The 57,311-nt window shown below is 49.0% G+C and carries 56 protein-coding genes (2 of these 56 only partly in view); 38 read left to right on the top strand and 18 right to left on the bottom strand.

The annotated features are described in order from the left end of the window. Both Q0882_RS03060 and Q0882_RS03055 read left to right on the top strand, forming a co-directional pair. Positions 1–400, top strand: partial view of an FAD-binding protein gene (locus tag Q0882_RS03060; RefSeq protein ID WP_299177872.1) — the final stretch only. 530 nt of this gene lie to the left of the window's left edge; 400 of the gene's 930 nt are visible here — the last part of the coding sequence; its start codon lies off the left edge, out of view; it ends in the stop codon at positions 398–400. Between the two features lie 271 nt (positions 401–671). Then, a complete protein-coding gene (locus tag Q0882_RS03055) occupies positions 672–3,935 on the top strand; it encodes a transporter substrate-binding domain-containing protein (protein ID WP_299177869.1) in 3,264 nt (1,087 codons plus the stop codon). Between the two features lie 69 nt (positions 3,936–4,004). On the opposite strand, the gene phbB is transcribed toward Q0882_RS03055, so the two are convergent. Both phbB and Q0882_RS03045 read right to left on the bottom strand, forming a co-directional pair. Then, complete coding sequence (gene phbB, locus Q0882_RS03050) at positions 4,005–4,748, bottom strand: acetoacetyl-CoA reductase (RefSeq protein WP_299177866.1); 744 nt, start codon at positions 4,746–4,748, stop codon at positions 4,005–4,007. A 37-nt stretch (positions 4,749–4,785) separates the two neighbouring features. Beyond that, positions 4,786–6,168 (bottom strand): malonyl-CoA decarboxylase, encoded by a 1,383-nt coding sequence (locus tag Q0882_RS03045; RefSeq protein ID WP_299177863.1) that lies wholly within the window; start codon positions 6,166–6,168, stop codon positions 4,786–4,788. Positions 6,169–6,402: 234 nt separating this feature from the next. Between Q0882_RS03045 and Q0882_RS03040 the strand changes: the two genes are divergently transcribed. From Q0882_RS03040 to Q0882_RS03020, 5 genes are all read left to right on the top strand, one after another. Continuing rightward, positions 6,403–6,837: a MaoC family dehydratase gene (locus tag Q0882_RS03040; protein WP_299177860.1), complete on the top strand. Its 435-nt coding sequence runs from the start codon at positions 6,403–6,405 to the stop codon at positions 6,835–6,837. A 12-nt stretch (positions 6,838–6,849) separates the two neighbouring features. Then, positions 6,850–7,395, top strand: a complete 546-nt coding sequence (locus Q0882_RS03035; RefSeq protein ID WP_299177857.1) for a hydrolase — start codon at positions 6,850–6,852, stop codon at positions 7,393–7,395. A gap of 113 nt (positions 7,396–7,508) precedes the next feature. After that, positions 7,509–9,146, top strand: coding sequence for an acyl-CoA synthetase (locus Q0882_RS03030; protein ID WP_299177854.1), 1,638 nt, complete (start codon positions 7,509–7,511; stop codon positions 9,144–9,146). A 109-nt stretch (positions 9,147–9,255) separates the two neighbouring features. Further along, complete coding sequence (locus tag Q0882_RS03025; protein WP_299177851.1) at positions 9,256–10,785, top strand: ATP-binding protein; 1,530 nt, start codon at positions 9,256–9,258, stop codon at positions 10,783–10,785. Positions 10,786–10,811: 26 nt separating this feature from the next. Continuing rightward, positions 10,812–11,441: a response regulator gene (locus Q0882_RS03020; protein ID WP_299177848.1), complete on the top strand. Its 630-nt coding sequence runs from the start codon at positions 10,812–10,814 to the stop codon at positions 11,439–11,441. Positions 11,442–11,447: 6 nt separating this feature from the next. On the opposite strand, the gene Q0882_RS03015 is transcribed toward Q0882_RS03020, so the two are convergent. Beyond that, entirely contained in the window at positions 11,448–12,110 is a 663-nt protein-coding gene (locus Q0882_RS03015; RefSeq protein WP_299177845.1) for a glutathione S-transferase family protein, read from the bottom strand. 140 nt (positions 12,111–12,250) lie between these two features. Here Q0882_RS03015 and Q0882_RS03010 point away from each other — a divergent pair, with 140 nt between their 5' ends. Continuing rightward, positions 12,251–12,658: a rhodanese-like domain-containing protein gene (locus Q0882_RS03010; protein ID WP_299177842.1), complete on the top strand. Its 408-nt coding sequence runs from the start codon at positions 12,251–12,253 to the stop codon at positions 12,656–12,658. Between the two features lie 2 nt (positions 12,659–12,660). On the opposite strand, the gene Q0882_RS03005 is transcribed toward Q0882_RS03010, so the two are convergent. Then, positions 12,661–13,557, bottom strand: coding sequence for a LysR family transcriptional regulator (locus Q0882_RS03005; RefSeq protein ID WP_299177839.1), 897 nt, complete (start codon positions 13,555–13,557; stop codon positions 12,661–12,663). Positions 13,558–13,669: 112 nt separating this feature from the next. Between Q0882_RS03005 and fahA the strand changes: the two genes are divergently transcribed. The 3 genes from fahA (at position 13,670) to maiA (ending at position 16,239) form a co-directional block, all read left to right on the top strand. Beyond that, a complete protein-coding gene (gene fahA / locus Q0882_RS03000) occupies positions 13,670–14,986 on the top strand; it encodes a fumarylacetoacetase (RefSeq protein ID WP_299177836.1) in 1,317 nt (438 codons plus the stop codon). A gap of 63 nt (positions 14,987–15,049) precedes the next feature. Beyond that, positions 15,050–15,592 carry a VOC family protein gene (locus Q0882_RS02995; protein ID WP_299177833.1) on the top strand — a complete coding sequence of 181 codons (543 nt, stop codon included), beginning with the start codon at positions 15,050–15,052 and terminating at the stop codon, positions 15,590–15,592. A gap of 8 nt (positions 15,593–15,600) precedes the next feature. Next, positions 15,601–16,239, top strand: a complete 639-nt coding sequence (maiA, locus tag Q0882_RS02990; protein WP_299178410.1) for a maleylacetoacetate isomerase — start codon at positions 15,601–15,603, stop codon at positions 16,237–16,239. Positions 16,240–16,273: 34 nt separating this feature from the next. Here the strand turns inward: maiA and Q0882_RS02985 are convergent, their stop codons facing one another. After that, a complete protein-coding gene (locus tag Q0882_RS02985) occupies positions 16,274–17,851 on the bottom strand; it encodes a PAS domain-containing methyl-accepting chemotaxis protein (RefSeq protein ID WP_299177830.1) in 1,578 nt (525 codons plus the stop codon). A 267-nt stretch (positions 17,852–18,118) separates the two neighbouring features. On the opposite strand from Q0882_RS02985, the gene Q0882_RS02980 reads away from it, so the two are divergent. Next, positions 18,119–18,298: a PCP reductase family protein gene (locus Q0882_RS02980; protein WP_299177828.1), complete on the top strand. Its 180-nt coding sequence runs from the start codon at positions 18,119–18,121 to the stop codon at positions 18,296–18,298. A gap of 6 nt (positions 18,299–18,304) precedes the next feature. Here the strand turns inward: Q0882_RS02980 and Q0882_RS02975 are convergent, their stop codons facing one another. Both Q0882_RS02975 and cysG read right to left on the bottom strand, forming a co-directional pair. Beyond that, complete coding sequence (locus Q0882_RS02975) at positions 18,305–20,056, bottom strand: diguanylate cyclase (protein ID WP_299177825.1); 1,752 nt, start codon at positions 20,054–20,056, stop codon at positions 18,305–18,307. Between the two features lie 148 nt (positions 20,057–20,204). After that, positions 20,205–21,629 (bottom strand): siroheme synthase CysG, encoded by a 1,425-nt coding sequence (gene cysG, locus Q0882_RS02970; RefSeq protein ID WP_299177822.1) that lies wholly within the window; start codon positions 21,627–21,629, stop codon positions 20,205–20,207. A 301-nt stretch (positions 21,630–21,930) separates the two neighbouring features. On the opposite strand from cysG, the gene Q0882_RS02965 reads away from it, so the two are divergent. Further along, positions 21,931–23,097, top strand: a complete 1,167-nt coding sequence (locus Q0882_RS02965) for an enoyl-CoA hydratase/isomerase family protein (protein WP_299177819.1) — start codon at positions 21,931–21,933, stop codon at positions 23,095–23,097. 119 nt (positions 23,098–23,216) lie between these two features. Here Q0882_RS02965 and Q0882_RS02960 read toward each other — a convergent pair whose 3' ends face one another. Genes Q0882_RS02960 through Q0882_RS02945 form a run of 4 tightly spaced genes read right to left on the bottom strand, consistent with a single transcriptional unit; the run spans position 23,217 to position 26,929 of the window. After that, the gene (locus Q0882_RS02960) at positions 23,217–23,939 is read right to left on the bottom strand and encodes a phosphoadenylyl-sulfate reductase (protein WP_299177816.1); all 723 of its coding nucleotides are present in this window, start codon (positions 23,937–23,939) and stop codon (positions 23,217–23,219) included. 28 nt (positions 23,940–23,967) lie between these two features. Next, complete coding sequence (locus Q0882_RS02955) at positions 23,968–24,444, bottom strand: DUF934 domain-containing protein (protein WP_299177813.1); 477 nt, start codon at positions 24,442–24,444, stop codon at positions 23,968–23,970. Then, positions 24,428–26,086, bottom strand: coding sequence for a nitrite/sulfite reductase (locus tag Q0882_RS02950; protein ID WP_299177810.1), 1,659 nt, complete (start codon positions 26,084–26,086; stop codon positions 24,428–24,430). Before Q0882_RS02950 ends, Q0882_RS02955 begins: the two co-directional genes overlap by 17 nt. A 57-nt stretch (positions 26,087–26,143) precedes the next feature. After that, a complete protein-coding gene (locus Q0882_RS02945) occupies positions 26,144–26,929 on the bottom strand; it encodes a sulfite exporter TauE/SafE family protein (RefSeq protein ID WP_299177807.1) in 786 nt (261 codons plus the stop codon). Between the two features lie 287 nt (positions 26,930–27,216). Between Q0882_RS02945 and cysD the strand changes: the two genes are divergently transcribed. The 11 genes from cysD (at position 27,217) to nth (ending at position 39,353) form a co-directional block, all read left to right on the top strand. Further along, entirely contained in the window at positions 27,217–28,134 is a 918-nt protein-coding gene (gene cysD, locus Q0882_RS02940) for a sulfate adenylyltransferase subunit CysD (protein WP_299177804.1), read from the top strand. Positions 28,135–28,243: 109 nt separating this feature from the next. After that, positions 28,244–29,929, top strand: coding sequence for a sulfate adenylyltransferase subunit CysN (gene cysN, locus Q0882_RS02935; protein ID WP_299177801.1), 1,686 nt, complete (start codon positions 28,244–28,246; stop codon positions 29,927–29,929). Between the two features lie 153 nt (positions 29,930–30,082). After that, the gene (rsxA, locus tag Q0882_RS02930) at positions 30,083–30,664 is read left to right on the top strand and encodes an electron transport complex subunit RsxA (RefSeq protein WP_299177799.1); all 582 of its coding nucleotides are present in this window, start codon (positions 30,083–30,085) and stop codon (positions 30,662–30,664) included. A gap of 10 nt (positions 30,665–30,674) precedes the next feature. Further along, positions 30,675–31,271 carry an electron transport complex subunit RsxB gene (rsxB, locus tag Q0882_RS02925; RefSeq protein WP_299177797.1) on the top strand — a complete coding sequence of 199 codons (597 nt, stop codon included), beginning with the start codon at positions 30,675–30,677 and terminating at the stop codon, positions 31,269–31,271. Then, the gene (rsxC, locus tag Q0882_RS02920; RefSeq protein WP_299177795.1) at positions 31,272–34,220 is read left to right on the top strand and encodes an electron transport complex subunit RsxC; all 2,949 of its coding nucleotides are present in this window, start codon (positions 31,272–31,274) and stop codon (positions 34,218–34,220) included. It abuts the gene before it with no gap. A 14-nt stretch (positions 34,221–34,234) separates the two neighbouring features. Then, complete coding sequence (gene rsxD, locus Q0882_RS02915; protein ID WP_299177793.1) at positions 34,235–35,296, top strand: electron transport complex subunit RsxD; 1,062 nt, start codon at positions 34,235–34,237, stop codon at positions 35,294–35,296. Next, positions 35,296–35,940, top strand: a complete 645-nt coding sequence (gene rsxG, locus Q0882_RS02910; RefSeq protein WP_299177792.1) for an electron transport complex subunit RsxG — start codon at positions 35,296–35,298, stop codon at positions 35,938–35,940. Before rsxD ends, rsxG begins: the two co-directional genes overlap by 1 nt. Continuing rightward, the gene (locus Q0882_RS02905) at positions 35,940–36,641 is read left to right on the top strand and encodes an electron transport complex subunit E (RefSeq protein WP_299177790.1); all 702 of its coding nucleotides are present in this window, start codon (positions 35,940–35,942) and stop codon (positions 36,639–36,641) included. The genes rsxG and Q0882_RS02905 overlap by 1 nt, the downstream gene beginning before the upstream one ends. Before the next feature lie 107 nt (positions 36,642–36,748). After that, entirely contained in the window at positions 36,749–37,726 is a 978-nt protein-coding gene (locus tag Q0882_RS02900) for a response regulator (protein WP_299177788.1), read from the top strand. Then, a complete protein-coding gene (locus Q0882_RS02895; protein WP_299177786.1) occupies positions 37,726–38,703 on the top strand; it encodes a sensor domain-containing diguanylate cyclase in 978 nt (325 codons plus the stop codon). Before Q0882_RS02900 ends, Q0882_RS02895 begins: the two co-directional genes overlap by 1 nt. A gap of 14 nt (positions 38,704–38,717) precedes the next feature. Beyond that, on the top strand, positions 38,718–39,353 hold the full coding sequence (gene nth, locus Q0882_RS02890; RefSeq protein ID WP_299177784.1) for an endonuclease III: 636 nt from the start codon (positions 38,718–38,720) through the stop codon (positions 39,351–39,353). Between the two features lie 16 nt (positions 39,354–39,369). Here nth and grxC read toward each other — a convergent pair whose 3' ends face one another. Next, positions 39,370–39,609: a glutaredoxin 3 gene (gene grxC, locus Q0882_RS02885; RefSeq protein ID WP_299177782.1), complete on the bottom strand. Its 240-nt coding sequence runs from the start codon at positions 39,607–39,609 to the stop codon at positions 39,370–39,372. Between the two features lie 59 nt (positions 39,610–39,668). Next, positions 39,669–40,049 (bottom strand): hypothetical protein, encoded by a 381-nt coding sequence (locus Q0882_RS02880; protein ID WP_299177779.1) that lies wholly within the window; start codon positions 40,047–40,049, stop codon positions 39,669–39,671. Positions 40,050–40,172: 123 nt separating this feature from the next. Here Q0882_RS02880 and Q0882_RS02875 point away from each other — a divergent pair, with 123 nt between their 5' ends. Next, positions 40,173–41,078 (top strand): AraC family transcriptional regulator, encoded by a 906-nt coding sequence (locus tag Q0882_RS02875; RefSeq protein WP_299177777.1) that lies wholly within the window; start codon positions 40,173–40,175, stop codon positions 41,076–41,078. A gap of 493 nt (positions 41,079–41,571) precedes the next feature. Next, on the top strand, positions 41,572–41,838 hold the full coding sequence (locus Q0882_RS02870) for a GIY-YIG nuclease family protein (protein ID WP_299177775.1): 267 nt from the start codon (positions 41,572–41,574) through the stop codon (positions 41,836–41,838). 62 nt (positions 41,839–41,900) lie between these two features. On the opposite strand, the gene ccoG is transcribed toward Q0882_RS02870, so the two are convergent. Further along, entirely contained in the window at positions 41,901–43,298 is a 1,398-nt protein-coding gene (gene ccoG, locus Q0882_RS02865) for a cytochrome c oxidase accessory protein CcoG (protein WP_299177773.1), read from the bottom strand. Between the two features lie 100 nt (positions 43,299–43,398). On the opposite strand from ccoG, the gene Q0882_RS02860 reads away from it, so the two are divergent. Next, entirely contained in the window at positions 43,399–44,811 is a 1,413-nt protein-coding gene (locus Q0882_RS02860) for a PLP-dependent aminotransferase family protein (protein WP_299177772.1), read from the top strand. Between the two features lie 3 nt (positions 44,812–44,814). Here Q0882_RS02860 and Q0882_RS02855 read toward each other — a convergent pair whose 3' ends face one another. After that, entirely contained in the window at positions 44,815–45,957 is a 1,143-nt protein-coding gene (locus tag Q0882_RS02855; RefSeq protein WP_299177771.1) for a diguanylate cyclase, read from the bottom strand. Between the two features lie 240 nt (positions 45,958–46,197). Between Q0882_RS02855 and Q0882_RS02850 the strand changes: the two genes are divergently transcribed. From Q0882_RS02850 to Q0882_RS02830, 5 genes are all read left to right on the top strand, one after another. Next, positions 46,198–46,833, top strand: a complete 636-nt coding sequence (locus Q0882_RS02850) for a DUF2796 domain-containing protein (RefSeq protein WP_299177769.1) — start codon at positions 46,198–46,200, stop codon at positions 46,831–46,833. An 18-nt stretch (positions 46,834–46,851) separates the two neighbouring features. Continuing rightward, entirely contained in the window at positions 46,852–47,550 is a 699-nt protein-coding gene (locus Q0882_RS02845; RefSeq protein ID WP_299177767.1) for an ABC transporter ATP-binding protein, read from the top strand. After that, the gene (locus Q0882_RS02840; RefSeq protein WP_299177764.1) at positions 47,547–48,803 is read left to right on the top strand and encodes an ABC transporter permease; all 1,257 of its coding nucleotides are present in this window, start codon (positions 47,547–47,549) and stop codon (positions 48,801–48,803) included. The genes Q0882_RS02845 and Q0882_RS02840 overlap by 4 nt, the downstream gene beginning before the upstream one ends. Before the next feature lie 13 nt (positions 48,804–48,816). Then, the gene (locus Q0882_RS02835; RefSeq protein ID WP_299177761.1) at positions 48,817–49,356 is read left to right on the top strand and encodes a DUF3299 domain-containing protein; all 540 of its coding nucleotides are present in this window, start codon (positions 48,817–48,819) and stop codon (positions 49,354–49,356) included. 102 nt (positions 49,357–49,458) lie between these two features. After that, complete coding sequence (locus Q0882_RS02830; protein WP_299177759.1) at positions 49,459–50,391, top strand: nucleoside recognition domain-containing protein; 933 nt, start codon at positions 49,459–49,461, stop codon at positions 50,389–50,391. Between the two features lie 13 nt (positions 50,392–50,404). On the opposite strand, the gene Q0882_RS02825 is transcribed toward Q0882_RS02830, so the two are convergent. Together Q0882_RS02825 and purT are read right to left on the bottom strand one after the other, a co-directional pair. Further along, positions 50,405–50,620, bottom strand: coding sequence for a transcriptional regulator (locus Q0882_RS02825; protein WP_299177756.1), 216 nt, complete (start codon positions 50,618–50,620; stop codon positions 50,405–50,407). Between the two features lie 111 nt (positions 50,621–50,731). Further along, positions 50,732–51,913, bottom strand: a complete 1,182-nt coding sequence (purT, locus tag Q0882_RS02820; protein ID WP_299177754.1) for a formate-dependent phosphoribosylglycinamide formyltransferase — start codon at positions 51,911–51,913, stop codon at positions 50,732–50,734. A gap of 119 nt (positions 51,914–52,032) precedes the next feature. Between purT and Q0882_RS02815 the strand changes: the two genes are divergently transcribed. Together Q0882_RS02815 and Q0882_RS02810 are read left to right on the top strand one after the other, a co-directional pair. Then, positions 52,033–52,557: a hypothetical protein gene (locus Q0882_RS02815; protein ID WP_299177752.1), complete on the top strand. Its 525-nt coding sequence runs from the start codon at positions 52,033–52,035 to the stop codon at positions 52,555–52,557. Between the two features lie 222 nt (positions 52,558–52,779). Beyond that, positions 52,780–53,184, top strand: coding sequence for a phnA protein (locus tag Q0882_RS02810; protein WP_299177749.1), 405 nt, complete (start codon positions 52,780–52,782; stop codon positions 53,182–53,184). On the opposite strand, the gene ansA is transcribed toward Q0882_RS02810, so the two are convergent. After that, positions 53,185–54,204 carry an asparaginase gene (ansA, locus tag Q0882_RS02805; RefSeq protein WP_299177746.1) on the bottom strand — a complete coding sequence of 340 codons (1,020 nt, stop codon included), beginning with the start codon at positions 54,202–54,204 and terminating at the stop codon, positions 53,185–53,187. A 193-nt stretch (positions 54,205–54,397) separates the two neighbouring features. Here ansA and Q0882_RS02800 point away from each other — a divergent pair, with 193 nt between their 5' ends. The 4 genes from Q0882_RS02800 to Q0882_RS02785 all read left to right on the top strand — a co-directional run. Next, entirely contained in the window at positions 54,398–55,228 is an 831-nt protein-coding gene (locus Q0882_RS02800) for a hypothetical protein (RefSeq protein WP_299177743.1), read from the top strand. 143 nt (positions 55,229–55,371) lie between these two features. After that, complete coding sequence (locus Q0882_RS02795; protein ID WP_299177740.1) at positions 55,372–55,809, top strand: hypothetical protein; 438 nt, start codon at positions 55,372–55,374, stop codon at positions 55,807–55,809. A 70-nt stretch (positions 55,810–55,879) separates the two neighbouring features. Further along, on the top strand, positions 55,880–57,184 hold the full coding sequence (locus Q0882_RS02790; RefSeq protein WP_299177739.1) for a TolC family protein: 1,305 nt from the start codon (positions 55,880–55,882) through the stop codon (positions 57,182–57,184). Further along, positions 57,181–57,311: the beginning of an efflux RND transporter periplasmic adaptor subunit gene (locus Q0882_RS02785; RefSeq protein WP_299177736.1), read on the top strand. It continues 1,354 nt past the right edge of the window; the window shows 131 of its 1,485 coding nt (coding positions 1–131); the start codon lies at positions 57,181–57,183; its stop codon lies off the right edge, out of view. The genes Q0882_RS02790 and Q0882_RS02785 overlap by 4 nt, the downstream gene beginning before the upstream one ends.

Raw genomic sequence — 57,311 nt, 5'->3', positions numbered from 1 at the left:
TTTTGTTGGCGAAGAGATGGCTAAATCTGATCGCCCTGAGCTTACCGCTGCAGGTGTTGTTATCTCTGGTGGTCGAGGCATGGGTAATGGTGAAAACTTTGCCATGCTTGAGAAAATTGCTGACAAGCTGGGTGCGGCTGTGGGTGCCTCTCGTGCTGCAGTGGATGCCGGTTTTGTACCGAATGATATGCAGGTCGGTCAGACAGGTAAGATCGTTGCGCCTGAGTTATATATCGCTGTTGGTATCTCCGGTGCGATTCAGCATCTGGCGGGTATGAAAGACTCCAAAATTATTGTTGCGATCAACAAGGATGAAGAGGCGCCTATCTTCTCCGTTGCAGACTACGGTCTGGTCGCAGATCTGTTTGAAGCAGTACCTGAGCTGGAACAGAAACTGTAATACCGAAGGTCGGACTGGTTTTGCTTGAGCTGGTCCTCTTTCACTCTGGAAAGGCTTATTGGTGGATTCAAGATTCATTAAGACATGATGCCTTTATTCTTTGCCGGCACCGAGTGTGCCGGTTTTTTTGTCTGTAAGAAATTGGATCCTGTTTTTGGTAGCTTATGGGGAGGGGGTAATTTTTTCCTGTTAATTGTTTGAAAAACTAGTGCGATGTCATACGACATGATATTTTCCACGCCTATCACTGTTTATTTAATAGGTTGTATCAGTGGCGCGCAGGGCTATTCTTTCTCGAATTTTTATATCTCTACTTTTTCTCCTTTCCTGGCTGCCCACTTTTCTGGCGGCAGAGATCCAGCTAACCGAAGATGAGGCCGCCTGGATTAAGGCTCATCCTGTTATTACTGTCGGACATACTCTGAAGTTTCCTCCGCTCTTAATTCAGACGAAACCAGGTGAGTTTGCCGGTGTTGTTCCAGATCTGTTTGAACGGGTCGCCCAGCGTTTAGGGATTGAGTTCAAATATGTGGCTGATGACTGGGATTCACTTCTGGATCGAGTGCAGCGTCGTGACATTGATCTGGTTGGGGCAATGAACCGGTCCACCGCTGAGAACTACGGTTTAGAAACTGTTGATACGCCGATCAATTTTCCTACGATGGTTTTTGCGCGTAAAGATCGTACTTTTCCGCTTTCCAGCAGTCTGGAGATGCATGGTCTTAACGTGGCCTATCATCGAGATAAAAAACATATACAGCGTTATCTGGAAAAGCATCAGAGGGGCGGGTCTCTTTTAGGGTATGAATCCACGGATGCTGCGTTCAATGCGGTGCTCAGTGGCAAAGCTGATATTGTGGTCGGAATGAACATTGACAGTTATCTGTTAGTGCAAAACTCTATGGTTGAGATCGAGCCGGTCTTTCCATTAGAGGAGCTGTGGACACAGAGTGTTGTTGGCTTACGGAGTGATTACCCAATTTTCAAGAGGATATTGGCTAAAGCATTCACTGAAGTGACCTATCAGGAAAAATCAAAAATTTTATCTAAATGGAGCTGGATGGAGCGATCTGATTTGCATCCGTTAGCGTTGACAGATGATGAGTTGGAGTATCTAAAGAATCATCCGGTATTAAGAGTGCAGAATCTGTCCAATTTCCCTCCTTTCAATTTTTATGAAGAGGGAAGGGCGAAAGGCTATACCGTTGATTATATCAATATGCTGGGTGACCTCTTAGGTGTTGAGATCGAGTTTATTAGTAACAAGCCCTGGCATGAATATCTGCAGATGCTTAAAGAGGGTAATCTCGACATCATCCCACATATTGCAGCTACAGAGGAGCGAAAGGCTTTTATCGATTTTACGCCCTTTTCGCATATTGATTATGTGGTAGGGGCTGCTGTGAATGAGCGTTCCGATATTGAAACGCTTTCTGATCTGGAAGGTAAGGTTGTTGCGGTTACCAATAAAAACTTTCTCCACAACTATCTCATGGAGCACTATCCGAATTTAACGTTACTCGTCGCTTCAACAACGAATGAGGCATTAAAGGCGGTTGCGTTAGGGCGTGCTGATGTGGTGCTGGCGAGTCTGCCACAGTTGGATTACTACATCCATAAGAACTGGTTCAGTAATGTCAGAATCAGGAAGATTGATCGCTTGGAACTACCTGAACGTACCCAATTGCCAATGGGAGTTGCGAAGGGGAATTCATTATTACTGTCGATATTAATAAAGGCGAACGAAGCGGTATCCTATAGCCGTAACCTTGAGCTCAAGGATAGGTGGATAGATACCCATAACGGGAGCTACGATAAAACCCTGACGCCCGATGATCGTCGATACCTTGCAGAGAAAAAAAGCCTCCGTACGTGTTTAGACCCTCAATGGCTACCACTTGAGGCGATTGAAGATGGGCAGCATACCGGGATTACATCAGAGTATATACGCCGTTTTGAGGCTTATTTGGGAGTTCCAATCAAGCCGATCCCGGTCAGCAGTTGGGAAGAGTCTGTGAGCCTTGGGCAGGCTGGAAAGTGCGATTTCTTTCCCCTGGTGATGCCTTCAGCTGATAGAGAGACGTTCCTGTCATTCACTTCACCCTATATATCATTACCGCTGGTATATGCGACAACGGTTAATGAAACCTTTGTGAGTGATATCAAGCGTCTCGATCATCGTAAGGTGGGGGTTGTTCGGGGCTATGCCATTAGTGAACGGATTAAAAGCAGATACCCCAAGATTAACCTGATCGAGGTAGATTCAATTCAGGAAGGGTTGTCTCGGGTCAGCTCGGGCGAACTCTACGCCTACATTGATGCCCTCTCTTCGATTGGCTACTGGATACAGAATGAATACACCGGAGAATTGAAGGTATCCGGAACCTTTGATGATTCCTGGGATCTGTCGATCGGTGTCAGTCGTGAAGAACCTCAATTGAAGCCCATACTGGAAAAGGCGCTGGGCCTGATTTCGCCAGAGGAGAGAAAACGGTTTCATAACAGTTGGGTGTCAATCAATTATCAGCGGGGCACTGATTATCAGCTGATTATTCAGATTATTACCCTCTTTATCATTATTGCTCTGGTCCTGATCTATCGAAATCGTGCTGTCAGCAAATTAAACCAAGAGATTGCTGATGCGCATAAACAGATTGTTTCCCAACAGGCGATGGTAGATCGTCATGTATTGATTACCCATTTTGATCAATCGGGAAAAATTACCGCTGCCAACCCCTCCGTGTGTCGTGTATTTGGATACGTGGAGGAGGATTTAATCGGCGGGAATCTAAGTGAGCTCTTCTGCCCAGAAGAACCGACCAGTTTTTATACCGATATGTGGGCAGCGATCAATACGCGCCACTTGTGGTCAGGCGAGGTTAAATGTGTCACAAGCGAGGGGAGAGATCTCTATCTGTTGACGCATGTAGAACCTGTGATTTCAGGTGAAAAAATTACAGGGTATCGTGCTATATCTGAAGATGTGACCGATAAAAAGCGGATCGAGGAGTTGTCGGTCAGAGATGGGCTGACCGGTTTATTTAATCGCCTTAAGATTGATGAGATTCTCTCCATACAACAGGAACGTTTCAACCGCCAGGGGCTGCCTTTCACTGTTATCCTGTTGGATATTGATGATTTTAAAAATGTTAATGATCGCTATGGACATGATGTTGGTGATTGTGTGCTTCAGCATCTTGCTGTGATCTTATCCGGAGCGGTACGTAAGATTGATGTCGTCGGGCGCTGGGGTGGAGAGGAGTTTGTTGTGATCTGTGAAAACACCGATCTGACTCATGCCTATGTGGTGGCGGAGAAGATACGGCTCCGGGCTCAGCAGGCCTGCTTTGAGGGTGTAGAATCAATCACTGTGAGTATTGGTGTGAGTCAGTATCAGCAGGGTGATAAATTGAGCGCGCTGTTTAAACGTGCTGATCAGGCGTTATACGTAGCTAAGCGTAACGGTAAAAATCGGGTTGAAATGATGCCTCGAAATATGAAAAAAGGAGGCGCGGAGCCTCCTAAACCGGAGTGAAATGACTGAAGCCCGGTGAGGCATCAGGTGAGAGAGGTCTGCGTCACTGTATTTCTCTCCGGGAATCTCTTAACTCATGTACTGACCGCCATTGACAGATAGGTTGGTTCCGGTGATAAAACCTGCATCTTCAGCGGTCAGGAAAGCGACGGCTCTGGCGATCTCTTCAGGCTGGCCCAGTCGGCCAACAGGAATGCCATCGATGATACTGTTCAGTACATTCTCAGGTACCTGGCGTACCATCGGAGAATCGATATATCCGGGTGAAACTGCATTAACGGTAACCCCTTTGCGAGCCCCTTCCTGAGCTATAGCCTTAGTGAATCCGTAGATACCCGCTTTAGCAGCGGAGTAGTTGGCCTGGCCAAACTGGCCCTTCTCACCATTCAGGGAGGAGATATTAACGATCCGGCCAAAACCTCGATCACACATTGAGGCAAAGAGGGGTTGTGTCATGTTGTACATAGAATCCAGATTTGTCTGGATTACCGCACTCCACTGTTCGGGTTGAAGGCGTTTCAGGGGGCCATCCCGTGTAATTCCGGCGTTGTTGACCAGAATGTCGATTGGCCCCGCTTCCTTTTCTACGGTTGCGATAAAACTACAACAGTGATCATAATCCGTGACATCAAGCGGAAAAATTTCAACCTCAAAGCCATCACCTTTCATCTTCTTTTGCCAGGATTTGGCTGCTTCCTCGGTGCCAGGAAGATAGCTCCCGATTACTTTGTGCCCCTGATCCTGCATCGCTTTGCACATGCTTTCACCCAGTCCACCCTGGGCACCTGTCACGACCGCTACACGTTGTGTCATATCTGTCTCCTTAATTGTTATTCTCAGATCTATTCTGTTAGTTGGTTTTTAGTAGTGTGCGGATAACCGGCGCGTAAGCGATATTGCCTTTCGCGCTGTACATCTCACTACGGTTTTCTATATGGGGAAGGTCATACAGGTAGTTGACCATCAGGCCGGCAGACTGGTTGAGTCCATTTTCAGAACTGTCTGCCATCCAGTTTATCTGGGCAAGTTCTGCGCCGTTGCTGAGGTGAAAGTGGGCGACCGGATCCCGTGCTGTTACGCCACGCCTTTTCTCCTGACAAAGGTAGTGAGCTGCGAGGCTTAAGAGAGGTTCCTTGCGCTTCTGTTGCAGTTCTTGATCCTGCTGCCAGTCAAGAGGCAGGCGAGGCTGGCTTAAAGCCACCCACTGTTTCCCACCGGGTAACCCTCTTAGGGCGTTCTCATCCTGGCTACTGAGCCAGCGTACAAAGCCAGGCACAGGTGAGAGAGTTGAAAATTGGGTCAGATTTGGGAAGTCATGCTGAAGTTCTGCAACGACTCGCTTAATTAAAAAGTTACCGAAACTGATACCCGCGAGGCCTTTCTGTGCGTTGGATATGGAGTAGAAGATCGCAGTATCTGCGGCCTGAATATCAATAATGGGTGCCTCTTCATCCAGAAGTTTCTGGACGTTATCCGCCAGGCCTGTAACCAGGGCTACCTCTACGAAGATCAGAGGCTCATTTGGCATGTTTGGGTGGAAGAATGCAAAGCAGCGGCGGTCTGAATCTAGTCTGTTCTTCAGGTCATCCCAGCTTTGAATCGCATGCACTGCTTCATAGGCTATTAGCTTTTCAAGAATCTCTGCGCTGGAGTGCCAGTTGATCTGTTCAAGCTGAAGCAAGCCGATATCGAACCAACTGGTGAGAAGGTGCTTCAGGTCGTTTTCAAGGGCGGCCAACTCCGGATGCTCTTTCTTTAATTGAATCAGCTCTGCACGCAGATCTACCAGGAATTTAACCCCTTCCGGTAGCTCGGTGAACTGTTTAAGAAGCCTGAGTCTGGGTGGCTCAAGCGTTTCTCTTAGGCGGGTAGCGCTTTTGGGCTTACTGTTTGTGTCTGCTTGTCGCCAGTCTTCAATCGCGGCTTCCACAGCCATGGAGTCAACGTCAAAGTGTTGATTGAGTAGCTTCAGGAAGCGTATACGCCCTGCTTGATTCAGAGCCAGATAGCTTTCACCAATCTGCGCTGCCCGCCTTCTGGCGGCAACCTCGCCGCCTTTATGGTTCAGGCAGTTGTTCATCCATTGAAGTAGCTGTTCTGAGTCCGTATCACTAAGTTCTGAGGAGATCTGCAGTGCATCAGAGTTCTGGCGGTCGATTGAGAGATCATGCCAGACCCTTTTTAGCTGAGTCAGGGTGCGCTCGATAAATGTTGAGCTGATCTGATTACTCATAGGGGTAAATCCTCGATTTTGGTTCATTGCTGATCAAGTTTTTGGCTGTTAAATCAAGATTTGTTAGGCAAGTTAGCAAAATAAATTTAAAAAACCAAGGGTAAATACTTGGTTTTTTGTTTCTGGCATATTATTGTGTAGCTCAATCGTTCATCAAACCTTGCGTCCAGCAATAGCTTTGACGGAGGCCTGATCGGACCGCAAAGCCATTTGAGTATTGAGAGAGGAATAGTTATGCAAGAGTTACATGGTTACTATCTGGAAGATCTTGAAGTGGGTATGACTGCGAGCTATGCAAAGACCATCACTGAAGCGGATGTAGTACTGTTTGCCGGAATTACCGGGGATGATAATCCTGTTCATATTAATGCCGAGTATGCAGCGCAAACGATGTTCGAGCAGCGGATTGTTCATGGTATGTTCAGTGCAGGATTGATCTCAGCGGTACTGGGTACTCGGATGCCTGGGCCTGGCGCGATCTATATCGATCAGGAGTTGCGGTTCAAAGCACCAGTGCATATAGGTGATACGGTCGTGGCATCTGCAAAAGTGCTGGAGATCGACGAAAAGCGTCGTCGCGTCAAACTTGAGACTGTATGCCGAGTAGGTGAGAAGGTTGTTGCAGAGGGTGTGGCAACCAATATGGTTGATCGTCGACCAGCAGAATAAAGGGGAGAGTGCATGTTAATTGAAGCGGGTAAGTCAGCGTTACTACTGGTGGATGTTCAGGAAAAACTACTACCAGGTGTGTTTGATAATGAAAAGTTGGTCACGAACTGCCAGTGGCTGATTGGTGTTGCACAACTGATGGATGTGCCGGTGCTGGCATCTGAACAATACCCACAGGGGGTAGGGCCTACAGTATCAACCTTGAGAGAGATGCTTCCGGAAACCGATTTTATCGGTAAAACACATTTCTCTTGTGCGGATGCACCGGAGTGTAGTGAGCGTATAGATCAGTTGGATCGTGAGCAGATTGTGATCTGCGGAATGGAGGCGCATGTCTGCGTCATGCAAACCGCATTGCGCCTGCAGGCACAGGGTAAGCAGGTCTACGTCGTCAGTGATGCGATCTCGGCGCGTAATCCCAATGATACAGCGTCTGCTGTTGAGCGTATGCGCGAAGAGGGTATCAAGATGGTAACCCGTGAGATGGTCGGCTTTGAATGGATCGGTCGTTCAGATGCACCGCAGTTCAAAGAGTTCAGTATGAACTTCCTCCGTTAACAGAAAAGCTTGGTTATGGACAGGCCGGTTTATCTGCAGTTTTTCAGGTGACATCGGCCCGGTTCCACTCCCCGGTCAGAGGGAGGTTGAGTAGATGGGTATGAGGTTGAAGTATGGAAAATAAAAATAACAATCCGTACAGCATGGGGTTGGATAAAAACAGAGCAAACTATGCGGCGTTGACTCCGCTGTCATTCATTGAGCGCGCGGCGACCGTATATCCGGAGCGCACAGCGGTTATCTACGGTGATGTGCGACGAAGCTGGGCGGAAACCTATCAGCGCTGTCGGAGGTTGGCATCAGCATTAACTCGGCGCGGAATTGGTGCAGGCGATACGGTCGCGGTTATGTTACCGAATCTTCCAGAGATGCTGGAACTACATTTCGCAGTCCCGATGACTGGTGCAGTATTGAACACCCAAAATACCCGTTTGGATGCCGAAACCGTTGCGTTCATGTTGGATCATGGTGAAGCCAGTGTGATAATCACTGATCGGGAGTTTTCTGATGTGGTGGGTAAAGCCGTAAGGATGGCGAGTGTATCCCCTCTTGTCGTGGATGTAGATGATCCTCAATTTAGCGGAGGGGAGCTGATCGGGTCGCTGACATATGAGGCACTTTTGGCTGAAGGGGATTCAGAGTTTTGTTGGCAGCCGCCGGAGGATGAGTGGCAAGCGATTACGCTGAACTATACCTCAGGTACAACCGGAAACCCTAAAGGGGTGGTGTATCATCACAGGGGCGCTTATCTGAATGCAGTGAGTAATATTATTGGTCAAAACCTGCCCCCGCATGCGGTCTACCTTTGGACACTGCCGATGTTCCATTGTAATGGCTGGTGTTATCCCTGGTCGGTCACGGCGGTCGCCGGAACGCATGTTTGTTTACGTCATCTGTTACCTCAAAAAGTGTTTGAGTTAATTCAGGCTTGTGGGGTTACTCACTTCTGTGGGGCTCCTGTGGTGTTGAATATGTTGCTGAATGCCCCAGAGCAGGAGAAGGCATTGGTGGATCATCCGGTGACAGTGACGACTGGCGGAGCTGCGCCACCGGCTGCGATTATCGAAGGGATGGAATCGATCGGTATTCAGGTTGTGCATGCCTACGGTTTGACCGAGTCCTATGGGCCGAGTGTTTTTTGTGCGCACCAGCGAGAGTGGGATCAGTTAGAGTTAGAGCAGAAAGCAGCAAAAATGGCACGACAGGGCGTTCGGGCCCCGGCTCTGGAGGAGCTGATGGTGGCTGATCCGGTGACTTTAGAACCCCGTCCCCGGGATGGTCAGTCGTTGGGTGAGGTCGTTATGCGCGGCAATAATGTGATGAAAGGCTACCTGAAAAACCCGAGTGCATCAGAGGATGCGTTTGCGGGTGGGTGGTTCCATACCGGGGATCTGGCGGTGTGGCATCCTGATGGCTATATCGAGGTAAAAGATCGTTCCAAAGATGTCATCATCTCCGGTGGCGAGAATATTTCAACGATCGAGGTTGAAGATACTCTCTATCGCCATCCGGCTATTTTGGAAGCGGCAGTCGTTGCCAAGCCTGATGATCATTGGGGGGAGGTACCTTGTGCCTTTGTTACTCTGAAGGAGGGGATGGAGGCGACAGAGGAGGATATTATCCGGTTTAGTCGTGAGAATATGGCACATTTTAAATGTCCAAAGCGGATCGTTTTCGCGCCATTGCCAAAGACATCTACCGGTAAAGTGCAGAAGTTTGCTCTGCGCTCTATGCTAAAAGATCTAGACTAGCCATTGCCTCCGGGCCGAAGCCGGTAACGCTGCTTCGGCCCGCCCCTCTTTTTTGATACCATCGGAGCAACATCCCGTGTTGTTTTACCACCTAGCTGAGACTGTCTCCATGGAATCGCCCCCTAAAGGCCGACCACCCTCCACACTGACTCAGGATGCTGAGCGTAATAAGCTGCTGGCTGAGATGGCCGAACAGTCCACCGATATGATCTCGCGTCATACCCCGGATGACTGGCGTTTTATCTATGCTTCGCCCGCTGTCGAGAATCTGTTGGGGTATACCGTTGATGAGATCGTAGGGGTTTCGGCCTACGAGTTATATCACCCAGATGATGTTGAAGATTTTAAGCGGCGTGCCCCCAGTGTGAGTTATGAGCGGGGGACCTATACCCATACCTATCGTTTTCGTTGCAAAGATGGCCACTATACCTGGTTGGAGAGTACCAGCCGCTCCCTAAGGGATCCCGAAACGGGAGAGCTGAAAGAGATGCTGGTCGTCTCAAGGGATGCCAGTCGGCGCATCAACGCGGAGATGACCAACCGGCGACTAGCGAAGGTGCTCGAAAGTAGTAGTGATCTGGTGGCTTTTGTCGATCTGGATGAACGGGTCAGTAATCTCAATGAAGCCGCTCGGGTAAGGTTGGAAACAGGGGAGTCGAATAGCGCTATTCTGCTTGCCGACCTGTTTTTTTCTGAGAGTGACCAACGGATGATTCAGGAGGCTATGGCGAAGGCCAGAGAGATAGGCGACTGGCAGGGTGAGGTTGATATGTGCACGATGAGCGGGGATAAAATCCCTGTGATTTTAGAGGTTCAGGCTCATCGGACTTATGATGATCGTATCGAATATTTCTCAATTGTGGCGCGTGATATGTCGCTGCAGAAGGCGATAGAAGCGGAGCGACAGCAGTATCAGGATGAGGTCAGCCGTGCCAGCCGGATCATGACGATGGGGGAGATGGCATCGGGACTGGCCCATGAGCTAAATCAGCCGCTGACAGCGATAGTGAACTATGTCAGCGGGATTGAGAGGCGATTAAATAAACAGGATCAGATCGAAACAGCCATCTTAAAAAAACCGCTGAAAAAAATCAGTGCAACAGCGCTTAGGGCCGGTGAAATTATCCATCGCATGATGGATTTTGCCCGCAAAGGCCAACCTCAGCGTAAAGCGATTGAGTTGAGTCAGCTGGTGGATGATGTGATCGGTTTTTGTGCCGATAATGCATCGCGTCAGCAGGTGAGAATCGAGAATAGGATCCAATATCCTGAGCTTCAGGTGGAAGCGGACCGTATCCAGTTGGAACAGGTTTTACTCAATCTTTTTTTGAATGCGATCGAGGCGACCTCTCAGAGTGTAAAGGGGGAGCCGGAAGTAATTTGGGTCGATGTTGCCGAAGCTGAGCATCAGCAGGTTATAATCCGTGTGCATGATCAGGGACCGGGGTTGCCGGTCAGTGATGATTCACAGCTTTTTGAGCAGTTTTTTACCACCAAAGAGCATGGCCTGGGAATGGGGCTGGCGATCAGCCGCTCATTAATCGAAGCGCATGGTGGACACCTTTGGGCTGAAAACGCTTCTGAAGGTGGGGCTGTATTCAGTTTTAGCCTGAACCGCTCTGAAGGTGGCGGACGTTAATTCACAACAAAGTATGATTGAGAGGGATGATGCTTTCAGAGCAAAAACAGGTCGTATTCGTAGTCGATGATGATGAGGATGTCAGGGATTCACTGCAGTGGCTTCTGGAATCCATGGATCTGAACGTTGAAAGCTATGCGAGCGCACAAGCCTTTCTGGATGCCTATCAGCCTGGGCAGAGCGGATGTATCCTGATGGACGTGCGAATGCCGGGTTTAAGCGGAATCAGTGCTCAGAAAAAGTTACCGGAGTATCAGATTGATCTGCCCCTGATTATGATCTCCGCCCACGGTAATATCGATATTGCGGTCACCGCAATGACTCAGGGGGCACAAACCTTCATAGAAAAACCCTTTAATGATCAGACCTTGCTTGATCATGTGCAGCGAGCATTAGCTGATGATCTGGCACGGCAGCAGGAGCGGCGTCGTAAACAGGGGGTTGAGCAGCACTTTACCGCATTAACTAAGCGGGAAAAGCAGGTATTCGAACGTGTTGTTCAGGGGCTTTCCAACCAGGAGGTTGCGGATGACCTGGGTATAAACCGTAAGACGGTCGAAGGTCATCGTGCCAATATGATCTCCAAAATGGAGGCCGGCTCACTTGCTGAACTGATTCAGATGGCGGTGACCCTTGGATTGGTTGGGGAGCATTAATCCGCGCTATTCATTTTCTAGCCAATAATTTTCCTGTGTATAGATTCTGTTAGTAGCTCCCGGCTCTGGCAGTGACTCCTGAAATGCACTGCGCTCAGCAAGCCGTAGATAGTAGGCATGAGCGCGAGGGAACTGGGATAGATCGGTAAACAGGCGTGCTGCATGAAGGCTGTAACCGATCCCGACATCTACGGCAGAAAAGCCACTTTCCAGAAGGTAATCCCTCTCTTCGAGATGCTGCTCAAGCACTTCAATCGCTTTTTCCAGCCTGCGTGTTTCCAGCTTCCTGACGGTGGGTGAGCGGAGTTCCGGGTCATAGATGACAATCTGCTGCTGAGTCAGGCTGGCAACATGAACACAGATGGTTTCGGCATAATGGAGCCACTGGAGCCATTCAGCCCTTTCTTGCGACCCTGGGGCGCGCCAAAGGTTTTTATCATCATATTGCTCGCAAAGCCACTCCGTGATGGCTCCGCTCTCAAAGAGTGTTGTCTCACCATCGATTAGACAGGGAACACGCCCGAGCGGGTGCTGTGACAGATACTGATCGCTTCTGAGCTGATCGCCGAATGAAAGGGTGACAATCTCTGCTTTCAAATCTAACTCATTAATCAGCCAAAGTGAGCGCATAGAGCGTGCTTCATGGCAGTGATAGAGGACTAATGACACAGCGATCTCCTAAATGATTATGGCGCTATCGATATTGATGTAATCTAATGTATAAGTAAATACCCTTATTTTTACAGCACGGATCCCCTGAATGTCTGTGTGGGTGAGAATAGGGGAGCATCTGAATCAGAGGATTAAGCATGAGTAATAAAATAAAAAAAGGGATCTACCAACTGGTCGAAGAGGCAAATCAGGTTGTGGAGGAGATCTCCGTTGAGCGGGCAAAATCGCTTCTGGGTCAGGAGGGTATTCAGTTTATCGATATACGTGACATCAGGGAGCTACAGCGAGATGGATTGATCCCTGGGGCCTACCATTGCCCACGTGGGATGCTGGAATTTTGGGTCGATCCTGAGAGCCCCTATGCAAAATCCATTTTTCAGAAGGATCTGACCTTTGTGTTGTATTGTGCGGGTGGTTTACGCTCGGCCCTGGCAGGCCGTGCGATCGTTGAGATGGGGCTGGATAGGGTGATGCATGTGCACGGGGGTTTTGGTGCCTGGCGTGAGGCTGAGGGTGCGATAGTCGAGTATCAGGCGAAGCGATGAGCTCAGATAAAACCTTTTTCCAATTCGGTTAGGCGTTTTTCGACGTAGTGAATGAACATATCAAGCTTCTTGGTTTTGACCCGATTGGGGTAGAGTGCAAACAGCCCGATCTCATCGGTGGACCAGTCATCGAAAAGGGTTATCAACTGACCCTGCTGGATCGCCTCAGAGCAAACTGATGTGGGCAGTATCGCAATGCCCAGCCCTTTTACTGCAGCCTTCAAAAGCATGTCCAGACTGTTCGCGGAGAGCCGATTATTCGCATGGATGCTGATCTCCTCTGTTCCACGTTTAAGTTTCAGGCTTTGGTAACTGCTATAGGGAAAGGCGATCAGGTGATGCTGCTTCAGCTCTGAGGGATGTTGGGGGAGTGGGTATTGATTGGAGTATTCTGGGGAACAGCAAAGATGAAATCGACTGGACATGATCTTTCGGGCGATCAGGTTTGAGTCTTTTGGGCTGCCCCCGCGGATAGCGATATCAAATCCCTCCTTGATGATATCAACCACATCATTTGTCATATGGATATCCAGTTGCACTTTAGGGTGCTCAATGGCGAAATCACACACAATCTCATTCAGCATCCGAATCCCTATCTCTACAGGCATCGTTACCCGAAGCTCCCCGGCAGGGTGGGTCTGAAAACTGGCTGTGGCTGTCTCAATTTTAAGTGCCTCTGAGAGCAGGGGAGCCGTGCTTTTATAAAGATAGTGCCCCGCTTCTGTGAGGCTGAGTTTACGCGTGTCCCGATTGAGAAGCTGTACTCCCAGGCTTTTTTCTAACTGCTTTACGCGTCTGCTGACGGTGGCTTTGGGGATATTAAGTTGCTGGCCTGCCAGTGTAAAACTGCACAGCTCTGCCACTTTATTAAAGATGAGAGTGTCGTCCAGATTGCTCATATCTGTTCCAGTATTGTTTCACTATTGGGACAGTCTAACCCAGTTTTAACGGTTGCTGTTTTGTTTAATGAGACTAAATTAGAGAGATAGTTGTTTTTATACAGGTAGTGCCATGCAGACGCTTAACGAAACACATCATCCTGAATTGAAAAGTTGGGTTCAGAGTGCCAATGATGGGAAGAGTGATTTTCCTATTCAGAACCTCCCTTTCGCTGTGTTTAGAGTGAAGGGAAGTGATCAGCTTTTTCGTGGCGGGGTGGCTATCGGCGATCAGATTGTGGATCTGGCGAGATTGGCAGCATCTGAACGGTTTTCAGGGATCGCTCAGCAGGCGGCGCTTGCGTGTGCAAAGAGCCAGTTGAATGAGTTTATGTCAATGGGGCCGGAAGCCTGGTCCTCTCTGCGTCATGCGCTTTCCAATGCTCTTCGAGAGGGGAGTTCAGCAGAGGCGGATTTTGGGGAGTTTCTGATACCCATGGCTCAGGCTGAATATGAGCTGCCCTGTCAGATTGGTGATTACACTGATTTCTATACCTCGATCCACCACGCGACCTCGGTGGGGGCTCTGTTTCGTCCTGATAATCCGCTGCTGCCGAACTACAAGTGGGTACCGATCGGCTATCACGGCCGTTCCTCTTCTATCGGTATATCTGGGCAGAAGTTTCACCGTCCAAAGGGGCAAGTGAAAGCCCCGGACGCAGATAGCCCGAGAGTCATCCCCTGTAACCGGCTGGATTATGAGCTGGAGATGGGGATCTATATCGGTCAGGGAAGCTTGATGGGAGAATCGGTTGCACTGGATGAAGCGGATCAGCATGTGTTTGGTTTGTGTTTGTTTAATGACTGGTCAGCAAGGGATCTTCAGGCCTGGGAGTATCAGCCATTAGGGCCATTTCTTGCGAAGAATTTTGCTTCGACTGTTTCGCCCTGGATTGTCACAACAGAGGCATTGGTACCCTACCGTAAACCCTGGAAACGTGATGAGGCTGACCCACAGCCACTGCCCTATCTTGATTCGGCGATAAATCGTGAACAGGGTGCTTTAGATATTGAACTGGAAGTGGGGCTGGAAACAGCAACGATGCGTGATCTGGGGGAGCAACCCGCTGTGCTATCGCGCTCAAATTTTATCCATTCCTACTGGACCGTGAACCAGTTGGTCGCACATCACACGGTCAATGGCTGCAACATGCGCGCTGGGGATCTTCTGGGTTCGGGTACGCAGTCGGGGCCTGAACCCGAAGAAGCGGGTTCAATGCTGGAGCTTAGTGGTGGAGGTAAAAATCCAATCACACTGAGTAATGGAGAGGTTCGAACCTTTATTGAAGATCATGATGTCGTGATTCTGCGAGGCTGGTGTCGGTCAGATCGTCATGTTCGCATCGGCTTTGGTGAGGTGAGGGCGCAGGTCTTACCCGCCAAAGATTAAGTTGGCACTTTAATTTAACCGCAGCCTAAGTGCTGCGCACTATAACAATAAGAGTAATTCATCATGATCAATATCCAACAGATCCACCATGTGGCCTATCGCTGTAAGGATGCGAAAGAGACCGTCGAGTTTTATCAGGATGTATTGAATATGGACTTTCTGGTGGCTATAGCTGAAGACCGGGTTCCCTCGACGAAAGAGCCAGATCCCTATATGCATGTTTTTCTCGATGCCGGTCAGGGTAATATTCTGGCGTTTTTTGAATTGCCGAACTCGCCGGAGATGGGCAGGGATCCCAATACCCCTGAGTGGTGTCAGCATATCGCCTTCGAAGTTGCTGATGGTGAAGCGCTGTTGGCAGCTAAAGCAGAGCTGGAAGGGCGGGGGATCGATGTAGTGGGTGTCACCGATCATGGCATTATTCAGTCGATCTACTTTTTTGACCCCAATGGTCATCGTCTGGAACTGACTTATCGGTCAGGTACAGCAGAGCAACTGAAACAGCTGGCTGAGGTTGCGCCATTGATGTTGGACGAGTGGTCACAGACGAAGCGGGCTCCCAAGCATGCTGCATGGTTGCATGAGCAAGAGTTTAAAGATCTTTAAGTTGCCCACTGATGGAGTTGTATAACTATTTTCGCTCATCTGCTGCGTATCGGGTGCGTATTGCATTGAACCTGAAAGAGGTCGCGTACACTCAGTTGCCAGTCAACCTTCAGCGAGGTGAGCAGAACCATCCGCAGTATAAGCAGGTACAACCGCAGGGTTTAGTGCCTGCTCTACGTGATCAGGGTGCTGTGCTGCTGCAATCTCTGGCTATCTGTGAGTATCTTGAAGAGGCCTATCCGGAGCGTTCACCGCTCCTGCCGGTTAATAGGGTGGATCGTGCGCGGGTGAGGGCGATATCAGAGATTATCGCCTGTGATATCCATCCTGTTAATAATCTTAGAGTGCTTAACTACCTTAGCCAGTGTTTGGATATTGGAGAGCAAGAGAAGATTAGCTGGTATCAGCACTGGATTGAGGAGGGTTTTCTGGCGCTAGAGCAGTTGTTAACTGGGGAGGAGTACCCTGGTAAGTTCTGTTTTGGAGATACGCCTGGGCTTGCTGATCTTTGCCTTGTACCGCAGATGTTCAATGCCAGGCGTTTTGGTGTGGATATGGCACCCTATCCCGAGCTGCTCAGGATAGAAAGTAACTGTCAGAGCCTTCCCGCTTTTGCCGATGCGCATCCGGACAACTGCAGCCATTAACGCCTGCAGTTGCCAGATACTCCTGATGAGTAAACTAATTTTGTTTTGCCCAGAACTGAGCCGATAGCTCTGAAAAGTCTCTGGAAATATCCAACATCTGCTCACTGGTTTGTGAGGATGTGGTTACGGCAGTCATGTTTTGCTCAGACATATCCCGAATGCTATAGACGCTTCGATTGATCTCATCGGCGACAGCACTCTGCTGCTCCACTGCGGAAGCGATCTGAGTATTCATATCGCTGATCAGCTCGATAGAGCTGTGGATCGTATTCAGGCTGTTGGCCGTATCGATACTTTGTGCCACGCATTGATCGGTCTTTTCTCTGCCGGTCTCCATAACGGCAACGGCTTTTTTCGCAGCGCCTTGCAACTCTTCGATCATCTGTCTGATCTCCTCCGTGGAGGTTTGTGTGCGGCTGGCCAGAGATCTGACCTCATCGGCGACTACGGAGAATCCTCTGCCGGCATCACCGGCGCGAGCGGCTTCAATCGCTGCATTCAGTGCCAGTAGATTTGTTTGATCTGCGATCTCGCCGATCACATTGAGAATATTCGAGATATTGTTGCTGCTGTGTTCAACTTCGGTAATAACAGACGATGCAGAGGATATATCGCCCTCAAGTGCTTTGATGGCATTGACGCTGTTGTCGACCACCTGCTTCCCTTTCAGGACCTCATCAAGGCTGCTCGCCGCAGCAGATGAGCTATTTTGAGCATTGCCTGCGACCTCCTGAATACTGGCTGACATCTGATTCACTGCGGCTGCAACCTGATCTGTTTCAGAGAACTGCTGCTTTACGCCAGCTTCTGACTGAGAGACGGCTGAGCTGAGACTAGAGGCTTCAGAGGTTAATGAGTGTGCTGTATCTGATATACGTCCCACGAGTCCGGCGGTCTCAGATTCCAGCATTTTCATCACCAGCTGCAGCTGGCCAATGTCATCGTTACGTCCGGTATAGATATAGCGTGCAACCGGATTCTTCGTTACTTTCTGGCTCTGTTTAACCAAGTGATTGTAGGGACGGAAGAGTGCGAGTAGCCCGGCAAGTGTGACGAATCCGCTCAAAAGGCTGATGCCAATAGACAATAATGGAGAGAGCCCTGTGGCGAGCTGTAACCCGATACAGGTTAGAATTGGGATCAAACTCATGAGCAGCGTTTTTGTCGGGAGTCCCAGGCTGTTTTTTAAATGGGAGGGGATTTTTCCCTTCATCAGTGAAGGATAGACCCGCTCAGCCCTTGCTACATATTCATCACGAGGCTTTCTTCTGACGGATTGGTACTCTGAGATACTGCCATTTTTCTGTATTGGTGTGACATAGGCATCGACCCAGTAGTGATTTCCGTTCTTACAGCGGTTCTTTACGATGCCCATCCATGAGTTTCCTGTCTTGATCGTACTCCAGAGATCTTCAAATGCTGCAGGAGGCATATCAGGATGGCGGACGACGTTGTGATTTTTTCCGAGAATCTCTGATTCAGTAAAGCCGCTGACCTTTGTGAAATCTTTGTTCACGTAGGTGATGGCTCCTTTGAGATTGGTGGTCGAGAGAATGTTCAGGGAACTGTCATAACTCTCTTCCACCTGCGTGACAGGAAGGTTTTGTTTCATGGTCTACATCGCACCTTGTGTTTTTATTATTTTGTTTAAATATACACCTTTTTTTAATATGGTTAATAGCTTTATCTCTATGTTTAATAGGTGGTTTATTGTTTTAAATTTTGAGCGTTTGTATAAAAATTGTTTGAATGTCTGTTTTTGTTTTTAATTTTCAGGCTTTAGAGATAGCAGCTATAGTGGGCAAGGTCAGTACCTGCTTTCTAGTTATCGGTTCCGCAGCGTATAATTGTTTTTTTGTATCTGGATATTGAGGTCTGCATGGCTGAGAAACTTGAATGGGAAGATGCCGCAAAAAAGCGCGTAGATGAGGCTCCTTTCTTTGTAAGAAAACTGATTCGTCATAAGGTAGAAAAGGCTGCACGTGAGCGAGGCTTAAGCTGTGTAACTGAGGATTTACTGGATCAGATTAAGCAAAAGCAGATGGACAGCCAGAAGTAGGAAAAATTACAGGGAGGAGCTCAATTGGTGCGCTGATACAACGACTCGGTTTCTTCCCTCCTGTTTTGCCTGGTACATCGCCTCATCGGCTCGATGAATGGAGGGGAGGATATCTTTTTCATCATCAGCCCACTGAGCCACTCCTAAGCTGGCTGTCACGCTGGCATTCACATCAGATTGGTTTGAAATGACTGCATTTTCGATCTCTAGCCTTAGGCGCTCTGCAATGAGTTTGGCATTATGAATATCTGTTTCGGGCAGGATGATGATGAACTCTTCTCCCCCATGGCGGCATAAGCTATCGGTTGCACGCAGGCAGGGTTGAATCAGCTCAGCAATTTTAATTAAGACCTGATCACCAAATTGGTGGCCGAACTTATCATTGATCGATTTAAAATGGTCAAGATCCAGCAGGATTAGTGTCAACTCTCTTCCATGTCGCTTCGCATTTGCCAGTTCCCGGTGGGCCTGTTCATCAAAGGCACGACGATTCATCACCCCGGTCAGGGGATCAGTGGAGGCCAGGTTTTTCAGCTTTTTCTCAGCTTCAATACGTGCTTCGATCTCCAGTTGCAGATCTGATGTTCGCTCTTCAACCCTCAGCTCCAAATAGTCTCTTGCCTCTCTGAGTTCTTCATCCCGTCGCGCTATACGTTTGTTCATGCTGTTGATGTGGTCAGAGATTAATCCAAGTTCATCTCTCTTTTCAGAGCTTAGTTGATCGCGGTAATCGCCTTCAGCGCTGCGTTCGAGCGCAGCAATAATTCTGAATATTCGACGCAGAATCCATTTATCAAACAGGTAGGTGATCAGGATGAAGCCAAGAGTCAGGGTGATCACGATAACAATCAGGCTGATACCCAGGAACTTATGCAGGAGCAGTTTCATCGGGGTTAGATTGATGGTTGATCGGATTGCCAGGTAATCTGCACTATGCAGGTTAGATCGGTTTAGATCCGCGCGGCTAAAGTGATAGAGCGTATTGTCATCTCCCTGTCGTTTGAGTACGCCCTTCTCTGGGATTACAGGCAGTTCCTGCGCAGTTATGTTTGGTGTGTCCTGAAGGAAGGGGAAGGCTGCGTAATTGTTGACCAGGTAGATATCGACCTTATCTAGTAGAGGGCTGGATTTGGATAGCTCGGTGAAGAAATCCCCGAACATAAAATCGACATAGCGTGAGGAGTGGCTCCTGATCAGGTATTTTTTTACGTCGTATGAGACCTCGACGATGTAATCTGAGCCCAGCGGGGCATAGTAAGCGTAGATCTGTAGAATACCCGTTTTCGATGACACATTGATGCGATCAACCTCAAGACGGCCAGTCCCGTAAAGTTTGGAAAGATAGTCGTTGAACGGCTTGGAGATGGTGCCAAGGTTAAAACCAAGATCTGGAAGGAAGTTGGTTGCAACAACTTTAGTTGACCGATCAATAACGTAGATTGCATCGACATTATATTGATCGGAGAGCTGTTGTAGCCGTTCGGGGCTCCAGTCCTCGGGTTTGAAGTTGTCATGCAGAATAATGTCGGTAACTCTTTTTAGTGCTCTTCTGGCCTGCTTATGTAGCTCCCTTTCATCATTTGCGATCAGCTCGTCAAATACCTGGAAACGTTCTCTGACCTGTTGGTGGGTATGATCAACCTGTTGATCGATATAGGCTTGAAACTCGTTTTTGGCGATGATGAAGAGTGTCAGGCTTAGGAGGAGGCCTACGCCGAGAACAGAGAGGATGATTAGTAAGCTTAATAGACGCTTCACAACAACAGAGCTAACTGACTATTTTTTAGTATGTATTCCACTATACAGGATTCTTGTATCCACAAAGACCGACCTTGGTCTACTGTTGAGGGGGGGCTGCCGGTTGAGAGGAGGGGCCTGAATCTAATGATGGATCAGGCCCTCTTTATCAGGGCTCTGCTTTAACAGGCGTCAGGTTTTGTGCGAGTACCTCTTCACCGAACCAACTTAGATTATTATGCAGTTCAACCACTTCTCCGACAATAATCAGCGCTGGAGCAGGTAACTGGGCCTGTTGCTGAAGTTCAGGCAGGGTTTCGAGGGTGCCTGTCAGCACTTTCTGATCAGCGGAGGTGCCTCTGGATACAATGGCGGCCGGTGTAGAACCAGGTTTGCCGTGTTCAATCATCTTCGCACTAAGCTGGGGGAGTGTATGTAACCCCATATAAAAGACCAGTGTCTGGTTGGGATGCACCAGCTCTTCAAAATTCAGATCGGTCGTACGGTTTTTTAACTGCCCGGTCACAAACTTAACCGATTGTGCATAATTACGGTGGGTCAATGGGATACCCGCAAAGGTTGAACAGGCACTGGCAGCAGTGATACCGGGGACTACCTGGAATGGGATATTATGTGCTTTCAATGTCTGCAGCTCTTCGCCACCACGGCCAAAGATAAAGGGGTCGCCACCTTTGAGCCTCACGACACGTTTTCCCATCTGTGCATGTTTGACCAGAAGCTCATTAATTCCCTCTTGGGGGACCGCATGATTGTCCCGTTGTTTGCCGACAAATATCAGGTCGGCATCGCGCCGGCAGAGATCCAGTACGGCTTCAGAAACCAGAGCATCATAGAGTACAACATCGGCTTGCTGCATCAATCTCAAGGCCTTAAATGTCAACAGCTCTGGATCTCCAGGGCCGCCCCCAACCAGATAGACCTCTCCAACCTGATGCTCAGGGTCTTCATGGGCCAATTTCTCTTCGATCATTTTTACAGCGTCATCGGGACGACCGGCAAAAACTTTTTCCGCGATCTGCCCCTGAAGTACGTTTTCCCAGAAAACCCGTCGGTGATTGATGGTGCTAAATTTGCTTTTGACCTGATCACGAAAGTGGTTCGCAATGCTGGCAAGCTTTCCGTAGGATTTAGGAATCCAGGTTTCCAATCGAGCTCTAAGCAGGCGTGCAAGCACGGGTGCACTGCCCCCAGATGAGATACCGATGACGACCGGTGAGCGATCTACAATCGCTGGGAATACAAATGTGCATAACTTCGGGCTGTCGACGACATTGACCGGGATATTCCGTTCGATGGCATCATAATGGACGCGCTCATTCAGAGCGTTATCATCGGTCGCTGCGATAACCAGCATCTTCCCCTCTAGAAGAGCGCTGTGATATTCACCGATTACAGCATTACCTCGGTTCTCATCCAGAAGATCCTGTAGTTCATCGCAGACTTTGTGGGATACCACAGTAACCAGTGCCCCGGATCGGCAGAGCAGACGAGCTTTACGTAAGGCAACGTTACCGCCTCCGACTAAAAGGACTTCCTGTTCAGTTAATTTGAAAAACAGGGGTAAGTAATCCACAGATATTCTCTCCAGACAGTTTACCTGCAGTACGCTGCGAGGTGTTCATTGAGGCAAGGTGCACATGGTTTCAGTATAGTTATGCAACCTGTATGCCTGCTATAAAGAGTTTTGCTCTGATTTCAATGGAGTAGAGCGAAAGCTTGGGATGGCAGGCGTTGCACGGGCTATCTGTTTGTTTTCTTAAAGGTAAGTTTACCAGCAGTTTGATAGTTTTGATGCAGGCTTGAGGTGATTGCCTCAGAAAAGTGCACGCAGTTATTACAGGTGGAAGGGATGTGGGCAGTGATAGTGTTTGTTTATGGTCGATAGGTTGAGCGTGATGGCGTGTGTGCTTTTTGTGGAACATCCATGTGCTGAGGGTAAGAAGCTGGTTGAGGTGAGGTTGAATGCACCTGATTCACTCAATGCCTTAAGCCTGGATATGATTGAGATGATCCGTCCCTGCCTGGATCAGGTTCGGAAAGATGACTCGGTAGTGGCCCTTCTATTGAGGGGTAGTGGTGAAAGGGCATTCTGTGCTGGTGGAGACATTGTCCAGCTTTATCATGCGATACAGGGGGAGATCGATCAGGCCTTCATAGAGAGGTGGTTTATGGCTGAGTATGCGATGGATTACACCTTCTACAGCTATCCTAAGCCGATCATCTGCTGGGGTAATGGCATCGTTATGGGCGGCGGAATGGGGATCATGAATGGCTGTAGTTACCGGATTGTGACTGAAAAAACCAGGATGGCGATGCCAGAAGTATCGATTGGACTTTATCCTGATGTGGGCGCGAGTTGGTTTTTTAATCGGATACCTGAAGGCATTGGTCAGTTTCTTGGATTAACCGGATGTGAGATAAACGCTGCGGATGCTCTGGCGCTGGGGATGGCGGATCGATATATCCGGTCGGAGAGGTGGGAGCAGATGATCAGTGATCTACAGAATGCTGACTGGAGTGGATCTGCCAGTCAAACCGTCACTCGGGTGTTAAAGCAGCTGGAGTGTTGCACTCATAAGCAAAGCGCTCCGCCATCTAATATTTTGCGTCATTACAAGCAGATCCAGAATGTGACCGGGTTTGAGAGCGCTGCAGCAATCAGCGCTGCTATTCTGCAGAGTTCGGTTGATTCCGGTTGGTGGCGTTCTGCTCAATCTCGTCTGCAGAAGGGGAGCCCGCTGGCTGCTGCGATCATCCATGAACAGTTAAAGCGCAGTCGTCACCTGTCGTTACGCGAGGCCTTTCTTTCGGAGATGATACTGACGACACGCTGCTGTCAGGAGGGGGAGTTAGCTGAGGGGATAAGAGCGTTACTGATCGATAAAGATCAAAAACCAGAATGGCTTTATAGGTCGATTACAGATGTTGATGCGAGTCATTTAGAGCGGTTTTTCTCTTCGCCCTGGAAGGGTAACCCTTTGGCGGTGGAGTTAGCACGAGTGGATGAGCTGAAAAAGTCTGCGGCCTGCCGAATACCTTAACAATCCGTTCCCACGATTATCTTGCCGGATGAAGGGGGACGTGGACGGGTAAAAGTATAACCTGAAAGCAGGCGCAGAATGGTCTCCTGTTCGGGGTGGATTCCTTCCACCCCTGGAAATCAATTTTTAAAATTCAGAGGTGTCGCTGGGTGCAAACCGCACTCTCTGTTTTCTGGGTTTTCCCACCACCAGCGACCGGATCTGACATCTTCCCCGACTGAAATTGCGCGGGTACATGGAGCGCAGCCAATGCTTGGATAGTGCTTGTCATGTAGCTCGTTGTAGGGAACATTCTCAGCTTTAATGTAGGCCCAAACCTCTTTCTCGGACCAGTCGGCCAGAGGGTTGAGTTTGTGCATGTTATTGCCTTCATCCCACTCTTCGAACTGGATCTCGTCACGGGTCACCGATTGCTCACGGCGCAGGCCTGTGATCCATGCTTTCCTATCTGAAAGGGCGCGTTTAAGGGGTTTGATCTTGCGAACAAAACAGCAGCCTTTACGCATCTCCTGAGATTCATAGAACGCATTGATGCCGTTCTCTGCCACATAACCTTCCACATCAGCTGCTTCAGGGTAGTAAACATCAATGCTCAGGTTGGGGTACTGCTGACGGACATCGGCCAGCAGTTTAAGTGTTTCTTCTGGTAGTCTGCCGGTGTCCAGTACAAAATTACTGATCTGAGGGCAGTATTTACTGATCAGGTCAGCAATAACCACGTCCTCGGCGCCAAGACTGTTAGCAAAGACCAGCGAACCTTCGTGATCGCTAAATCCTTTGTTCAGTAGGGCTGCAACAGCTTCTACTTTAGCCTGCAGCTCTGCACTTAGTTGCTCACTCATCATAGGGACCCTCACCGTCTCTATTGGGTTACTGCTGGTGATAAACCGGACGAACTCCGTCTTCAGCACTCTGGTAGTAGTTACTCACTTCCGTAAATGCTTCAAGGAGTTCCGGCTTGCACAGCTCTTCTGGGACCTGAATCGCTGTAAATCCACAACGCTCCAGATAGGCGATCCGATCACGACCGATGTCGCCGGTGGCTCTGATCTCACCTTTATAGCCCGCTCGTACCAGCAATCTGGCTATGCTGAATCCTCGACCATCCCTGAAGGCAGGGAAGTCTACCGCGATCAAAGGGAATCGATCCAGGTTCTCAAGCACCGGGTTTAGATCGTCATCACCATTGACCTGAACGGCCAGTTGCCCTTCACGGTTATCCAATCTGTCCTGGTTCTCCAGGTACAGGGCCAGCGGTACGATAATGTCGCCAGCCTGCTCCAGGGTTTCTTCGTTGATCAGTGTCCAGCTGTCATTGACAACTTCACGATTAATTAGCAGGGGCATAGACATACTCCTTAAATGGGGCCATACCGATTCGGCGGAAGGTATCAATGAAGCGTTCGCCTTCAATTCGGTTGTTTACGTATACTTCGATCACTTTTTCTAGCGTATCAGCGACTTTATCTGCGGCAACCGCTTTACCGATTACTTTGCCGAGTGCAGCTTCAGAGCCGTCATCACCGCCCAGAGTGATCTGGTACCAGTCTTCACCTTTCTTATCTACACCCAACACGCCGATATGACCTACGTGGTGGTGGGAGCAGGCGTTGATGCAGCCGGACATGTTGAATTTCAGATCACCGAGATCATGAACGTAGTCCATATCTTCAAATTTACGGTTGATCTGATCTGCGATACCCAGCGTTTTGGCATTTGCCAATGCGCAGAAATCGCCTCCCGGGCAAACAGTCATATCGGTCAGTGTGCCGATGTTTGGACGTGCCAGATTAGCTTCCGCCAGGACCTGCCAAACAGCATAAAGGTCTGCTTTCTTGACATCAGCCAGTACCAGATTCTGGTTATGGGTCGCACGGATCTCACCAAAGCTGTACTTGTCCGCCAGGTCAGCTATCAGTTCCAGCTGCTCATCGGTTACGTCGCCTGCGGGTTGCAGGTAAGGTTTCAGGGAGACGTAAGTGATACGGTACCCCGCAACTTTATGCTCCACTGTGTTGCGTTCATACCAAACACGGAACGCTTCATCTTCAGCTAGCTTTGTCGCCAGAGTGGTATCTTCAGCTGCCGTTGAATCATAATCAAATGGCTTGAAGAAGGCCTGAACGCGTTCAATCTCTGCTTGTGGGAGTTTCAGATCAGTCTCGCGGATCTGTTCCCACTCGGCATCAACCAGCTCGCGGAATTTCTCAATTCCCATCGCCTGAACCAGTATCTTGATACGTGCTTTATATTTGTTATCACGACGACCATTCAGGTTGTAAACGCGAATGATCGCTTCCAGGTATGAGAGCAGGTCCTCTTTCGCCAGGAAAGGACGAATCTGTTTGCCGATAACAGGAGTACGGCCAAGTCCGCCACCTACCAGCACTTCAAAACCTACTTCGCCAGCATCATTTTTAACAATATGCAGGCCAATATCGTGAACCTGTGTAGCCGCACGGTCTGTCGGGCCTGCAGAGATAGCTATCTTGAATTTACGCGGTAGGTAAGCGAACTCAGGATGTAGAGATGACCACTGACGAATAATCTCACAGTATGGGCGGGGGTCTTCAATTTCATCAGCAATGACGCCTGCAAACTGATCGGTTGTTGTGTTACGAATACAGTTACCGGATGTCTGGATTGCATGCATCTGAACCGATGCCAGTTCAGCCAGAATATCAGGCACCTCTTCCAACTTTGGCCAGTTGAACTGCAAATTGGTACGTGTTGTAAAGTGCGCATACCCTTTATCGTATGTCCGGGCGATATGTGCCAGCTTGCGCAACTGTGCAGAGTTGTACATGCCGTATGGGCCTGCGACACGAAGCATAGGTGCGTGGCGCTGTACATACAGACCGTTCATCAGACGCAGTGCCAGGAAGTCATCTTCCGGCAGCTCTCCCGCCAGGAATCGGCGTGTCTGATCTCTAAATTGCTCAACGCGTTCATCAACCAGCTTCTGGTCGACTTCGGTATACTGATACATAACTAATTTCCCTTGCCTGGCTACTTAGGTAACCGGACACCTCACTTTTAGGGTTACTTAACCTGCGAGTACAAATCGCAGGCCGATGGCTAATAATATGGATCCCATGATGGGCTGCATCACTTTGGGTGATAACCGGGTGCCGATGTGGCTTCCGATAAATACGCCCGGTAGTGAACCGATCAGGAGATAGACGAGCAGGTCGAGATCAACGCTGCCCATCTGATAGTGACCTGCTCCAGCAATCGCGGTTAATACCACTGCGTGAACCAGATCAGTACCCACGATCGAAGGCATCGTCATGCGTGGGTACAAAAGAATCAATAGGGCTGTGCCCAGAGCGCCAGCGCCAACTGAGGAGAGCGTTACCAGTCCCCCCAAAATGATGCCCATCAAAATCGTAACGATAGGGCGCAGCCTGCGGGCATGGGTGGCTGCGACGGTATGCTGCCATTTCATCGCCTGGTTACGAATTTTATTACGTAAAAAAACAGCAACTGATGTTAATACCAAGGAGATACCCAATGTCAGATTCATCAGGTGTTCAATCTGCTCCAGATGTTCAAGGCTCTGCAGGTAGCTGATGGTGATCAGGCTACCAGGTATGCTGCCTGCCAGCAGCATGGCTACAATTTTCCATTCGACCAGTTTTTTGCGGGCATAGGAGATCATGCCACCACATTTTGTGATTGCGGCGTATAAGAGATCGGTACTGACCGCAATAATCGGCGGTATACCAAATACAACAATCAGGATAGGCGTCATTAACGCGCCTCCACCGATACCGGTGAGGCCAACAATGAAGCCAACAACTAATCCTGCAAAGCTATACGCAAGTTCCATGGGTAAACCTGTCCAACAATAATCTGGCGGCATAATAGATGAGCTTTTATATAACTCAAAATAATAATTGGGAATCTGTTTATAACTTATATGCTTAAGCAGTGAATTTATAGCTAGTTATATAAAGGATAGGTTTTGTATTCCATTAAGTAATAAAAAAGTAATTATTTATTCTTTTGTGTTTTATTAGATAGGCTGCGATAATGCGCCGCAATATTGGATAGCTGTACCTTGTGTGCTCCTGAAAGGGCAGGTCCACAACGTTTAAATAGAAAGAGTATTTCCAGATGAGTGCTTTACCTGAACATCGTTTAACGCATCTCAAGCAATTAGAAGCTGAGAGTATCCATATCATTCGTGAAGTGGCGGCTGAGTTTGATAACCCGGTCATGCTTTACTCCATCGGTAAAGATTCTGCCGTGATGTTGCATCTGGCGCGTAAGGCGTTTGCGCCGGGTAAGCCTCCGTTCCCACTGATGCATGTGGATACTACCTGGAAGTTCAAGGAGATGATTGAGTTCCGCGATAAGATGGCTGAAGAAGCTGGCATGGATCTTATTGTGCATATTAATCAGGAAGGTGTGGATATGGGGATCGGCCCGTTTACACACGGTTCTGCAAAGCACACTGATGTGATGAAAACTCAGGGACTGAAGCAGGCTCTGGATAAGTATCAGTTTGATGCTGCTTTTGGTGGTGCGCGTCGTGATGAGGAGAAATCCCGTGCGAAAGAGCGTGTATTCTCCTTCCGTGATCAGAATCATCGTTGGGACCCGAAAAGTCAGCGCCCCGAGCTATGGAATGTGTTTAATACACGGGTGGATAAAGGTGAAAGTATTCGCGTATTCCCACTGTCTAACTGGACAGAATTGGATATCTGGCAGTACATCTACCTGGAAAATATCTCAATTGTACCGCTGTATTACTCTGCGGAGCGTCCTGTTGTTGAGCGTGATGGTCTGATGATTATGGTGGATGATGAGCGTTTACCTCTAGAGGAGGGTGAAGTGCCTCAGATGAAGAGTGTTCGCTTCCGTACGCTGGGATGTTATCCGCTAACAGGAGCGGTTGAATCTGATGCGGCAACGCTACCTGAAATTATTCAGGAGATGTTGCTGACGACTACGTCGGAACGTCAGGGGCGTGCCATCGACCATGACAGCTCAGGCTCCATGGAGAAGAAAAAGATGGAAGGTTATTTCTAACCCCTGTCGTTTAGGTACTGGCGTTATATGAACTGTTAAGCGCCATTAGATTGAAATGATTTATAGCTTCCGGCCTGGTTAGCGGGGAGCTTCTCCAAAGGAGAGAGTAATGAGCCACCAAAGTGATCTGATCGCTTCTGATATCGAAGAATATTTACATCAGCATGAGAATAAAGAGCTGCTGCGTTTCCTGACCTGCGGTAGCGTAGATGATGGTAAATCCACCCTGATCGGTCGTCTGTTACATGACTCTAAGATGATCTATGAGGATCAGTTGGCTGCGATTCAGAAAGATAACGAACGTGTCGGTAATGCCGGTGAAGAGCTGGATCTGGCGCTACTGGTTGATGGTTTGGCGGCAGAGCGTGAGCAGGGCATCACCATTGATGTCGCTTATCGCTATTTCTCTACCTCCAAGCGTAAATTTATTATCGCAGATACGCCGGGACATGAGCAGTATACGCGCAACATGGCGACAGGGGCATCAACCTGTGATCTGGCAATTATTTTGATCGATGCACGCCATGGTGTGCAGGTTCAGACCAAACGCCACAGTTTTATTGTCTCGCTGTTGGGTATCAAACACACCATCGTTGCGATCAACAAAATGGACCTGGTCGACTTCAGCGAAGAGCGATTTGAAGAGATCAAAGCAGATTATATTGAGTTCTCAAAACAGCTTGATCTGCCAGATATCCAGTTTGTACCGATTTCGGCGTTGAAGGGCGACAATGTCGTGTCGCCATCTGAATCGATGAGCTGGTTTGATGGTGAGCCGCTGATGGAAACGCTGGAGCATGTTGAGATCGCTAATGATCAAAACTTTGATGATCTACGCTTCCCTGTTCAGTATGTTAACCGCCCGAATTTGGATTTCCGCGGTTACTGCGGCACATTGACGTCAGGCATTGTCCGCCCGGGTGATGAGGTTACTGTATTGCCTTCAGGCAAATCGAGCAAAGTTAAATCGATTGTGACCTTTGAGGGTGAGATTGAGGAAGCGTTCCCACCGATGGCTGTGACGCTGACGCTGGAGGATGAGATCGATATCTCCCGGGGTGATGTCCTGGTTCACAGTGATTCCGTACCAGCCAGTACTAACCGCTTTGATGCGATGGTGGTCTGGATGGCTGAAGAGTCTCTTCAGGCTGGCCGCCAATATGAAGTGAAACTGAATACTACACGTGTGGCTGGAGGTATCAGTCATGTGCGTCACCGCGTGGATGTGAATACTCTCGAGCAGTCTCCGGCATCGTCACTGGAGCTTAATGAGATCGCACGTTGTGAGGTCACCCTTGAGCGTGCTGTCGTAGCCGACGAATATCGTTCACACCATGGTACAGGCTCTTTTATCATTGTTGATCGCCTGAGCAATGCAACGGTTGCAGCGGGGATGATCATCGAAGAAGATTCGCAACAGTTGTCAGATCTGGAAGGGAAGATCGTTAGTGAATCCAATGTTTCTGTATCTGACCGTGTTATCCGCTTTGGACAGCAGGCTGCGACAGTGACGATCACGGGTGAAAATGCTGTACAGCGTCAGGAGCTACTTTACAGTCTGGAAGCTCTGTTGTTTGAGCAGGGGCGTGCAGTTGTGGCATTTAATCAGTCACAGCTAGAGTCTGTCAGTGATCAGTTGGCGACGGTAGGTGATCTGTTTGATCGCGCTGGCATGTTGACCCTTTTGGAAACAGAGGCTGATCTTGCAGGAGCTGTGAAGGTCAACGTTGATGCTCTGGAAGGTAAAACTACAGCTGAAAAACTGCAGGCTGCACTGAAGCTACTGCAGAACTAATCTGATCATGAAAGCAGGGAGGGAGACCTCCCTGTTTTTTGCGCTATATCAGATTAACGCTATACCTAATCCTTATAAGAAAAGGTAAACTTTAGCAAAATCTAATCTTTGCTTAAGACACTGGTTTTTAAGCCATTTAGTTGCACGGATCTTATGACAGAATATCTTCTCATAGTGATCAGTACTGTACTGGTCAATAATTTTGTACTGGTTCAGTTCCTAGGACTGTGTCCCTTCATGGGGGTTTCCAATAAACTGGAAACTGCGATGGGCATGTCTTTGGCAACGACTTTTGTACTGACGCTGTCATCTGTCTGCAGTTATCTCGCATATACCTACCTTCTTCAACCCCTGGCGCTGGAGTATCTGCAGACGATCACCTTTATTCTGGTGATCGCTGTAGTCGTACAGTTCACTGAGATGGTTGTGAGGAAAACAAGTCCGCTGCTTTATAAAGTGCTGGGTATCTTTCTTCCCCTGATTACGACGAACTGTGCGGTGCTGGGCGTCGCGTTACTCAATATTAAAAAGCTGAACGGCTTTATCGATTCGATCGTATACGGTTTTGGTGCAGCGCTTGGCTTTTCGCTGGCACTGATTCTTTTTTCAGCGATCAGAGAGCGCGTTGCGGTAGCCGATGTTCCTGTGCCTTTTCAGGGAGCGGCGATCGGGATGGTGACAGCGGGTCTGATGTCACTGGCGTTTATGGGCTTCACCGGTCTGGTGCAGATCTAGGGAACTCAGAGTGGATATTATCTTAATTGCTGTTATTGCTCTGCTTGGCCTGGCTTTAGTCTTTGGATTACTCCTCGGATTCGCTTCCGTTCGCTTCCGGGTTGAGGGGAATCCGCTTGTTGACCAGATTGATGGCATATTGCCACAGACCCAATGTGGTCAGTGTGGCTATCCGGGCTGCCGTCCTTATGCAGAAGCGATCTCGGAAGGGGATGCCATCAATAAATGTCCCCCTGGCGGTCAGAGCACCGTAGAAGCCCTTGCTGACCTTCTGGATGTAGAAGCGATTCCGCTCGAAGGGGGCGTGGAAGAGGAACCGGTCAAAAAGGTTGCTTATATCCGTGAAGATGAATGTATCGGTTGTACCAAATGCATTCAGGCGTGCCCTGTTGATGCAATTTTAGGCGCAGCAAAACAGATGCATACCGTGATTGAATCAGAATGTACCGGTTGTGATCTCTGTGTTGAACCTTGTCCGGTTGACTGTATTGATATGTTACCGATTGAAACAACCCTGAATACCTGGAAATGGGATATGCCTAAACCGGGTGTTGATCTGATTGTGACCGATCTCCGTGGTGAGTTGAAGCAGGGAGATGCGGCATAAATGAGTACTCAGTTCTCTTTTCATGGTGGCGTTCATCCACCAGAAAATAAGCGTCAATCCACCGGTGGGCCGATTCAGATCGCTCCTATCCCTGAGCAATTATCTGTTCCTCTGTCACAGCATATAGGTGCGCCGTCAGATGTTGTGGTTGCTGTGGGTGATCGTGTGCTGAAAGGCCAGGTGATCGCTGAAGCGGTCGGGCGGATCAGTGTCAATGTACATGCGCCCAGTTCAGGTGTGGTTGAAGCGATTGAAGCACGCCCTGTGCCTCATAGTTCAGGCATGACTGCCCCCTCTATCGTTATCAGGACTGATGGAGAGGATGAGTGGGTTGAACATAGCGGGCTTGAAGATTTCCGAGCGATTCCTAAACAGGAATTGATCGATTTTATCCGCCATCACGGTATCAGTGGAATGGGTGGGGCTGGCTTCCCAACAGATGTGAAACTGCATCTGGGGGATGATCATATCGTTAACACCCTGATACTGAACGCGATGGAGTGTGAGCCCTATATCACTGCAGATGACATGCTGCTTAGGGAGCATGCAGAGCAAGTGGTAAAAGGCATTGAGGTTATCGCACATCTGCTGCAGCCTCACCACGTTATGATCGGTATTGAGGATAACAAACCTCAGGCGATCAGGGCCCTGGAGCTGGCTACAGAGCAGAGTAAGTTGAATCTGGACATCGTGGTTGTGCCTACGGTGTACCCTTCAGGGGGTGAAAAACAGCTGATCAAGCTTCTGACCGGAGTTGAAGTGCCCAGTGGTCATATTCCGGCGGATGTGGGTATCGTCTGCCAGAATGTTGGGACCGCGTCAGCAATCTATGATGCTGTCTATAATGGTATCCCTCTGATCTCACGTATCGTCACTCTAACGGGTGATGCCTTAGGTCACCCGCATAACATGCGGGCATTAATCGGTACGCCACTGCAGACACTGCTACAGTCTGCCCAGTTGCGTGAGAAGGATCTGTATCGTCTGGTCATCGGTGGACCGATGATGGGATTTACGGTGGATAGTCAGTCAATTCCGCTGATTAAAACAACCAACTGTGTTATCGCTGCAACCTATAATGAGATGCCGCCCGCGCCTCCTGCCAACCCATGTATTCGTTGTGGCATGTGTGAACAGGTATGTCCGGCTGAGCTGTTACCGCAACAGCTGCACTGGTTTGCCAAAGGCAAAGAGTTTGAAAAGGCGAAGCATCACAACCTGTTCGATTGTATCGAATGTGGCGCCTGTTCTTACGTTTGCCCAAGTAACATTCCGCTGGTTCAGTACTATCGCTTTGCGAAAGCAGAGATCCGAAATGAGGAAGCTGAACAGCGTAAAGCTGATCATGCCCGCCAACGCTTCGAAGCGCGTCAGGCCCGTTTAGAGCAGGAGAAGCTTGAAAAAGAGCTGCGCAGAAAACAGCGCGCTGAAGAAGCTGCCAAGGCTCAGGCTGTTAAGAAAGATAAAGCGGTGCAAAACAGTGAAAAGGCAGAGAGCTCAGGTGAACCAGACCTTAAGTCCTTAAAAACCGCCTCGGCTGTTGCGCGTACCAAGCTTAAAAAAGCGCAAAAGGCGTTGCAGTTGGCGGAAGATAAAGGCGTAGGCGATATTGATAAGCTACGTCAGACCGTGACTGAGCTAGAGGCTAAAGAGAGAGCTGCTCAGGAAGCCTACGATCAGGCTCAGAGTGCCCCTGCAGAACAGCCTGTAGTTGATATTCAGCAACTGAAAACGAATGCGGCTGTTGCGCGTACAAAGTTGAAGCAGGCAGAAAAGGCCCTGGCAAAAGCAAAAGAGAGTGGTGAAGGAGATCTTGAAGCACTGAGAGCCAAACTGGCAGAGCAGAAAGCGAAAACTGAAGCCGCACAGGCTGCCTATGATCAGGCAGAGTCAGGGGGAGCGCCTCAAGCTGATGTGAATGCAGTGAATCTTGATGAGCTGAAAGCGTCGATGGAAACTGCGTTGGGTAAGGTGGATAAAGCCCAGAAAGCACTTGATGCAGCAGTTGCGTCCGGTAGTCCCGCCGTTGAAAAAATGAAAGCGGGCGTTGAGAAACTGCAGGGTAAATATAAAGAGGCAAAAGCTGAGTATGAAAACGCTCAGTCAGCGCCGGCTTCGGCTCCAGTGATGTCTGCTGAAACTCTGGCAGAGCTGAAAGCTGATATGGAAGCGATCCAGGGCAAAGTTGAGAAAGCCCAAAAAGCACTTGATGCAGCAGTTTCATCCGGTAGTCCCGCCGTTGAAAAAATGAAAGCGGGCGTTGAGAAACTGCAGGGTAAATATAAAGAGGCAAAAGCTGAGTATGAAAACGCTCAGTCAGCGCCGGCTTCGGCTCCAGTGGTGTCTGCTGAAACTCTGGCAGAGTTGAAATCCGATATGGAAGCGATGCAGGGTAAAGTTGAGAAAGCTCAGAAAGCGCTTGATGCGGCCACTGCATCTGGTAGCCCCGCTGCGGATAAGATGAAAGCAGGGGTTGAAAAGCTGCAGGGCAAATATAATGAGCTCAAACAGGCGTTTTTAGAGGCGGGTGGGCAGCTCCCTGCAGCGCAACCAGATGCTGCGCCAGTGGATCCGAAAACGTTGAAGCAAACGGTTTCTATTGTGCGTACCAAGCTTAAGAAAGCTCAGGCTGCTTTAGACGGTGCTGCGGACGATGTTGAGCTTCAAACAGAGGTTCAGCGTTTAACTCAAGCGCATGAGGTGGCTAAAAAAGCCCTTGATACTTATGAGAGCGAACAGAACGATAAAGCTGCGGCTGAAGGGATCGACCTAAAACAGCTAAAAATTGATGCTGCGATGGCACGTGCGGCAGTGACTAAAGCTGAACGGGCATTAAGTAAAGCGCGTGAGGCCGAGCAAGATGACCTTCCTGAGATCGAGCAGCAGTTGCTGGCCGCCCAACTGGAAGCTGAGAATTTAAACCAGACATTAAGTCGTTTTACCGATTAAGGAATTGTTGACTGATGGCGTTGATACGTACCAGCTCGCCCCATCTGCATAAAGCCAGTAGTACCTCAGACGTGATGCGTCTGGTGGTAATGGCAACCTTGCCAGGCCTGGCCGCAATGACTTTTTTCTTTGGTTGGGGAACCTTGATCAATGTAGTTTGGGCGTGTTTGTTAGCAGTTGGCTTTGAAGCGACTATTATCAAGATCCGTAAACGTCCATTGGGGTTCTACCTTAAAGATTACAGTGCTGTGGTAACGGCACTGTTATTGGGGTTGGCGCTTCCACCGTTTGTCCCCTGGTGGGTGACACTGGTCGGTGTTTTTGTTGCGATTGTGGTAGCAAAGCATCTTTATGGGGGGCTTGGTCAGAACCCGTTTAATCCCGCCATGGTCGCTTATGCGCTTCTGCTGGTATCGTTTCCCGTCCAGATGACCAGTTGGACAGCTCCTTTTGTTCTTAACGGTGAGGGTGATAGCTGGAATATCCTTGGTTTTGTTGACACCTTCAAACTTATTTTTGGTAGCCTTGATAGCGCCATAGTCGATACTTACACAGGTGCGACGCCTCTGGATGCGATGCGTCACCGTGGTGGGCTGACGACTGAAGAGGTGTGGAGTTCGGTGCCTGTTCTTGCAGATGGTATCGGTGCCTGGCATGCGGTCAGCGCAGCCTATTTTATGGGTGGCGTTTTTCTGATCTATCGGAAGGTTTTCACAATTCACACACCGGCTGCGATGCTGATCACGCTGGCTGTGACCTCAACTCTGTTCTACCTTGTTGATCCCTATAACTATGCTGATCCTTTCTTCCATCTGACAGCCGGGGCGACGATGCTTGGGGCATTCTTTATCGCCACTGATCCGGTCACCTCAGCGACCAGTAATAAGGGGAAAGTAGTTTTTGGTATCGGTATTGGTCTGCTGATCTACATTATTCGTGGATGGGGTGGTTATCCTGATGCGGTTGCTTTTGCGGTGTTGCTGATGAATCTGGCAGCTCCCTTTATTGATCAGTACACACAACCACGCTCTTATGGTCATGCTAAGGCGAAGCGTGGACTGAAGGGAGAGGTGTAATGCGGATGTTTAGTGCGATTAAAACCAGCACACGCGCTATCAGCCTTTTTGCTGTTGTCTGTGCGGGTATCATTGCGGTAACGCAGGTTTCTACCGCTGATAGGATCAGTCATAACGAGCGTGAACAGCGTGCTAAGGCATTGTATGAGATCGTTCCACGTAGCAGCATTGAAAATGATCTTCTGGAAGATACGCTTGAGCTGGTTTCCCCTGCTCTAAGGGGGGACACTACCCCCTTTGTGGCCTATCGGGCGCGTAAAAACGGTTCTGTGTCGACGGTCATTCTGCCGCTGTTAGCGCCGGATGGTTACAGTGGTAAGATCGATCTGATCGCGGGCTTTAATGCTGATGGCTCAGTTGCGGGCGTGAGGGTATTGGCTCATAAAGAGACGCCGGGGTTGGGAGATAAAGTTGATACTAAAAAGTCAGACTGGATCTACAGCTTTGATGGTATGACAAAAAATGCCAGCAACGATGAGCGCTGGGCTGTTAAAAAGGATGGCGGCTCCTTTGATCAGTTTACGGGTGCGACTATCACGCCACGCGCAGTGGTCAACGCAGTCTCACGTGGGCATGATTATTTTATAGCTAACCAGGTTGAGCTGTTGGAACTGGCGGTACCTCAGAGGTCAGGAGAGCAATAATGGCTGCGGATTATAAGAAGATCACCCATGACGGACTCTGGGGTAATAACCCTGCACTGGTCCAGCTGTTGGGACTCTGTCCTCTGCTGGCGGTTACGGGCTCGGTTGTTAATGCGATAGGTTTGGGATTAGCCAGTACCATCGTACTGATCGGTTCCAACCTGACAGTCTCAGCATTTCGTAAGTTTGTGCCGGATTCGGTACGTTTACCTATTTTTGTCATGATTATCGCCTCGTTTGTAACGGCCATTGAGTTGCTGATGAAGGCGTTTACTTACGAACTCTATCTGATTCTTGGAATATTCATCCCTCTGATTGTCACCAACTGTGCAATCATGGGGCGTGCTGATGCATTTGCCTGTAAAAACCCGATTAAGGAGTCCCTACTGGATGGTTTAATGATGGGGTTGGGATTTACGGCGGTACTCGTTGTTTTAGGCGCGATGCGTGAAGCGTTAGGATTGGGCACTCTGTTCAGTGATATGCAGCTCCTGTTTGGCCCTGTAGCTGAAAGTTGGAAAATCACGCTGGTCGATGATTACCCGGGTTTCCTTTTTGCTGTTTTACCTCCCGGTGCATTTGTGGGGATGGGGCTCTTGATCGCATTGAAAAATGTTATAGATGCCCGGACAGAAGCGCGAAAAGCTGAGATTACGCCTGAGTCTGGTGTTCGTCCTGAACGGGTCAGAGTCACCGGATAATATTGATATAAGACCTTCCTATAGCACAGGCTGAATTGTTTTCTGCCTGTGCATCTATTAGTCTCTTGGTTTCTGTATTCCGTTCTTGTGTAGTGTAGGGAATTCTTGTGAGCCAACCTGTTCCAATAGTGATCTGCGATGATTCGCGTTTAGCCCGTAAGCAGATGGCATCGGCTCTGCGTGGCTGGAATGTTGAGGTAACATTTGCAGAGCATGGTCTGGAAGGACTTGAAGCTGTTCGTGCAGGTAAAGGTGACCTGGTTTTTCTTGATCTGAATATGCCTATTATGGATGGTTATCAGGTACTTGAACGGATCCGAAAGCAGGATCTGCCTGCCATGGTTATTGTGGTATCGGGCGATATCCAACCTGAAGCAAGAAATCGGGTACTAGCGCTCGGCGCACTTGAATTTATCAAGAAGCCGACCTCTCCAGAGCATATATCAGAAGTATTACAACAGTTCGGCTTGTTGGATGAACTGGCACATCCAGAGGAACTCCATGAGCAGGTTGAGATGGAGATCCCGCTGCCTGAGTATTACAGGGAGATAGCGAATATTGCGATGGGGCAGGCTGGTGAGATGCTTGCGCGATTGCTGAATACATTTGTTCACCTGCCGATACCTGCTGTCAGAATGACAGCCTCTTCTGTACTGGAGGAGCACCTTCTGGATGTGCAGCGCTTACAGTGCGAGATCGTGAGTCAGGGGTTTATCGGTGGGGGGATCGCCGGAGAGGCGCTTCTGATACTCCCTCAAGAGGGTTTAGAGTCGGTATCTCAGTTGATTGTGGAAGATACCTCAGGTGAGTATCAGCGTACGGAGTTACTGATCTCATTGTCGAATGCATTGATTGGGGCGTTTCTCTCAAGTTTTTCGAAGCAGCTGGATCTGCATCTGAGCAAAGCGACCCCGGTAGTTATCCATCAGTTTACCGGAATGGCTGATCAGGTCGAAAAGTTTGACCAGACGCTGACAGTATCGATCGATTACCAGATCCATGATCATGATTTTCAGTGTGAACTGATGCTGGTGTTTACGCCGGATTCCTTAACTGGCCTGCAGAAAATAGCGAGTTACTTTTGATGAACTCACCTAGCTTTCAGGAGATTGATGAACTGCACTGGACTCTGGGTCTGATCCAGAATCTTGAGGTGGGTCTGGTTGTTGTGGATCGCGCGGGTGTGATCAAACTATGGAATGGTTTTATGGAAAACCATTCTGGGGTGCTAGCTCAGAAAGTCGCAGGTGAGAAGCTGTTTAATAAGTTTCCTGAACTTCCAATCCGCTGGCTGCAGCATAAGCTGGAGTCTGTCTTTCTGTTACGTAATGCGGCTTATATCTCTTGGGAACAGCGCCCTTATCTGTTCCATTTCAAAGCCAGTCGGCCGATCACTGGCAGTGCCCGCTTTATGTACCAGAATGTGACCCTGATCCCTCTGACTTCCCCTACAGGTGAGGTCGATCATGTGGGTATCCTAATCTACGACGTGACCGATACAGCTGTCAGCCAGATCGCGTTGCAGGATGCAAATGGAAAACTGCAAACTCTCAGCCGTGAAGATCGTCTGACCGGTCTCTTTAATCGTGGTTATTGGGAGGAGTGTCTGAATCAGGAGTTTGAGCGCTTTAATCGTAGTCAGTTAGTCAGTTCGCTGGTGATGTTTGATATTGATCACTTTAAGCGGGTGAATGATACCTATGGGCATCAGGCTGGGGATGAAGTCATTCGTGTCGTTGCGAACACACTGAAGGAGCAGGTTCGTAAAACAGATATAGTCGGTCGCTATGGGGGAGAGGAGTTTGGTGCGATTCTTACCGGTACAAATGGTGATAAGGCACTCATATTTGCGGAGCGTCTGCGTGCCCGAGTGGAATCGCTTATCGTGCCTTATGGAGGGCACAAATTGACATTTACTATCAGTATTGGGGTCTCTGAGATTAATTATGAGATTGATAGCCCTACTGAGTGGTTGGAACAGGCGGACCAGGCGTTGTACCAGGCTAAACAAAGTGGTCGCAACTGGGTGACTCTATTCGGCGATACGGACAGCGTCAGCTAGGGTTGAGATGAACTATGAACAAAGTAAAACGACATGAAATTTTTTCCCGGTGGCGAGAGGATAATCCCAACCCAACCACTGAGTTGGAGTACTCCTCAGCATTTGAGTTGTTAATCGCAGTCATTCTCTCCGCGCAAGCGACCGATGTTGGAGTTAACAAGGCAACCCGCAAGTTATATCCGGTTGCGAATACGCCAGAGCAGATCTATGCACTGGGTGTTGAGGGTCTTAAGGAATACATTAAAACGATCGGTTTGTTTAATGCGAAAGCAGAGAACGTGATCAAGACCTGTAAGGCACTGATCGATAAACATCATTCTGAGGTACCGGATAATCGGGCTGATTTGGAAGCGCTGCCCGGAGTCGGGAGAAAAACGGCCAATGTGGTGCTCAATACAGCATTTGGCCAGCCAACCATGGCGGTAGACACCCATATTTTCAGGGTATCAAACCGTACCCGAATTGCACCGGGTAAAAATGTGAATGAGGTAGAGCAGAAACTGCTGCGTTTTATTCCTAAGGAGTTTCTGCTTGATGCACACCACTGGTTGATTTTGCACGGTCGTTACACCTGCGTTGCCCGGAAACCTAAATGTGGCTCCTGCATGATTGAAGATCTCTGTGAGTTCAAAGAGAAAACAGATTTTTAATTGTGTGTCAGGGCAGTCATATCTGCCCTGAATCCCTGAGCATACTGGAAAAATCATCGAATCCACCAATATGCTGATCGTTAATGAAGATCTGCGGTACTGTTTTGCGTTGTGCCCTTTGCACCATCTCCCGTTGTTGTTGCTGTTTTCCAGTGATTTCATACTCCCTATATTGCCAGCCTAAGTGGGTTAGCAGCTTTTTCGCGGCCTGGCAGTAGGGGCAGTATGACTTTGTGTAGATCTCAATCTTATCCATCTGCTGTTACCTCGGTTTATAGGGGCGGTTATACAACCGCCGCCTGTGACTACATCTGATTAGTTGACGTTATCAATGTCGTACCAGGGAGTCGGGTTGATCGGGCAGCGAAAACGAACGCCCTCTTCAGTAACGGTAACCCGTGAGATACGCTGTTCACCCGGGTTGAGAGGAAACATGTCCAACCCTTCATGGGTTTTGAAATTTTGAATCTGGAAGCCGACCAGCTTATCGGACTTGTTGGTTACAACAAATTCGTACTCACCCGCTTTTAATCCAGCTAGAGTTTCCTTCGCAGAGAAATACCCACTGTACTCATCCAGATGGATCACAGTAACACCATCTGCTCGGGTTTCAGGTGTTGCTGAATTAGCGAAAGGGGTGGCAACCAGTGCTGCCATCATCATAAAAATTGCGGTCATTCGTTGTAGTAGTTTCATTGTTTAACTCCTTAGATTTCCTGCCTCGCTACATTGCGAGTGATCTGGTGGTATCTAATTTATCGAGTAATACATAGACGAACTATGCTATAAAGTCTTAATAAAATGTCGGATCGTATAAATATGAAGACTGATGCACTTAGTGAGATGCTATCTTGGCTACGCCTTAAAGCTGAGGTGTATATTCATGCTGAATTTCAGGGCTGCTGGGCTGTTGATACGTCGGGATCACGCAGAGTGCCGTTCCACCTGGTGAACAGTGGTAAGAGTTGGTTGCACCTTAAAGGTGAGTCGCCGAGGTTATTATCAGCAGGGGACCTCGTGGTATTTCCCAGGGATGAACCTCACTACCTCAGCAGTGAGAGTGAGCCGCCGTCACCAGACTTAGTGGCGAGGACAGTCGCTTCGATAGGAGAGAAAAAATCGGGAGAGATTACCGGGCTGACCTGTGGCTACTTTGAATTTGAGAATAAACAACACTGGCCATTACTCGATAGTTTACCTGCAGCTATCGTTCTGGAGCTGAGTGATACCAGTCGGCAGGCAAATACTCGTGCACTGCTTCACCTGCTTGTCGCTGAACTGGTTGAAGCTGAACCTGGGTTCTATCAATCGGTCAGCTATTTGACACACACACTGTTTATCCACATTTTACGTAGCCAACTAGCTCGGGGAGAGCAAACAGGTTTGCTGGCGGCACTGTTTCATCCTCAGGTAGGGCAGGCGCTCAATCTGATCCATACACAACCGGAAAGGCATTGGACACTGGAGATGCTAGCGAGAAAGATTGGGATGAGCAGGGCGGGGTTTGCTGTCGAGTTTAAGCGTCTCACGGGAACTACCGCAATGTTATATCTATCGCAGTGGAGAATGCTTCAGGCTACCGAGTTGTTACGGACCTCTGATCTTTCAGTCTTTGCAATCGCGGAACGGTGCGGTTATCAAACAGAAGCCTCGTTCCGTAAAGCCTTTAAAAATATTGTGGGTCAGTCTCCCGGGGTGATTCGAAAACATGCAGGCGCAGTGTAACTGTTCAACGCAGGGGTCTAAGAGTAGTTATCCAGAATATCTGTGGATAACTTCTTTGATAAGTTTTGGGTAAATCGCTGTAACGCTGATGTTATATGGTGATCCAGCATTTTGTCGTATATCTGTACATTTAATAAATAGCTTATTTTTCAGTAGGTTAATTTAATTAAACAGCGTGGTATAGAAACTGGTGGTTTTTTATCCACATCTTCTGGTGGTGGTTAGGTTGATGTGGATTAGATTTTGTTTGAACCAGAGGGTGGCGCTTTGGCTGGATTACTGTAATACGGGCGTTATGGGATAAGTAGGCCCTTACTATTCCCTCTGTCGTAGTTTTTTATTGTTTTAAATGGTTAATTTTTCAATTAAATCAATTTATAAGTTTTACTCTGTTTTCTCGGATACCCTGCTCTATTGTGACGAACCTTAATGTTTATTTATAGCTTGGCGATCGTTAAGATCGCAGCTACGTTTTGCTGCTACAGAGAGAGTTATGTCAGAGTGGTTTGTTTATATCGTGCGCTGTCGGGATAACTCATTATATACCGGTGTAACTACAGCCCCTTCAAGGCGTTTGCGCCAGCATAATGGGGAGCTGGTCGGCGGGGCGAAATATACGCGCCTCCGGCGGCCCGTTGAGCTGGTCTGGCAGGAAGTACACCCGGATCGGGCGTCAGCTTCAAAGCGTGAATACGCTATTAAGCAGTTTTCCAGAGAAGCCAAGCTTCAGTTGATTGCCAACGCAATACCCAGTGAATAAAGTTAAAGAGGGGGATTCCACAGGCTCTCTCGAACAGTATGTTCCCTGTGGAATCTCCTCAATCAGGGGGCGAGAAAGCGACTGATTTTATCGATCTGCAGATTCTCTGAGGTAAAAATAAATCTGATTTTCTGCCGCTGGCTCAACTCCTGTTTTGGCGTACACACCTGATAAATGGTATTGGTTTGATCGCCGGATAATTCAATCAGAGGTTTGCCTACTAACCGGAATCGGTTGGTTGAATCCTGACTCTGAACTGAGACATTTAGTTGTTTCAATGTATCGGAGAAGCGTTCCAGCTCGAGCAGATAGGTGTTGCATACCTCCTCATCTGTTACTTGATAGAGTTGACCACGCTCTTTGGCGATCTCAATCAGAACCGGGGAGCGGTGATTCAGGCTGTAGGCAACACCAAAAAGGGTTACCACTGTGATTGCCAAGTAGCCGATCAATCTGGGCCGCAATAGCGATACTGGGCCGGGCTGAGGTTCTGTCATCGCTTTAGCAAGCTGTGTTTCAGAGTAAAACTCAATTAAACCGCGTGCCCGTCCAAGTTTTGACATCACTTGATCACAGGCATCGATACAGGCTCCACAATCGATACACGCAGACTGCAGACCGTTGCGAATATCTATACCAGTAGGACAGACCTGAACACAGATATGGCAATCGATACAATCTCCGCTATTTTCTGGGCTTCCCCTAAGGTGGCTACGAGGTTCACCGCGAGCTTGATCATAGGTCACTGTCAGGGTATCGCGGTCAAACATCACCCCCTGAAAACGAGAGTAAGGGCACATATGCAGACAGACCTTTTCACGTATCAATCCGGCGTTAAGGTAGGTCAACAACGCCATTATTATGATCCAGCCATAGGTAAAGGGAGAGGCGTTAAGGGTGAATAGCGCCTGAAGCAGATGCTCTACAGGCACAAAGTAGCCGCTGAAACTAACAGCAGTTAGCAGGGATACACTTGCCCAGAGCAGATGTTTGGAGACTCTTCTGATCAGTCGGATCCCTCCTAGGCCTTCCCGATCATACTTGGCGCGCTGAGCCGCTCGTCCCTCTGTCAGTTGCTCCAGACGGATAAAGATCCAGGTCCAGATCGACTGTGGACAAGCAAAACCGCACCAGATCCGGCCCCAACCGACCGCCATAAAAAACAGTAACCCTGCTCCTGCAATCATCAATCCGGCGAGAATGGGGAGTTCATACCATGAGAGCTGACTTCCAAAAAGAAAGATTCGGTGCGATGCGAAATCAAACAGGATAAGAGGTTGGCCCTCAATTCGGATCCAGGCCAGCGCAAAGAATCCAACGATCAGCGGCCAACTGATCAACCGTCTGAGGTTCTGATAAAAACCTTCAACCAGTCTGACATAAAATTTTCCATCTCCGGGGAGGGAAGTGGGGTCTGTGATCTCCCTTAGAGGGATATCGCCTTTACTTATCTGCTGCATGGCTCTGCCTGAATCGGGGATACGACCGTTACTATAACGATGCAGATAAATAGGGGCAGGCATAAAAAAAATAAATATAATAGGTACAGATGGAGGAGCTATGACCTATCTATACCTAGATCTTGAACAGGAGTTGCAGCAGCAGATTCGGCATGGGGCTTTGCCTGCGGGAACTAAACTTCCCTCTATCAGGCAGCAGTGTCAGCTGAGGGAGCTTTCCAAAGCAACGGTTTTACATGCTTACCAGCGACTGGAAGCAGCAGGATTGATTACAGCTCGCTTTAGATCCGGGTTCTACGTGTGTGCCCAGCCTACGGGGCGACCATTGCCAACCCAGCCGGATGTGACCAGCAGTCCACAACCGGTGGATATGAGTGATCTGATGCGGGATATCATGCAGCACAGTGCTGCATTTGATATCTGTCCACAGGCCGGTAGCTACCATGAGCTACCTGTAGGCATCACAGAGTTAAATCGTGCCGTGGCGCGCTCCCTTCGCCGCCAAAAGGGGAGTGAGCATCAATACTACGATGAGCCATCCGGCTCAAAACAGTTACGGCAGCAGATATCAGAACGCTACAACCGTCTGGGATGTCGGTTGAGTGCAGCGGATATTACGATGACTGCAGGCTGCCAGCACGCGCTATCTTTGGCGTTGCAGCTCTGTTGCCAGCCAGGCGATACCGTAGCTGTAGAGTCCCCGGGGTTCTACGGGGTATTACAACTGATCGAAACCATGGGGCTCAAAGTACTTGAGATCCCCTCCTCACCTGAGCATGGGATAGATGTTGATGCATTGGGTGCGGCGCTGGAACAGTGGTCGATCAGCGCTTGTGTCGTCACACCAGCCTTTGCGACACCAACAGGTGCGCTCCTGTCCGATGACTCTCGTAGAAAACTGCTGAGGCTGGCATCAGACTACGATTTTATGCTGGTGGAGGATGATATCTATGGTGATCTCACTTTTGATATACGCCATCCGCCTTTAAAGCAGCTGGATCAGGAAGGGCGGGTGATTCTGTGTGGGTCGTACTCAAAATCTCTCTCAAGAGAGCTACGATTGGGGTGGATAGTTGCAAATCAGTCACCGCAGTTGATGCGGCTTAAAATGGTCAATCTACTCGCACTCAGTAAGTTTACCCAGCAGGGACTGTTCTCATTTATCCAGGAGGGGGGATATGACAAACATCTGCGGAAGCAGCGACTGCTGTTACAGCAGCAGAGAGATCAGCTTATAGACGCATTGGATCAACACTGGCGCCCCTTGGGAGATCTGCGGGTGAGTCAACCGTCAGGAGGCTTATCGCTCTGGGTTGAGCTGGATCCCGAGATTGACCTGTTTAGCTGTTATCGTCTTGCGAGGGAGCAGGGCGTGATCATCACCCCGGGTAATCTGTTTACGGCGCAGGATCGTTACCGTAACTGCTTACGATTAAGCTTTGCCCATCTCTGGAATCGGGAAAGACATAGCGCTCTCTCCAAACTGGCTGAACTGATTTACAGTACTATTTAGGGGTTACATCACGACTTGATCACGACCATTTTGCTTTGCCTGGTAGAGGTTCATATCGGAGCGGTTTAGTACTGCTGTAAAGGGCTCGCCAGCTTGCCGGCGTGCAACGCCAATGCTCACAGTGAGTTCAATCTGTTCTCTGAACTGAAGATGGTGGATCTGTCTTCTGAGACGTTCAGCCAGAGCAAGAATGAGCGCGTCTGAATCGGCCTGACTGACAATCAGAAACTCCTCTCCACCGTAACGAATACAGAGGTCTTCCGGTCGGGTGTGTTGCTGCAGAGCTTTGCCGATAGCTCTCAGTACGGTATCTCCGCAGCGATGACCATAGCTGTCATTAATCCGCTTAAAATAGTCGATGTCCAGAAACATTACATAGAGATAACCGTTTCGATCACGCTCATCGCGCCGAATGAGGCTTCCCTCAGTTTCATTCAGGAATCGACGGGTATAGAGGCGGGTCAGAGGGTCTTTTATCGCAATCTCCTTGATAACTCCCAGGCTATGTTTAGTCAGAAGCCCGGAAGCGAGCCCCAGTAGCAGAAAGACGATAAATATAAGGCGTGCTGATTGGATGAAAATATCGTTGCGCTGTGCTTGCAGGTCATCCAGATAAACCCCGGTACCGATAATCCAGTCCCAGGGGTCAAAATAGGTGACATAAGAGACTTTAGGAACTACTTCGTCGTCACTGCTGGGTTTCATCCACGAATAGTCGATCCAGCCACCACCGCTAAGCGCTGCTTTTATGAATTGGGCAAAGATAAACTGACCGTTTGGGTCTTGAAAATAGAGCATATTCTGATGATTAAGTTCAGGTTTGACCGGATGCATCATCATCTGACCTGCGCTGTTATTGATCCAGAAATACCCATCCTCAGAATACTTTGCTTCCTGCAGAGCGCCCAGAGCGAGTGAAACCGCTTCTTCACTCGTGAGATCCCCATTGAGTGATAACTGGTGGAAACTATTCACAATGGAGGATGCGACAGAGGTCATGTGCTGTGATTCAGCACGCTTCTCAGTGTAATAACCATTACTGAACGCGTTAAAGAAGAGATAGAACAGCAATAGCATACTGATCAGGCTGATTAACGTCATCAGTGATAACTGACGACCAATATCACTGCTAAGGTAGGTTTTCATGCACCCTCCTTGCCGCAAAGGGCCTTAGGCTAAGGCACGTGTATTGCGTTGTCTCTGATCAGGAATCTAACTTAATGGCGCAAAGCTGGGGTTGATAACAATCAACTGTGCTCAGTTCTGTAGGGTTTATTCAGGGACAGCTGACAGAAATCAATTTAACTATTTCATCTCAAGGCTTGGAACCAGAGAATAGGATGATTATAGTAATGTTATATTATAGCTTTTGTGGTTGGGCACGATATGTCAATACGAATAGGAAAGCGAGTCGTTCTGGGGCTGGCGGTGTTAGCAATCCAAAACGCTGCCGTTGCGTTTGAAGAACAGGAAGTTCATCTGCATGGTTTTGCGAAGATGGATATAGCCTCTGAAGGTTCCAAAATCGAAGTGATGTTCTCATCGCCACAATATAATATTGTTGGCTTTGAGCACCCTGCAGTGTCTAGAGAGGATCAGGAACAGCTAACGCGTGCCAAACATCAGCTCGAAGAGGTAGATGCGCTTATTCAGTTTTCCCAAGAGGCTGAATGCCGGGCTGATCAGGTAAGGATCGACTTTGCAGTTGAAGTTGAGAGGGAAGGTTCGCGTACCGAGTTCGATCTGAATAAAATAGAGCACGCTCATGATGAACATGAACATGAACATGAACATGAACATGAACATGAACATGAACATGAACATGAACATGAGGCCGAAGGGCACCAGAATATTCTCGCTCACTACCGTTTTATTTGTGCCAACCCAGCTGCACTGAGGCAGTTGAGGGTCGGGATGTTTTCTGTTTTTCCAAAGTTACAACAGCTTGATCTGAATCTCTTATCGGACCATGGTGCGAAAAAATTTGAGTTAAATGCAGATAAGAGCGTTGTTAACTTTTAAGTCAGTATTGGGATAGGCATGCAATCAGCAGTCGAGCTTGAACAGCTTAGATATAGTTGGAATAAGTCAGACCCGGTGATATCCGTAGCCGATTTTTCTCTGAATAGGGGGGAGAGGTTGCTGATCACAGGTGCTTCGGGAAGTGGTAAAAGCACGCTACTCAATCTGCTAGGTGGCATAATCCGCCCGGATCAGGGACGCATCTCACTGTTGGGAGAAGATATCACCAAACTATCTCCGTCTGAGATTGACCGGTTTCGCGCTGACAATACCGGATTTATCTTTCAACAGTTCAATCTGCTGCCCTACCTGAACCTGATTGAAAATGTGATGCTCCCCTGTCATTTCTCCGGTAAGCGATCTGCCGCAGCTTCTCAGAAATTTGGTTCTGTTGAAGCAGAGGCGAGACACTTGCTGGAGCGGTTAGGCCTTGCAGATCAGTCGTTACAGGAGCAGGCAGTCAATGAACTCTCCACCGGCCAGCAGCAGAGAGTGGCTGCAGCCCGGGCGCTTATCGGCCAGCCCGGGATCATCATTGCCGATGAGCCAACGTCTGCACTCGATGGGCAAAACAGTGATCAGTTTATGCAGCTACTCTGTGAGCAGTGTCATGCCGCAGGAGCGACGCTGATTCTGGTGAGTCACGATCTTTCACTGGCTCCCCACTTTAATCGTGTAGAGGAGCTCACCCTTATGGGCCGGGGTACTCAAACATGATGTTACGCCTCTCCTTAAAGAGCCTTCTGAACCGCAAAGGAACACTGATGCTGACGGTCGCTTCTATCAGTATCAGTGTGTTTCTGTTGTTGGGGATCGATATGCTGCGGCATCAGGCTAAAAATAGTTTTTCATCCACAGTTTCAGGAACCGATCTGATTGTTGGCGCTCGAGGTGGGCAGATCAATCTGTTGCTTTACTCCGTTTTCCATATTGGAAATCCCACCAATAATCTCTCCTGGAAAAGCTATCAGGCTATTAGCCAGCACCGGGATGTAAAATGGAGCATTCCTCTTTCGCTGGGTGATTCCCATCGCGGTTACCGTGTTCTGGGAACAAGCGAGGCGTTCTTCCAGTACTATCAGTACGGTAATAGTTATCCTCTTGAGTTTAGTTCCGGGCGTGTATTCTCCAATGTATTTGATCTGGTACTGGGGGCGGAAGTTGCACAGAAACTCGGTTATCAGCTAGGGGATGAGGTTGTCATTGCTCATGGGATGGGGAATGCCGCAATCCAGACCCATGATGACAAACCGTTCCGGGTTGTTGGGGTGCTTAAACCGACAGGTACTCCTGTGGACAGGACGTTACATGTCAGTCTGGCAGGGATAGAAGCGATCCATCTGGATTGGAAGGCGGGTGTTCGGTTGCCAGGAGCCACACTCTCACAGCAAGCGGTTCAGGAGATGGATCTGACGCCCAAACAGATCACCGCATTTATGCTGGGGCTGAAATCTCGACTCTCTACTTTTCATTTGCAGCGTTCGATCAATCGTTACCGACATGAACCCTTAACAGCTATCCTACCGGGGCTGGCGCTGCAGGAACTGTGGCAGATGTTCAGTTTTGCTGAACAGTTGTTGGTGGTGATTACCGGATTGGTGGTCGTTTCCAGTTTGATCGGCATGTTAACTCTGTTACTCACCAGCCTGAACGAACGTCGACGTGAGATGTCTATTTTACGATCACTCGGGGCGCGTCCACATCAGATAGTGCAACTCCTGCTGTTTGAGAGTCTGTTGATCACTCTGGTCAGCATTCTGGTGGGGGTGATCCTATTTTATCTCGCCATACTTGGGCTAAGCCCTTTGGTCCAATCTGAGCTTGCGATCACTATCGGTGTGCAGAACTTAACGCTCTGGCAGTGGCAGATACTGGGTGGGATTTTGCTTTGTGGTACATTGATGGGAGTTATTCCCGGTTACAAGGCTTATCGCCAGTCATTGCTGGATGGTATGAGCCTGCGCATTTAGATAGGTAATATAGATGAAATTGATTTACAGCCTGCTCCTTGCTGGTTTTTTAGGGTTCAGTGGCCCTGCTATGGCAGTGGAAAAGGTGAATGGTGAACCGGTTCAGGAGGTTGAGTGGGAGCAGCTGATGCCCGCCGATTTCTCACTTGATGCTATTCTGGATCAGTCTGCCGAACTGGGATCTCTGGATGATTTTGATCCTAAAGCCCAGCAGGTGTTGGATCAGATGATGGCTGAGATGCAGTCGGCGCCGATCGTCCCCGAGATGGATGGGAAGATGGTCAAACTACCGGGTTACGTGGTGCCATTGAAGGCTGAAGGGCTGTGGGTTACGGAGTTTTTCCTGGTCCCCTATTTTGGTGCCTGTATTCATGTTCCACCGCCTCCTTCAAATCAGATTATCTATGTTCGTTTTGAACCGGGAACTAAGATTGAGAACCTCTATGATGCGATCTGGGTAACCGGTACGTTAAAAACGGAAACAGTGATGGATGAGCTGGCTACATCGGGCTATTCGATGGAAGCCTTTCAGATCGAGCCCTATGACCTTTAATTCTAGTGGTCATACCAATATGCAATTAAATTATAAAACACTGGTTTCATATATTGACGGTCGTTAAAATTTACCCCCACTAACATTCGTCAGGGTATTTTCGTGGAACAGATCGTCACACTTATTTTGGACTCAGGCCGCTCAGGGCTGGATATGGGGCTGTATATCCTATTGCCGATTATGGTCGTGATGCTGGCTCTGATGAAGTTACTTGATGCGAAGGGTGTGCTGAGCTGGATCTCCAATCTGCTCGCCCCGGTTTCTCGTATCTTTGGTATTCCCGGCTTAGGTATTTTTGCCATGTTAAAGCTGCTGTTTGTCAGCTTTATTGCACCGTTGGCGACCTTCGCTCTGATGGACAAAAATGGCACCTCCCGTCGTTATATAGCTGCGACACTGGCCATGGTTCTGGCGATGTCCCAGGCCAATGCTACCTTCCCCCTGAGTGCAGTGGGTCTGAATTTAGGAGTAACCCTTCTGACCTCTATCGTCGGTGGCCTGGCTGCAGCTGCGATCACCTTCTACCTGCTGACCCGGCATATCTCAGACCCTGAGACCTCTGATCAGGTGGTTGAACGTGTCACAGATGATAAGAAAACAGTGATCCAGATTCTGGGAGAGGGGGGCAAAGAGGGGATGAAGATCGTTCTCGACATGCTGCCGATGCTGATTCTGGCGATCTTTCTGGTTAACGTGTTGAAGGTTACAGGAGCGATCGACCTGATCAGCAGTATTATCGCGCCAGCTTTAGCCCTGATAGGGCTTTCGGAGGCGACGGTACTGCCGTTAGTGACCAAATTCATTGCCGGAGGTACGGCATTTATGGGGGTGACGATCGATCTGATGAATCAGGGAGTGATTACTGCCAACGAGCTAAACCGGATGGCTGGGTTTGCGACTAACCCGCTGGATGTCGTGGGTGTTGCTGTCTTTGCCGCTGCAGGTAAACGGGTTGGGCAGGTTGTACGCTTTGCAGTTTATGGTGCTCTCTGCGGTATGCTGATCAGAGGTGTACTCCACCTCCTGATCTTCTGATTCGGCCTGAAAATTATCGATTCAAAACCAGTTGTGGACCTTTCTTACCTGCGGGAATGGTGTGTTTGGCGAAAACGCCATAGATATGCCCACAACTATCACAGAAGGCAACCTGAAACCAGGCATGATTATCCCGGGCACGTTCGTTACTGTCCTTAGAGACGATGTGTTCGATGCCTGCGATCTGACATTCAGGGCATTTGGGTTCTGCAATCTTCGGTTCAGCCATTTCTATCCTCGCGTAATCTTTCAGGTAATCAGGCAGTTAGTGGTGTATCTGGGTAAATAGTTCCATGGAGCGCGAAAAATGCGCGACGAGCGAGCCGCGCACATTGATGATTTACAGCTCAACATTCATCGAAGTGGAGCCTCGAATCGCTTTCTCTTTAGCCGCCTCGACACTGCTGTCTCGCGCCAGCACCACGCCCATGCGACGTTGCCCGGTCACTTCTGGCTTGCCAAATAAACGCAGTGCAGTATCGGGTTCTGCCAATACCTGCTGAAGGTTTCCAAATTTCACCGAGGAAGATTCACCCTCTACGAGAATTACGCTGGAAGCAGAGGGGCCGTGGAAATGGATATTGGGGATCGGTAAACCGAGAATAGCTCGGGCGTGCAGTGCAAACTCTGAGAGATCCTGAGAGATCATTGTAACCATGCCGGTGTCGTGTGGGCGTGGTGATACCTCACTGAAATAGACCTGATCGCCCTTGATAAAGAGTTCTACACCGAACAACCCATGACCACCCAGTGCTGAGGTTACTTTTTTTGCGATATCACGTGACTTCTCCAGCGCTGCTTCGCTCATCGCTTGTGGCTGCCAAGACTGACGGTAATCTCCGGATACCTGAATATGGCCGATCGGTTCGCAAAAACTGGTGTGGCTATCATGGCGTACTGTCAGAAGGGTGATCTCATAATCAAAATCGACAAAACCTTCAATGATCACTTTCCCTTTCCCAGCGCGGCCTCCCTCTTGAGCATAGTGCCAGGCAGACTCGATCTGGTCTTCAGAGGTAAGGGTCGTCTGTCCCTTTCCTGAAGAGCTCATAATGGGTTTGATTACGCAGGGGATACCAACTGCTTTTACCCCTTGCAGATAACTGTCGTAATCCTCTGCAAATCGATAGGGTGAGGTAGGGATCTCCAGCTCTTCTGCGGCAAGGCGGCGAATCCCCTCCCGGTTCATAGTCAACTGAGTAGCCCGCGCTGTCGGCACCACGGTGTAACCTTCACTTTCAAGTTGAACCAGTGTGTCAGTGGCGATCGCTTCGATCTCGGGCACAATCAGGTCTGGCTTCTCCTCTTCGATTATGGCGCGCAGGGCGTGGCCATCAAGCATCGATAACACATGGCTGCGATGAGCGACCTGCATCCCCGGAGCATTCGGGTAGCGATCCACCACAATCACTTCGGCGCCAAGGCGCTGAAGCTCAATCACCACCTCCTTCCCAAGCTCTCCACCACCGCACATCATCACCCTCGTTGCAGTGGGCGATAAAGGAGTCCCTATTTGCAGCATTGTCCAATCCTCAGCGTGAAAAAATTTCAAGCATTATAAGGCGCATTTCTTCTGAATCACCAGCATAAAAATGGCAATAAACTATACTTTGCGTAGTTGTTCCTAAGAGTGACAGGAAGATGAGAAGGCTGGTATTTCTTGCCCCTCAAGCGCAACAGGTGCAAAGCGTTGTTGCCGATTTTATAGCGATGGGGATTGAGAAAGAATCTATTCATACGATAGCTGATGATGCTTCTCGGCTTGAGAAGTTGCATTTTCGTCCCGCCACTGTTGTGGAAACAACCGAGTTAGAAAATGATATGGATTGGGGCATGGTTGCAGGTGGCGGTTTTGGCCTCGCAGCTGGTCTCATGGTAACAACTGCACTGGGGCCTGTTGGCACAGTTGTCACAGGTGGTGCAGTCATTGCCAGCAGCCTTCTGGGTATAGGTATAGGAGGTTGGCTTGGCAAAATGGTTGGTGAAGAAACACCGTTGCACCTGCTGGAAAAATATAAACATGCTTTGGAGCAGGGGTGTTTTCTGGTGATGGTAGATATTCCGGCAGAGCGAATGTCAGAAGTCCACAAAGTGATCAGGCAACATTGTCCGAAAGCGCTGGTCGAGATTATTTACCTTCATTGGGATCATCAACAGGCAGCATAACAAGAGATCCATTTTTGCCTTAAAAGGCCGATTAGTCGGATTATTTATCCGGCACAAGGGGCGGTAGCGACGATTGCGTTACCGCCCTTTACTATTCAGGGGCTGTCCTCCTGTTCCCAGCGGCTTTTTCATCGTTTGTCGTATTTTCCATAATTTTCTTATTTTCCTTCAGTGAGTGTGCTATCACTTAATAGGGTGAAGGGGAGTAGGGAGGCATGAAAAATGTCCAGAGGTCATGATCGTCATCAAGAGCGCCATCACGGGTTATCCCTATTTGGCAAAGATCTGGTGCGTCGTTGTAGTTCTCACTGTGAATTATGCGATGCGCAAGGTGTAAAATTAGGCATCTTCGAAGTCCCTCCCGTTCCTACGGAACCCCTATTGGACCACTGTACTATGATCTGTGAAACCTGCAGAGCTCAGATTGAGCGGCCTAAGGTCAGAGATAATAATCACTGGCGCTGCCTGAATCACTCTATCTGGAGTAGCGTGCCTGCGGTTAAAGTGCTGGCGATAGCCATGTTGCAGAACATCTCAGAGCAGGAGCGCTGGGCGGTAGAGCTACTTGAGCAGGTCTACCTTGAGCCGGAAGAGAGTGAGTGGTTGGATAAGCTCGAGCTGCCCTGATCAGGGGGTGTCGATCTCACCCACCAGGTTGATTCCCAGCTGTTGCCTTATCTCTGCTGGGCTCTGGCAGGTTGCCAAAAGGTAGTGTAACTTGCAGAACGCTGCTTCAACGGTCATCTCTGCGCCTGAGATGACACCGATCTCATTTAGAACAGTGCTGCAGGCATACTGCCCCTGAATAATATCTGCCTGTATACACTGGCTGATATTGAAAAACAGGATTCCCCGACCGGCAGCTTGAGATAGCACTTCGATAAACTCTGAATTTTCATCCGGCAGATTACCGACCCCATAGCTTCGCAGGATTACCGCTTTAACATCCGTGTTGCTAATCAGTGCGGCAACACTTTGTGCGTTGATACCTGGGTAGATCGGTAAAATAGCGACGGCTTGGCTGTTGAATGTAGGGTTTTGGAACTGCGGTGATCGTGGTGCCAGGAACAGCCTTGGATGAAGCTCAATATGCAGTCCTGCCTGACCCAGCCAGGGGAAGTTTGGACTATCAAAGGCATCCAGACCGGTTGCTTTGACTTTGCAGCAGCGGTTCCCCCGAAGCAGGCGCCCGTTAAAATAGACACAGACCTCGTTTACAGGATGGAACCCGGCAAGCAACATTGCAGTGATCAGGTTATCCAAAGCATCGTTACGAAGTTCCGATAACGGGATCTGAGAGCCGGTAAATATCACCGGTTTGCCTAATCCCTGAAGCATAAAAGAGAGCATCGAAGCACTGTATGCCATGGTATCGGTACCATGAAGGATGACAAATCCATCATACTTCTCATACTGCCGGATCACCTGTTCAGCCAGAGTATTCCAGTGATCGGGGTGCAGGTTGGCGCTGTCGATTAAAGGGTGTAGTTCAATAATATCGAAGTCGGGTAGTGCAGCATGATGGGAGTGGCTCAGACGTTCAGTGATCAGCTGCGCAAAACCACTGACCGGAATATACCCCCGTTCAGAGGCCTGCATGCCGATTGTCCCGCCGGTATGGATCAGAAGTATTTTTTTTGTCGTCATCGCACAGTTTCCAAAAAGAACAGGCTATATATACGTGTTACGAGATATAAATAGAAGTGAAGGCTGTCAAAATTAGTTATTTTGCTTGGGTTGCCGGGCTCAGTTAAGCGTAGTTGATCTGTTATCTGTATCTTCCCCTAAACGGCTAGTTTGATTATGCTGCTTGCAGAATCTCGTAACCGGAAACCTGTTCATGTCAGATCAATCCTCTCCGCTTTCAACCTCTGCGCTGGCAAAGGCCCTGAGTAAAACGACTCGTCAGATGTTTGCCGAGCTGGAGTCGCTGGGTTGGATCTCCCGTGAACAGGATAGCTGGGTTTTAACCGCAAAGGGTGAGTTTGAAGGCGGCGGATATCGTGAGAGCAGTAAATTCGGCCGATATATTATCTGGCCAGGCAGCATCACTGAACATAAAGTTCTGTCGAATCCGGATAGTCACCTACTCTCGACAACCGTGTTGGCAAAAACATTTTTGTTGAAAAAAAGTACGTTTGAACGGGTTTTACTGGAGCTCGGCTGGGTAAAACGGGGTCGTAAAGGTTGGCTCCTAACATCTCAGGGAACTGACGCCGGTGGGCACCAACGGGAAAATACAACTACCGCTGTCCCCTATATTTTGTGGGCTGAATTGCTGATGGATAGTCCGGTTTTACGCTATTGGACCGAACGCATGCAAAGCCTTTCTGAAAGTAACCTATATCCATGTTGTGACGGTCATCGGGTGAACTCTACAGCGGAGCAGAAAATTGATAACTGGCTCTATCTGGCAGGACTGACCCACGCCTATCAACGGCCTCTTCCCTTTGATGTTACCTTGGTTTCCGATTTCTATCTCCCGCAATGTCAGCTCTATATTGAGTACTGGGGCAGAGATAATCCCGCTGCGGGCCTCTCAAAAAAGATGCAGGTTAAGGAGATTCTCGCTCAGAATCAGTGTCAGGTTATTGAGCTCGATGATGAGGATCTGGACAATCTTGAGGAAGTTCTGCCGCGCAGATTGCTAAAATTTAATATTGAGGTCTGAGCGCTTCGCGGATGCAGCTGTAATTCTTGCTACTGGGTTTGGTAATAGGGGCTGTTCGGAACTTTAATCACCGCTATGGTCTATAGATAGCGAGCTTAATTTCAGTTACAGTTTTTCATACACGCGTCAGGGTACAGATTAGCATGACAAACCATTTATCCCGCCAAAACAGAGTGATAGCAACACTGGGAGTGTTGTTTTTTATTCTGTATTGCTCGGTGGGGGTTTGCACCAATCTTATTGGGGAGGCAGGCTCTGGGGCTGCTCATCAGGCTGCGCAGGACGCCGAAAGCGTTATGGATCATAGCCAGCATGCGGGTTTCAGTGAGGCGCAAACACAACTGCAATCCCATTGCGAGAGTGAACCGAATAGTTGTGAATGGAGCATCAATCCGGTCTCTGCAGCTGATCCCGTCGCTGATTACTTTGTTCACTATCTGACGCTGACCGCAGCGCTCATCTTAGTTTTTCTGAGCTTTTTTTCTCATAAACGATCGTCTTGGCTGGCATCTCTCAGAGAGCAATACTATCGCCACAGCTATCCCCGTCTGCATCTGCAGCACTCAGTTTTTCTGAATTAACCTTCCTTTCCGGATATCCAAAGTCTGCCCGATTCGGGCGGTTTACAGGCTATTTTGAAAGGCAAGGATTATGCGTTATTCCACCATCTTTTTTATGACAATGGCTGCCGTTAGCAGCTCATACCTACATGCCGGGTTATCACTGACTGATGCGGTCGACGAAGCGATTCAGAATGATAACTGGAATCGAAGTAACCATTATCAGGAGCAGGCTACGCGTGCAGAAGCGCTGGCCAGCGGGCAGCTTCCTGATCCCAAACTACGTCTCGCTCTGGCCAATCTCCCATTAGATAGCTTCGATCTGCAGCAGGAGAATATGACGCAGCTGCAGTTTGGCGTTTCACAGCAGTTTCCTCGGGGCGATAGCCTCAGTTTACGGGAACAGAGGTTCAATCGGATGGCTGATCAGAACCGGTTTCAGCGCTGGGAGAGAAGAGCCCGTTTGAAGCGTGATATCAGCTTAGCGTGGTTGGCACTGCATCAGACAGAGGAGCAGTTGCAGAAGCTACAGCAGAAAAGTCATCTGTTTACTGAGTTGGTGACGATCAGCCGGGCTAATTTCCGTAGCGGAACTATTCGCCGTTATGAACTGATTGATGCGGAGCTTCAGCTCACCCGCTTGCAGGAGCGGATCGTGCTTCTGCAACAGCAGAGAGCTCAGCAGCGAGCGCAGTTAAGTCAGTGGGTCGATCCGAAACAGCTAGCGGAAGCGTTACCGCTGACATTCACCCTGCCGGTAATACAGAGATCTCAAACAACGCAATCAGAGCGGGAGAAAGCGATTCTGCTGCACCCTCAGGTGAAAATCCTGCAGCAGGAGATTGAGGTAAGGCAGAAGGGAATTGAGCTGGCAGAACAGGCTTATAAACCCGGCTTCAAGCTGGATGCTAATTATGGTTATCGTGGTGATCATCCCAAGGGACAGGAGCGGTCGGACTTCTTTAGTGTCGCACTGACAATGGATCTGCCTCTGTTCACTGAAAAAAGGCAGGATGCACGCCGTAATGCTGCGATCCAGAAGCGTGAAGCGGGTAGGGAGATGCGCCTATTGAAAATAAGAGAACTCCAGTCCGGCATGCAAGCAGCATTGGCCACAAAAAAAGGTGTTGAGCAACGACTCTCAATATACAACCAGCGCTACCTTCAGCAACTATCAGCTAAACGGCAGAGTGCGATGCACGCTTATGCTGCAAATGATGCGCGGTTTACCGATGTTGCATCTGCAGCGATCAGTGAACTGGAAAACCAGTTACAAAGGATTGTGCTGGTCCATGAGCAGGCGAAAGCTCAACTTCAGATCAACTATTTTCTTGCCGGAATTGATCCGGCCTTAACGACGGATCAAGTGCAGTCAGCTAAGGAGGTACGACCATGAATAATCGATGGATATTAGCAGCAGTTGCTTTGGTGATCGGAAGCGCCGGTGGTTACTTCTTTGCGGCTACTCAATCAGATGATCCTTCAGCCTCCTCTGGTGGTGAGAGTCAGCCCCTATATTGGGT

Source organism: uncultured Neptuniibacter sp., from assembly GCF_947498015.1.
Lineage (GTDB): Bacteria > Pseudomonadota > Gammaproteobacteria > Pseudomonadales > Balneatricaceae > Neptuniibacter.
The sequence above is the reverse complement of the archived record's forward strand: the minus strand, read 5'-3'. Positions and strand labels throughout refer to the sequence as shown.

Bases quoted from the DNA above. Each gene is read 5' to 3' on its own strand.
- phbB (WP_299177866.1), bottom strand. From the start codon at position 4,748: ATGACACAACGTGTAGCGGTCGTGACAGGTGCCCAGGGTGGACTGGGT.
- Q0882_RS03045 (WP_299177863.1), bottom strand. From the start codon at position 6,168: ATGAGTAATCAGATCAGCTCAACATTTATCGAGCGCACCCTGACTCAG.
- Q0882_RS03040 (WP_299177860.1), top strand. From the start codon at position 6,403: ATGCAAGAGTTACATGGTTACTATCTGGAAGATCTTGAAGTGGGTATG.
- Q0882_RS03035 (WP_299177857.1), top strand. From the start codon at position 6,850: ATGTTAATTGAAGCGGGTAAGTCAGCGTTACTACTGGTGGATGTTCAG.
- Q0882_RS03030 (WP_299177854.1), top strand. From the start codon at position 7,509: ATGGAAAATAAAAATAACAATCCGTACAGCATGGGGTTGGATAAAAAC.
- Q0882_RS03025 (WP_299177851.1), top strand. From the start codon at position 9,256: ATGGAATCGCCCCCTAAAGGCCGACCACCCTCCACACTGACTCAGGAT.
- Q0882_RS03020 (WP_299177848.1), top strand. From the start codon at position 10,812: ATGATGCTTTCAGAGCAAAAACAGGTCGTATTCGTAGTCGATGATGAT.
- Q0882_RS03010 (WP_299177842.1), top strand. From the start codon at position 12,251: ATGAGTAATAAAATAAAAAAAGGGATCTACCAACTGGTCGAAGAGGCA.
- Q0882_RS03005 (WP_299177839.1), bottom strand. From the start codon at position 13,557: ATGAGCAATCTGGACGACACTCTCATCTTTAATAAAGTGGCAGAGCTG.
- fahA (WP_299177836.1), top strand. From the start codon at position 13,670: ATGCAGACGCTTAACGAAACACATCATCCTGAATTGAAAAGTTGGGTT.
- Q0882_RS02995 (WP_299177833.1), top strand. From the start codon at position 15,050: ATGATCAATATCCAACAGATCCACCATGTGGCCTATCGCTGTAAGGAT.
- Q0882_RS02985 (WP_299177830.1), bottom strand. From the start codon at position 17,851: ATGAAACAAAACCTTCCTGTCACGCAGGTGGAAGAGAGTTATGACAGT.
- Q0882_RS02980 (WP_299177828.1), top strand. From the start codon at position 18,119: ATGGCTGAGAAACTTGAATGGGAAGATGCCGCAAAAAAGCGCGTAGAT.
- Q0882_RS02965 (WP_299177819.1), top strand. From the start codon at position 21,931: ATGGTCGATAGGTTGAGCGTGATGGCGTGTGTGCTTTTTGTGGAACAT.
- Q0882_RS02960 (WP_299177816.1), bottom strand. From the start codon at position 23,939: ATGAGTGAGCAACTAAGTGCAGAGCTGCAGGCTAAAGTAGAAGCTGTT.
- Q0882_RS02955 (WP_299177813.1), bottom strand. From the start codon at position 24,444: ATGCCCCTGCTAATTAATCGTGAAGTTGTCAATGACAGCTGGACACTG.
- Q0882_RS02950 (WP_299177810.1), bottom strand. From the start codon at position 26,086: ATGTATCAGTATACCGAAGTCGACCAGAAGCTGGTTGATGAACGCGTT.
- Q0882_RS02945 (WP_299177807.1), bottom strand. From the start codon at position 26,929: ATGGAACTTGCGTATAGCTTTGCAGGATTAGTTGTTGGCTTCATTGTT.
- cysD (WP_299177804.1), top strand. From the start codon at position 27,217: ATGAGTGCTTTACCTGAACATCGTTTAACGCATCTCAAGCAATTAGAA.
- cysN (WP_299177801.1), top strand. From the start codon at position 28,244: ATGAGCCACCAAAGTGATCTGATCGCTTCTGATATCGAAGAATATTTA.
- rsxA (WP_299177799.1), top strand. From the start codon at position 30,083: ATGACAGAATATCTTCTCATAGTGATCAGTACTGTACTGGTCAATAAT.
- rsxC (WP_299177795.1), top strand. From the start codon at position 31,272: ATGAGTACTCAGTTCTCTTTTCATGGTGGCGTTCATCCACCAGAAAAT.
- rsxD (WP_299177793.1), top strand. From the start codon at position 34,235: ATGGCGTTGATACGTACCAGCTCGCCCCATCTGCATAAAGCCAGTAGT.
- rsxG (WP_299177792.1), top strand. From the start codon at position 35,296: ATGCGGATGTTTAGTGCGATTAAAACCAGCACACGCGCTATCAGCCTT.
- Q0882_RS02905 (WP_299177790.1), top strand. From the start codon at position 35,940: ATGGCTGCGGATTATAAGAAGATCACCCATGACGGACTCTGGGGTAAT.
- Q0882_RS02895 (WP_299177786.1), top strand. From the start codon at position 37,726: ATGAACTCACCTAGCTTTCAGGAGATTGATGAACTGCACTGGACTCTG.
- nth (WP_299177784.1), top strand. From the start codon at position 38,718: ATGAACAAAGTAAAACGACATGAAATTTTTTCCCGGTGGCGAGAGGAT.
- grxC (WP_299177782.1), bottom strand. From the start codon at position 39,609: ATGGATAAGATTGAGATCTACACAAAGTCATACTGCCCCTACTGCCAG.
- Q0882_RS02880 (WP_299177779.1), bottom strand. From the start codon at position 40,049: ATGAAACTACTACAACGAATGACCGCAATTTTTATGATGATGGCAGCA.
- Q0882_RS02875 (WP_299177777.1), top strand. From the start codon at position 40,173: ATGAAGACTGATGCACTTAGTGAGATGCTATCTTGGCTACGCCTTAAA.
- Q0882_RS02870 (WP_299177775.1), top strand. From the start codon at position 41,572: ATGTCAGAGTGGTTTGTTTATATCGTGCGCTGTCGGGATAACTCATTA.
- ccoG (WP_299177773.1), bottom strand. From the start codon at position 43,298: ATGCAGCAGATAAGTAAAGGCGATATCCCTCTAAGGGAGATCACAGAC.
- Q0882_RS02860 (WP_299177772.1), top strand. From the start codon at position 43,399: ATGACCTATCTATACCTAGATCTTGAACAGGAGTTGCAGCAGCAGATT.
- Q0882_RS02855 (WP_299177771.1), bottom strand. From the start codon at position 45,957: ATGAAAACCTACCTTAGCAGTGATATTGGTCGTCAGTTATCACTGATG.
- Q0882_RS02850 (WP_299177769.1), top strand. From the start codon at position 46,198: ATGTCAATACGAATAGGAAAGCGAGTCGTTCTGGGGCTGGCGGTGTTA.
- Q0882_RS02845 (WP_299177767.1), top strand. From the start codon at position 46,852: ATGCAATCAGCAGTCGAGCTTGAACAGCTTAGATATAGTTGGAATAAG.
- Q0882_RS02840 (WP_299177764.1), top strand. From the start codon at position 47,547: ATGATGTTACGCCTCTCCTTAAAGAGCCTTCTGAACCGCAAAGGAACA.
- Q0882_RS02835 (WP_299177761.1), top strand. From the start codon at position 48,817: ATGAAATTGATTTACAGCCTGCTCCTTGCTGGTTTTTTAGGGTTCAGT.
- Q0882_RS02825 (WP_299177756.1), bottom strand. From the start codon at position 50,620: ATGGCTGAACCGAAGATTGCAGAACCCAAATGCCCTGAATGTCAGATC.
- purT (WP_299177754.1), bottom strand. From the start codon at position 51,913: ATGCTGCAAATAGGGACTCCTTTATCGCCCACTGCAACGAGGGTGATG.
- Q0882_RS02815 (WP_299177752.1), top strand. From the start codon at position 52,033: ATGAGAAGGCTGGTATTTCTTGCCCCTCAAGCGCAACAGGTGCAAAGC.
- Q0882_RS02810 (WP_299177749.1), top strand. From the start codon at position 52,780: ATGTCCAGAGGTCATGATCGTCATCAAGAGCGCCATCACGGGTTATCC.
- ansA (WP_299177746.1), bottom strand. From the start codon at position 54,204: ATGACGACAAAAAAAATACTTCTGATCCATACCGGCGGGACAATCGGC.
- Q0882_RS02800 (WP_299177743.1), top strand. From the start codon at position 54,398: ATGTCAGATCAATCCTCTCCGCTTTCAACCTCTGCGCTGGCAAAGGCC.
- Q0882_RS02795 (WP_299177740.1), top strand. From the start codon at position 55,372: ATGACAAACCATTTATCCCGCCAAAACAGAGTGATAGCAACACTGGGA.
- Q0882_RS02790 (WP_299177739.1), top strand. From the start codon at position 55,880: ATGCGTTATTCCACCATCTTTTTTATGACAATGGCTGCCGTTAGCAGC.